The following is a 57,671-nucleotide window of genomic DNA, read 5'->3' as shown; positions in this document are numbered from 1 at the left end:
CGATGTAGAACGCCTCCGAAGCGCTCGTTCCCATCAACGCGCCGCCGCGCCATACGCGCGTAAGGAACGCGTCGATCGTACGCTGCACGCGCGCCCACAGCTGTTCGTTGTTCGGCTCGAAGACGACCCAGTTGGTGCCGGCTTTGATGGACTCTTCCAAGAAGATGAACAGTCGGCGAACGTTGACGTATTTCCACAGCGTGTTCGAGCTTGCCGTTCTTGCTCCCCATACGCGAATGCCTTGGCCCGTGAACGAACGGATCAAGTTGACGCCGATCGGGTTCAGAATATCTTGCTCTCCTTTGTTGTACTGCACGTCAAGTCCGACGACGCCGCGCAGCACTTCGTTAGCCGGAGCCTTCTGCACGCCTCTTGTCGTGTCGGAACGGGAGTAGATACCCGCGATCGTACCGGATGGTGGAACGAAAATATTGCGCTTGTCGAGCGGGTCGAATACCGACAACCACGGATTGTAAAGCGCGCAATAGCTCGAATCGAACAGGTTGCGGTGCGTGATAACGTCAGCGACTTTCGTCTTCTCGCGAGGAATATCCAGAATCGCGAAGCGGCTTCTCAAGTTCTCGCAATGCGCCACGAGAGACAGCTGTACGTTCGGATCCGTGATGCCCGGAATCGCCATCAGGCTGACGACGTCGTTGTCGATGAACGATTGGATGCCCGTGCGGCGGCCAGGTCCGCGGTCTTCGCCGATGAAATCGGAAGGCGCGATGCCGGATACGGCGCCGTCGCTTCCGCCCGCGAGGACGAATTCCAACTTGCCGGACGCACCTAGTCCCGTTACCGTATCGAACGGCGCGACGGCATCCGTGGAAATGGTTCGAGCGGCGATCGTAACGATGTTCGAACGGGCCGCTACTTTGTCCACGTAGCTCGGTGCTTCAGGGTTTAGACTGACTCTCTCGAACGTCTCCAGCTCATCGCCATAAACGACGTTCAAAGTGAATTCGCAAGTCGACAACACTTTGGTCGGCAGCAGCGCGTTGTCCACGATGTCGCCGGAAAGCTCGCTAGCGAGCTCGATCTCGTTGTCCTGTACGCTAATGACGCGATTGTACTGAACGTCTTCGCCGTCGTTGAACGCGACGACATCGCCCGGATAGAAACCGCCGGCGTTTTTGACGCGGTACCGCTTGCCCGCAGCCGCGTAGATTTACGTCTTCGCTTTGCTGGCATCCGTCACGACGACTTTGATCAAGTTGCCCCAGGAACCTGGGTTCTTCGCTGCAATGGACAGCGCCGAAGCTTCTCCGCCTTCATTGGAGGACGGTTTGGCATCGGCCGGCGCGACGCGCATGACGTAACAGCGCGAACCGCCGTTCGTGAAAAACTGGTCAACCGCGTACGCCAAAAACCGATATCCGCCGTATGCGCTTTCAGACAAATAAGATCCGAAATTGCGCTGGAAATCGGCAGGACTGGTGATCAGAAGCGGCAACCCTTCTACCGGGCCTCTTTGAGCAAGACCGATAAAGCCTGCCGTGCTCGTGCTTACCCCTTCTAGCGGCTTCGAGCCGCTTTCGAACTCTTCCACGTATACTCCAGGCGACAAATACTCTGCCATGTTTCCCGGCTCCCCCTATGTACGTTATGAATATGTATGTATCGCTTGCTGATCGCAGGTCGGGCTCGCCAGTTCCTCCTCTCTGGAATGAACTTTATATTTTCGTCGGCCGATCGCGGCGTACCGTTCTTGCCGACGTCATACACCTATTCATGCTTTCAAGTCCGGGAACTGGCGTACTTCGCCGCCGCTGCCCGTGAAACTCGCTTCAATCTTTCTGCCGCCCAGCCTAATTTCGACGAAAGTCTGGAACTCGCTTGGGAGGACGCCCCGGAACGGAACCGTTACGATGCCGTCGGCATCGCTTCGGGTTGCGGCCGCGATCAACAGCCGTTCTCCGCGAGACCAAGTCCGCTTCAAAGGCGTCTCAAGCGCGACATCTTCTCCGTTGCCCGAATAGTCGGCGAATTCCGATACTTTCGCCCAATCGGCCGCCCCGGATTTGCCGCGAACGACGAAGACGTCGCCCGGCATCAGCTTGATCGCCGCGGGCGTTATGCGGATGGACGGCATGCCGCTAACGGCCTGATCTTCGGCTATGCGGCCGCAGATCGCGCGGTCGTCATCCACGTACGCGTATACTTCGGCATCCTTGACCGGTTTGCCCGTCTTCTCGCCGACGATCCGAAAGCGCAGACCGGAGGCGGCCGCCGGCGCCGAACGGAATCTGCTCGGCATGAGTCCCGCGGTTATAATCGGAACTCCGGCTCCAAGCGCCATCTCGCGTTCGTAATCGAGATATTGCGGAGACGTAACGGTCACGGTGCAGCGGTCGTACGGATAATCGAGGAACGCGTAGCTTCCGTCGCTCGTGCGCATCGGCGCGCGGTTGTGGCCGCGAATGGCTACCCGAATCGACGACGCCGAAGGCGGAGCGCCGGACCACAAGTCGACCGCTCTGACGACAAGCGAGCATCGGTTGACGAACGTTGTCGACTCGTTCCCCATCATCCGTCCCTGCCTTTATCCTGCAGCGTGATCCGTCTTTCGACGACGCGCGGCCCCGGCTTCACGCGAGTCGATTCCAGCAGGACGGGACCGACTCGGTACATCATCGACAGCTTGTACGGCGAATCGCCGAATTGCCAGGCTTGGGCAAGCTGCTCGTTCGAATAGCTCTCCGATGCGATTCTCAATTCCTCTTGATTATCCGCGAGAGTACCTTCCAGATATGGCGCGCGAAGCAAGGCGTTATCATATAGCACCTGCATCGTGCGTCCGAGAATCCGATGCTCGTCCAACGCTCTCGACAATACGTCCGCCGCGGAATGCGCCGTAATCATATAATGCAAATCTACGGCGAGCGGCGGGAATTTCAGCACGCCGCCTTGCGCTTGCAATTCGTTGCGCCTCGATTCGCCGTTCTCCCTCACGCTGAACAAATAGAGGGATAATGCAAGATCGGCCTTGTCGACCGGGGAAGCGATGCCGATTAACTCAGGTCTCGGAACCGGATCGGGACATAGCTGCTCTCGAAGCAGCTTAAGCAAGCTGGAACCGGTGTCCGCTATAACGGTGTAGCCTCCGATGCCGATCCCTCCCTCGCTCGCTTTGGTCATCGTTCGATGAAAACATTTAAATTTCAAGCTTATTCTATTATAACTACCAAAATTCGCCTTGACTACGTCATTGTTCGTTTCATTCCGCGAAATATGGAAAAAAAGATTCTTTTACTAGGATTTTCCCCATCTTGCGAAGTTCCTGACGGGCTGCTTTCACGAAATGTTCCATTCCGATCGGCTTCAGATCGGCCGATGCCAAGAAAGCTGATGCAAGAACGATGTTTTTCAGATACCCCCCGGACACCTCGAGACGTTCCGCCAAAAAGCGCAGATCGAGATCGTTCGATACCGGGGCGGCTTGCGGCAAGTGATTGCGCATGATGCGTTCCCTCTCCTCGATTCCCGGAAAAGGAAACTGAACGATATAGGTCATGCGCCGGATTAGCGCTTCGTCCATGTTGTTGATCAGGTTCGTCGCCAGGATGGCGACGCCGTCATATGCTTCGATCCGTTGCAGCAAATACGCCGCTTCCATGTTGGCATACTTGTCGTGCGCGTCCTTGACCTCCGTCCGTTTGCCGAACAGCGCGTCTCCTTCGTCGAAGAACAGAATCGCGCCGCTGTTCTCCGCTTCGGCGAACAGCTCGCTGAGCCGTTGCTCCGTCTCGCCGATGTACTTGCTGACGATCCGCGACAAGTCGATGCGATACAGCTCGAGCCCGAGCTCTCCTGCGATCACTTCCGCGGCCATCGTCTTGCCCGTTCCGGGAGGACCGGCCAATAGCAGGCTGAGCCCTCTGCCATACGGCAGCTTGCGGCCGAACTCCCATTGCTCGAATACGGTCTCGCGGTTTCGGAAGCGATTGCAAGCTTCCCCGATGAGTGCCAGCGGTTCCGGCGGCAAGATCAGATCGGCCAGCTTGCGCGCGACTTTGATCGGATCAGCCAGTTGGGCGAGGCGATGGCGGTATTGCTTGCGGCAAGCGATCTCAAGCTCTTCGGACGTCGGTGCGTCTCCGCCCCTTCCGGCGGCGAGCGCCTTCGCTTGTCGCCACGCCTGACCGATCTGGCCGGGCGTAAACCTGTATTTGTCCGCTAGCGACTTTAACAATCCGGCGGACTTGCCGGCCCACTCCTCGCGCTCGGTAGCTTCGGCCCGCCAGAATATATCGCGCACCGAAGCATCCGGCGGCTCGACCGCTTCTTCGTACATGACGCATCCGGGAGGAGTCGGGATGTCCGACGGCTGCCGCTTCGCGATCGACGTCCATCCGACGAGCGGGTACGCGGCGTATTTCGCGTAGACGGCAATAGCGGATCGCCATCCTTCCGCGTGCTTCGGAGCGGTACCCGGAGCATGCGCGGCGGATTCGGACACGCATAGAACGGCATCCGTCAGCACGGCTTCTCTCGCCGCCATATGCAGCAACTCCGACGCGCGCGCCGAATCCTCGGGCAGTCTGTCGGCATGAACGACGAGCAGCGTCTGCCGCCTGGCCGACGCCACGCGCCGCAATCGCAGCTTTTTGCCGCCTCCCGCCTGTCCCCACAAGTGAACGAAAGGCACGGCGCCGTCCAGTAACTCCGGATCGCCAAGTCCTCCGAGCGCCGCTTCGGTCCGATCCGCGAACGGAATCGGCGGGAGCTCGTTCATCGGCAGCGCCTCGTGCGCCTCAGCGATTCCCGACAGCCTGCCGTCGACCTTCTCCGTGCCTAGCAGGAAGCTGATCGCGCGCTCGTCGAGCCGCAGCGGCGATGTGAGGCCGGCACGTTCCGGATAAAGCTTCTCGCCCGCCTTATCCAGCAACAAAGCGCGGAGAGGCGCGTTGCCGCTAAGCGCCGCGCGGGCGGCGGTCGCCTCGCTGGCGTTATCGCACAACAAACGCAGCGCCAGATCGAGCGTCGGCGCCTTGTTCGTGACGTCGTCGTTCAGATAGGCGTACCACTTCTCATACTTGCGGTGCAGTTCCGGCGCCGCGCAGAGCACGAGGAATCGTCTTTCCCAAGTCGAAAGGCGGAGCGATCGGCATAGACGCAAAATAGGCAGGTCGACGCCGTCGTTCCAAGCGCTGGCCGCGCGCTCGGCAATTCGCCGCTCCAGCCCGCGCCGGCGTTCCGCGTACCGTTCCCATATTTCCCCCGTCGCCTCGGATCTAGCGGCGAGTTCCGTCGACGTCACGACGAGCCCCTTCAATCCTGCTTGAGATAACGGGTCCGCATCCGGCTTGCCTCCGCCGAGCAGAAGCAGCGCCTCGAGACCGGCATCCAGCCACTCAAGCTCCGCTTCGAGATGCTCCCGCCCGTCACGAAATCCCGTCGTCATGTCGCTAGTTCCCCCTTCGCTGTCCGACCGTTCGCATGGCCGGCTAAGCCGAGCGTCTGTAGATCAGATGGCGAGCGTTCCGTTCCATCCGGCATGAACGCCTTTCTGGTAATATTCATCGCACAAGTAGAAGTACAGCTTCGCCGCCTTGTCGAGCCGATTGTGCTTGATCACTTCCACGAAAGTCTCGCGCGCGTCGAAAAACCTTCCTTCTTGGCAGAGCAGCAATCCCCGTTCGAACAGCGCTTTCGTCCGGTCCTTCGCCTGGCGGACCGTATCCGGATCTCCTTCGTAGACGTCGATCAGCTCGACGGCTTCGCCGTGACCTTCAGGCGTAATTCTGCCGAGCGAGCGGTGACGGAATCTCTCCGGCTCCCTTAACTGTTCGAAGAACGCCCTCGTCACGAGCACCGAGCTCCCGAGCTCCGCGGAAAGCTTCTCGAGCACGGCGGTCAGGCGGACGTCGTCGGAGATGACGTTGCCTTCCCATCTCCGTTCTTCCCCGATGATGCCCAGCATGAGCGGTCCTTTGTGAATCGCGATACCGATGTCTACCTGCTCGTAGCCCGCTCTTCGGCGACCTTCGTTGTAGAGAATGAGCTCTCTGCGGATCTTGACCGCGGATTTCAGCGCTTGCTCCGCATAGCCGGGGAATAACGCCATAAACCCTGCGCCGAGATATTTGCTGATCAGTCCGTCTTCCTCGCGCACGATCGGTCCGAACCGCCGAAGGAACGAATTCATGAAGTTGAAGTTTTCCTTCGGAGTCAACGTTTGCGCGAAGCGGTGGAAATCTCTTAAGTCGGCGACCATGACCGTCATGTTCTGTTGCACCTGGTCGCCGAGGCGAATGTCCAGAATGCCCTTCTTTCCGAGCGATTTGAAAATTTGCTGGGGCACGAACCGGAACGAAGCTTCGGAGAATTGCGTAATGTCCGCGATATATTGCCGGATGTACTTCGCCATGCGGTTGAACTGCTCGCCTAGGTCGCCTACCTCGTCGCGGCTTCTCAGCTTCACGTTCGTGTCCCAATTGCCGTCCGCCATTGCGATGACGCTCCTCTGCAGCTTGCGCAAAGAAGACAATAAGATGAAGGTGACGAGCAAAATGACGAACAGCAGCACCGACGTAATGATGACGATATTCTGGACGATGCTCTCGTAAATCTTGTGGTTAGACTGGGCGAGAACGCTCATATCGCGGCCTGTCTCATAAATGCCGACGACGTTCCCCGACTTGTCGTATACCGGGCCGATCGCGTACAGCCACTTGCCGTTGGCGTCCTCCCATTGACCCGACTTCACGAAGCCTTCGGCACGAACGGCTTCGTTCTCCTCGTTCGTCTCGAACGGCTTGAACATATTAACTCCGTCGTCATCGTCCATAATGATGTACAGCTTGCCGTCCTCGTACTTGTACAGCGTGCTGTACAAGCCCTGGCGGTCCGCTTTGTACTCGCCTTCGAACAGAAAGTTCATTTTGGCGCGTATCGCGTTATAATCGTCGTTCCGGAAATCCTCCGGAGACTGGATGCGCAAGAGCGCATCTCCGTCGATCAAGTTTTGTCCGTTGCGCGCGAGCAAAGACAGCTCCCGCTGCATCTCTTGCTCCATGCGCGCGGAGAAGCTGTCATAGATGAAGTTCGCGAGCAAGAACATGCAGACGACGATGATCGGCGTCGAAATCAAGATTTGTTTGAAGAAAAGCGACATTCTGCGGTTGAGCGTATGGATATATACCGCCCTGACGCCGTAGAGGACCAGCCCCGCCGCCGCGAGCAGCAGCGTCCACCTGATCCATGTCGACGTTCTCTCGTCCTTGGAGTATTTCGCATCCGACCATGTCCCGGCCAGCTTCGCATTCGCATCGAACTGAAGCACGCGGTCGTTCAGAACGGCGATGAAACCGCCCTCCGCAGTCGAGACGACATCCATGAGCTCGTAGCCTTCCGCGCCGAACGCGGACCGTTCTAAATCTTCGTTCGCCGCCGCCACGCGAAGTCCGTTATCCCTTCCGGGCTCCAATACGGTGACCGCGTTGAGCGACCTGTCGACGAACGTTAAGCGCCCTTCCTGGTCGAGCGACAACCGCTCGGGGAAATTTTTGCGCGTGCGCTCCATAAGGTCCAGCGGATAGACGAGTTTGGTCTCCCCGTTCTCGAACACCTGGTATATGGCGCCTTTCTTCGTCGAATAGAAAATTCGACCCGGGCTCGTCCCGACGATCTCGGACAAATACCGGTTGCTCGGAAGCGAGAACATGAACGGCTTTTCCGCTTGGCCGCCGGATAGCGATACCCGCATGAGCGTTACCTTGTCCTCTTCCGCGACGAAGAAGGTCAAGTCGTTATGCGCGACGCGAAGCCCCTTCAACTGGCCTATGCGCTTGCCGCTCCCGTTGCCTTCCCATTCGAACAGCACGGTCCGGTTATGCCCGGCCGCGTCGTATCGCACGATTTGTTCCTGAACCACGTATAAGCCGTAATCGTCCAGCACGGTGTCGAGCGCGTAGAGGTTCCCCGCCCCGTCCGTCGCGATTTCCGTGAAGTCTCGGCGCTGGTCCCGTTCCGCCTTGGATCTCGTAACCTCCGCTTGCAGCACGCCGTCCGAGGAAAGCTTCACGATCCGCTGCTTGGAATCGCTGATGGCTACGATCGAAGCATCCGGGCTTTCCGCAGCTCGCGACAAATTCTGAAGCTCGAAGTGGTTGACCCAAGGACCGCTCTCCAGCCCTTTATCCGAATCGATCCGATAGAGACACAACGCCGCGAGCGCTAAAGAGAATAACAATAGTAGGGGAGCAAGCTTTTTCATAGAATCGGATGCCCACATCCTTATTTGACAATAATCTCTACGAGACAATCAATTACAGAAATCTAGTAATTCCCATCGTACTATATGTCCCGTTTATTTACATCCTATTTCTATTAAAAAATGACATTTATCGAGCGATGATGTAGTATAGAGGAATAATATGCCTCGAGAAGGGCATGGCCTTCGGACGCCATGCGGAAGGAGTTGCCATGGGACAGCTCGTATGCGGAGGAGCCGCGCTGCAATGCTCGTTCGGACTCGCGCCGGGGATGCTGAACGTGCTTCCGGTCAACCGGACGATGACCGCTATGCCAATCGCCAACATCATGGACAATAAGCCGTTCGTGAACATCACTCCGTTCGGCATGTGCCAATCGATGGCTAACCCCGCCGTCGCGTCCGCGACCGCAGCCGCGCTCGGCGTCCTGACGCCGATGCCTTGCACGCCGGTTACCGCAGCCCCATGGGTTCCAGGCTCTCCGACCGTTCTGGTCTCCAACTTCCCGGCGCTGAACAATTCCTCCAAGTGCATGTGCAACTTCGGCGGAGTCATCCAAATCGTCAATCCTGGACAAGTTACGATACAGGTGCCCTAAATGATCGAACAAATCGTCAAACCGTTCATTAAACCGATCCAGAAAAAAATATTGATGCCCCTCAAGAAAGCAAAGACGCTGCCGAAGCTCTTCCTTAAATGGCTCGTCAAATGGATGAAATCCGTTCTCGGGGGACGGCTTCGCTCGCTAGACAACTATTGGCGGTTCGGCACGGTCTACATCGCCAAGAAATTGTTCGTCTTTATCCTGCTCATCTCGCTCGTGCTCGTCTTCTTCATCTTCATCAAGCCCCCTAAATTCGTCGACAAATGGTTCGCGAAGACGCCTAAGATCGAAGCTTCGGCCGCCATGGCGCAAGGACTGACCGGACCGGCCGTTATCTTGGACGAGGAAGGCAACAAGCTGTACGAAGGTCCGCTTGAAGCGGGACAATTCTCCGGCGCGGGCAAGCTGTTCGCGCCGGACGGCACGCTAATCTACATCGGCGACTTCGCCAAAGGGCTGAAGAACGGCAAAGGCGAGCGATTCCGATCGGACGGCACGCTGCTGTACCGAGGACAATTCGTCGACGACCAGTACTCGGGCTCGGGCACGTTGTTCGCCGAGGATGGAAGCATCGTCTACGAGGGCGCGTTCTTACTGGGGAAATACGAAGGAGAAGGAACGCTCTATTCCGCGAAGGAAGTTCCTCAATACGCGGGCGCGTTCGTCATGGGAATCTATCAAGGGGAAGGCAAGCTGTACGATGCCGCCGGCAAGCTCGTATACGAGGGCGCGTTCAACGCGGGGCAATACGAAGGCGCAGGCAAGCTGTACGGACCGGACGGAAAGCTTCGGTACGAGGGCAATTTTCTCGGCGGCGTTAAGTCCGGGGAAGGAACGGAATACGACCCGAACGGCGTTGCGATCTATAAAGGATTATTCCAATTGGACGAATTTCACGGAGAAGGTTCCTTGATGAACGCATCGGGGACGGTCATTTACACGGGACGCTTCGCCATGGGCCTCAGGGACGGCGACGGTCAAGCATTCAACGACGCCGGCATCCCGGTCTACGCGGGTAAATTCCGCGAAGACGCATACGAAGGCGTCGGCACGCTGTTCGACGCGGACGGGGTCGCGGTTTACAAAGGTTTCTTCCGCGGCGGACAGATCGAAATCTCCGGATTCCTCGGCCTCTCCGCTTCCAAACTGACCGAGCTGCTCGGCCCGGCCGACGCGCCGCTCATGGAAGAATCGCCGCCGGAAGAAATTCCGTTGGAAGAAATTCCGTTGGAGGAAGAGCCTACGAACGAAGTACCTCAAGAAGCAACGCCGAACGAATCTCCGGATTCCGGGGCGGACGATAAAGCGGATTCCGAGTCCGGCGCTATAACGGATAAAGCGGCGACTTCGAACGAGAACGAGACTACGACCGAGAATGTGACCGAGAACGAGAATGGGGCCGCAACCCCGAATGAAGCCGAACCTTCGAACGCAAACGCGAACGGAGCCGACGCCAATGCCGACGCGGCGATCGATACGCCGAAGAATTCTTCGTCCGTCACCGCGCAAGCTTTGGCGACGGACGAGACTGCCGAAGCGCCGGCTGCGACGGAAGAGAGCCCGCCTCCGATCTCGTCGACGTATTCCGCGCATAGCTTATCCTTTACGCTGGAAGCCGATCCGGACAATCCGGAAGCCTATTCGGTAACCGAAATTCGGACGTGGAATCCCATCGTTCTCCAAGCCGTCTCGAACCGGCTTAAGGCGGACGGCCGGACGGGAATCAAGACGCCGTTGACCGGCAGCAAGCACGAGCTTACTAACGCATGGAACGACGTCATCTACGTGTTCATCTTCAATAAAGACGTTCCCGTTCGTCTGACGGCGAGACCGATCGAACGATAGCCAACGTTATCCAAACCGATCGTAAGAGCCCCGATCTCGGGGTTCTTATTTTTTTGCGTTCATCCCCTGACAAAACGACTTCGGAAGTCTATAATAACAAGGATACGTATTCCATCCATCGATTGTTCTTGAGGTGCATGAAGTGACCATTATCGTATACGATCTTGAAATGACGGTGAGACGCAAGAAAGGGCAGATCGCCGAAATCATAGAAATCGGGGCCGTGAAAGTCGGTTTAGTCGACGAGGCGCCGCAGATTATCTCGACTTTTCAATCGTTCGTCAGGCCGGTTGTCGTGCCGCAGCTTACAGCGGATACGACGGCGTTCACCGGGATTAAGCAGGATGACGTTAACGCTGCCGGAACATTAGCCCAGGTTGTCCGCCATTTTATCGAATGGATCGGTCCGGAGGAATATTTCTTGTGCGCGTGGGGACCGGACGATCAACGCCAGTTCGTGCAAGAATGCCGACAAAATCAGATTTCGACCGACTGGATCGTCAACCATAACAACTTGCAGAAGATGCTATCCAAGATTTACAAGCTAGAGAAGCATCAGCAGATGGGCCTCAAGCCCGCGCTCGAAATGCTCGAAATCCCGTTCGAGGGCTCCCATCACCGCGCGTTGGACGACGCGATGAATACCGCGCAAATTCTCGTGAAGCTCTACGACAAGCTGCAATTCAAGCATAATAAAATTAGCGACGAAGCGAAGGTCGAGAGCGAGGTCGTATACAAGACGGACCACTACGAGAACCTGCCGTTCGCGAGCCTCGCCAACTTGCTTCCTAAAGAATAATCGATCAGGAGGCCTCTGCCCCTCTTATCCGGGCAATGAGCCGCCGCTTCTCTTCGAACTGCGAACCGCAAGACGGTCACTTTTTTCAAAGTGACCGTCTTGCGGTTTTTTGTTTTTTCACGTTAGCGCATCCATCCGACTACTCCAATGGATTCAATGAGGGTGTCTCTATTCAGGCATCCTTTGAAATTCGGACCCTAAGAACTAGTGCAATCTTACCTTTTTAGACCTTTTTAGTTCTAAAAAAATTATTTTCTACATTATTTTCATCATTTTGGTTGTTAATCTACTTAATGTGATTCCAATTACTTATGAGGGAACAATTTCCACTTTAAGGGGGTTTGTTGTAATGTTGAGCGCGGAATTGGAGCAAAAGGGCAAAACGGCGCTGCGCCGCATTTTCTGGCGAATGATCTATCACGAGAAAAAGAAACGCAAGCGAGAATGCCCGCTCTTGGATAGGATGAGAGACCCATTCCCTTACAGCTATGAAACCGAAAGCCGGATTCACCTATCCGATCTGATCGATTCACTGCCATCGCCTGAAGCCAAATATATCATTCAGAAAACCGTATTCGACGGATTTAAGGAGTGGGAAGTAGCATGCGAGTTGAAGATTTCCCAGCAGGCCGTGAACAAAAGCAAGCGAAAACATCTCGCCCTGCTGGCGAAGAAACTATATCCATAGACCATCTGCTTGAATTGGCCAAACGCAAGGACTCCGAAGCGTTGGAAGCTCTGCTTGCCTTTTTCGAGAAAGATATCGACATTCTAGCGCGAAAAGCCAAACACATAGGGATTCCGGAGGACGAGGCCAAACAGTTTATCTTATTGTATTTTATCGAACTATTAGTGGAGGGAAAATTATAAATCGAAAAAAAATTTTGCCGAAAGGTTGTAATCCTGCCTCCGAAGTTTCCCTTTAAGACAGAGACGCAGGGGCAAGGGCACCCGGGACCGGCGCTTTCGGCGAATCTCGAATCCTATAACAACGGAGGTTGTACTCATGAATTACGCTCTTAACATTATGTTCGACGACAAGGACCTGCTCGACATTTACGATGCGAAACAAAGCGTCACGCTGATCAAGCAAACGTTCTCGACCACTTCCAACAACTCCTCGGTCGCTTGGGTCACGTTCAATCCTTTCGAAATCAACAACGTGAACTGGGAAGAAAACTACACCGTGTACGCCTCCACCACTCAGGTGCAGAATGGCGCTTCCATTCTCAAATCGTCCTATACGGACGCGGTCGACGGATTCGTATACAACTTCGGCTCCGGCGTGTTCTTGAAAAATCCGAACCTCTCCACGGATGCCGATTCCTACGAAATCATCAACACGACGAACGGCAAGCTGACCTTCGGTCTGGCCCAGGACGTCAAGGTGAACGGCAATTCCGTCCAAGCCGCTCCGATCAACGCGGCAACGGTCCTCGCCGGACAGAATGCTATCTTCACGCCGCTTGAGAAGGTTCAAATTCTGTTGCAATCCAACGTTCAAGACGGTCTCGTTCTGACGTCCGTCTCGAGCCAAATCTTCACGGCTACGCTCGGCAACGGCGTGAACAGCGTATCTGTCAAGTACAACGGTCTCACCGGCCAGTTCGTTCAAGTCTAACCGATCTGTCCTCCGAATCATGACGACAGGGGCTCGCGGTCACGCGGCCCCTGCTCTATCCCCGCCATTCGACCCCCTCAAAGGAGCTGAATTTATGCCCACTCCGCTTAACGGAAGGAAATACGCCACTTCCTCGGCAACCTTCAATAACACTGGATCGCAGACGGCTCGCTGGACAACGGCGGCCGGCAACTGGAATTCGGCCACTAACTTCAAATTCACGGCCGGCGCAAGCACGACTTTCGTCGCAAACGATGTCAACGACAACACGGTAACCTGGGACGGCATCACGAACACGACTTGGACGACGGCGACGGGCATTATTACGGACAATAAGTGCTTTCTCAACACCTACTACACCTCGCAAACCCGCTATACGCAGGACATCGTGAACGGCATCGCGACGCATGAATTCGGACATGCCATCGGTCTGGATCACAGTACCAGCAATGCATCGGTCATGTTCCCTTACACGTTTACAGTCGAAGGAGCAGCGGCACGCCCCAACGTCCCCGGCTCTGACGATATCGCGGCGATTAACAGCATCTATGCCGCCTCGGCCTCCAGCGCGACGACTTCCTCTCCGTCCGACAACACGACGGTTTCTTTGCACCCGAGCTGGGCGTATCACTACGGCGATATCAATCAGCTGTACAAGCATGCGGATCTCGCCGTCATCGGCGTTATCACCCACAATCATAAGCCGGTCAAACTCGGAGAGCACCCGTTCCACCATTATTCGCCGAGCAGCCTTAAAGTGGAAGTCGTTCTCAAAGGCGACGACCGCTTGACGAATACGGAAATCCTCTTGCGCCAGCTAGGCGGCGAAATAGGCGGCGTTCGCGTCATCTCCGACGCCTCCACACCGCTCAAGAAAGACCAACGCTTCCTCCTTTTCTTGAAGAAAAGCGTTTTCGGCTATTACCCGATCAACGAGAACGAAGGCATATTTAATTGTTTCCAACCCGAGCACATCTTCACCAACCTCGCATCCGGTCAGTCGTTCGGCAAGCACGAATTAATGCCGCCGGACATGCGCCGTTAACATATTCCCCCTCGGAAAGGCGGTGTAGCGCATGCCATGGCTGCAACGTAAAGAAATCCAGGTTCTCCTCGTTTCATTCCTCATCCAGCTAGGAATCTTGATCGCGCTCGAGAAGCTGACCCCCATTACGGCTTCGACCGGCTTCCTGATCATGCTCGTCGTAACCCTGTTCATGAGCTGGCTGGATCAAGGATTCCTCGGCTTTCAGATCGGTTACCTGCATCTGCTGAAAGCCCTGCTGTTAGCGGCCGTAGCCATGTTTGCGATTTCCCAGCTTCTGTTGTCATGGGGATCGCTACAGGAGGCCGAGCGAGTCCTGTATTTGGTGACTGCCTCGATGGCGACGGTGAAATTGTTGATGACCTCCGTCCTCTACCGCTGCCGTTGCCTCTATTGCACCCAAAGCTCCTTTGATTGACCCCCTGCACCGCTTCCTCTATTGCACGATATAAACCCGCTTTCGTTGAAGCCTAAGCAGCCAGTTACCGATATTCAATCGGTGACTGGTTGTTTCGCGTCGCTTGAATACAAAAGGAATTATTGCGGTTCGTAATCGATTGAATTTTCCTTCAGGCTCCACTTTGCTTCCTCAACGTTATACCCTAGCGACTTCCATTCCTCCCACCACTCCAGGAAGGTATGTTTCGTTCCTCCGCTCCACATCGCCTTATAGATATCCGCTAACGGCGCAGTGAAATGATCCAGAGCATCGGGGACATCATCATATACGTCCCAGAGCGCGCCGGCCACCCTTCCCTCCACCATATCCCCGCGCTCGAAGATCGTTGTCGTTTCCAAATCGACTACCACTCCGTTCGGGAATTCGAAGATGCCGTTGGTGAACAAGGCCGGGATAAAAATCGCCCAACCTTCGACCCAAGCGCAGCCTTGGCTGCTGACCTTGTAGATATTGTGCTGAGAGCAATTCGGATGATCAGGCATCTCTTGGTACAGATTGTACATATACAAATGCGTGATTTCATGCATGGTCACATTATAGTCGGGCGCATTCTTGTAGATATACACCGAACCGCTGTTATGGCGGCCATAACCGTCCATCACGGAATCGTAGAATACATTGTTCGCCGACTTCGGGCTTTTGCCGGCATGGAGAAACAGGTTTCTAACGGACACGATATCGTCATAAATTTTAAACGCGTCATTGACTGCAGTATGATCCGTCAACGTTGCATCCATCTTTTGATTTTCTCCCGGGCTCCGGTTGCTGAAGAGAGCGCTCGCATGCCATGTATGATTTCCGTCATTGACGTTCTTCACGTTCGCAAACGAACTTTGCGTGTACACGATGACTTGCCACCAAGCCGTTTTGAGCCCTTCCGGATACTTCATAAGCCAATTCCCGTTATCGTTCGTATGCGTTTCCCCCAATATTCTCCACGCCGACCCCGTATAATACCTTACGACCACTTTTGCGTTACGGATTGTTTTCTTCCGATGGGCTTTGTCATATGACTTCCAATTCCCGTAAAGATAGGGGCCCTGTATGACCGACGCATGATCGGAAAGGATAACTAGCCTATCCAAGTCAGGCTGGATGCCTGTCCCAAAACCGCTAATGGTTACTTCTCCCTCTCCCTTGTTGCTTGCCCTATCGCCTCGCGCGGGAGCATAACTCGGAATATAGGTGTCCCTCCAGCCTTTGGAAACCCCGCTTTCCGTAACCGTGAACAAGAGCTGCGTCCGCCCGCCAATCTTTCCGCTTTCCGTCGGCGCGCTCGTTGCTTGGATGATCAGCTCGTATTGACCTGTCGATAGGTCGTTAACGGTCAGCTCCCGCTGCAACGTTCCTCCTATCTCAAGCCCGGCATTGACGACCAGCCGTCCCGTTCCGATCTCATACGTGCCATACCGGTCCATGGACAGCTTGTTCAGCGTGTAAGCAATGTCCGTTCCGGCCCGTATGGCTTGCCGTGCGATTAAATCAACAGACATCGTGATATCCCACTTGGTCTCGTTCGTCTTCCGATAGTCCGAGATCTCCGTCTTTATCTCATAGTATTCGAATTTCTCATAGAAATCGGAATCTGCCGAAGCGATCTCCCGCTGTTCGTAAGACGCGCAGGCAAAACCCGCGAATAGGAATATAACTGATGAAAGAAGCAATAACACCTTGGCTTTCATGAACTTCCCTCCTCTATTTGAGGCAAAAATGAAGGGGCTGTCCATGATGGATCAGCCCCTCCATATCGCTACCGTGAAAGTTGCTTTAGTAATCTGCTCTCGATAAGTAATAATTTCTTGGTCGGCTCGAGTACGCGCGACTTAGGAATGACAGGCGGTTGCTGCTTATGATCGGGCAATTGATGGTTATAGAACGAGGCTATGGAAGGTAGCAAACGTCTGGCTGAATTGAAATTCTCTCCCCACGAAAAACGCAAATCGTTGATGATGCCGATTGCGGTCGGGTTACGCCCCGTGTCCTGATCCACTGTGCCGATGAAAGCAGGCTGGCCATTGTAAACGCCGATATAAATCGCGACATGGGTAATTTCCGTTCGATTGCCAGCCTTATCCGGTTTGGCCCAGGTTAGAATATCGCCGATTCTCAGCTTTTCCACTCCGCCAAGCGCGTAATATCTACCATCCGCCGTTTTCGCGGAATAGACGCCGTCTACCTTGGTGCCTACCGAATCGTAAGCTTTCGCGACATCCGTGATCGAATAGCCGAAATCTCCGTAAACAAGGGATACGAACTCGGAGCAGTCGGCCAAGCCATAGTTCAGATAAGAATCTTTCCCGCCACCGTAGACAATATAGCCGTACTCCATATACCAGAACGCCCGCTCCACCAGGCGGTCTACCGTACTGTTCTTGATTGCGGCGTTCGCCTTCCGGTACTGGTCGACCAATTTTAATTCGTCATTCTTATAATCGTCGTAGTATTTGATGTAATACTCTTTTGCTTGTTCCGGAGTCTTCGCGTACGCTCCCCATACCGTGGCAGGTTGCAGCGAGAATACAACCGCCGCGGAGAGCAATAACAACTTAGTCTTGGATAGACGCTTCAATGGCAACTCATCCCTTCGCTTGTTCGAAAATGAACATTTTTTGGTATTTTCATCTCGATCATACAGCTAAGGAAACCATTTTAATATCCTAAAAAAGTTGTAATATTTTGTCGGATTATGACGAAAGAACTACGACAAAAGGATGAACTTTCTGCTCAGTCAAGGGAATTCGCGACGATATCGCTGCCAAGCGCGCCGGGACGCAGCGGACCTGTCGTGTTATTCTGCACCGTGAGCCCATAGGCCGTTGCATTGACGTTATGATGCTCGGAACTGCCGACGACGCCGTTGCCGACAATCGTGTTCGATTCTATCGTGATGTCGCGGGAGGGATAGAATCGTCCGTCGCCATAAGGGACAACCTCGGAATTCACGTAGATGCCATTGCCGTTGTTCGTAACCGTACAGTTCGTAATTCGGATATGCTCTCCTCCCTCGATCGTGATGCCTGCCGATTTAGAATCCATTGTGCCGGTGGTGCCGTAATACCAGGATAACGGGTTGTTCCACAATCCGCCCCTGACCTCCAGGTTATCGATCCAAATATGGGATGGCCGGTAAGTCTCCAGCCGTCCGCCGGAGCGCTGCACGTTGATCGGGCCGCGAGCGAACTGCGGTCCCAGAAAGAGAGAATAAAGCGAATAGTATCCGCCGTTCGCATCGATGATCGGCTTCTCGCCATTGGGACCGTCCGATACTCCGTGCACTTCGATCGGCGCTGCGGCCGTGCCTTTGCTGGAGAGTAAAATCAATTCCCTGTATGGAGTCTCCTGCCAGTGGATATAAACCTTATCGCCGGGACCCAGCAAAGGCCACGGCACTTGTCCGAGCATCGTATACTGCCGGCCGGGGCCGACATGGATAATATCGACGCCTGCCGTTGCGGCCGAAGCGCGATTGGACTGCAAGACCGGGTTGAACAAACATGCGGCGGCAAGCGCAAGAGACAGGAGGACGATCACCCATTTGTTAGTGTTCATCTTAAAAGATCGAATCATTTATTAATTCCCTCCTACATATTGGAATGGAGAGCCGGAATTCGGCATTCCGGCTCGCAATGCTATTCGCAAGCTTGAAACCGCCCGGCGAAACGTGCGGCGCGATTACTCGAATCGGATCTCGTCGGCAAGCATGACGGTCGTACCGGCAGGCCATGCAGCGGCAAGCCGTTCGAAGTAAAAGCTGGCTACGCTGTTATCAAGTTGCTCCATGAACCCTTCCGGCAACGGAATCGTGACGGTCTGATAGTCGGTCGTTTCCGCAGGCGTGAAGTTCAGGGATGGCGCGCCCTCCCAGCTAACGCCGTTAAAGACGATGCGCATCGGGCTGCCGCCCGCGGTTTCTTGGCTCAGCTTCAACCGCATCACGAGTTGAGAAGGCGTAACGACGCTCATGTCCGCAGGCAAATCGTACAGGACGGGAACGGTACGGTCCCAGTTGTCCAGATCGTCGTAGCGAATGGCGTTGCCGCCTCCGTCGCCCAAGCCGTCTCCGACGTTGGCGGAGGAGCCTCCGGTTGGTAAGTCGGTGTCGAACAGAAAGTCGGATTGTTGTTCGTCGTACAAATATCCCGGAGCCGCGTACAAGGCAGGCGTTGAGACGATTACAGGCTCGCTCTCGGCTGAAATGTTGCCTGCCTTGTCGACGGCTTGGACGGTGAACGTGTAGACCTTGCCCGGTTTAACACCAATGTCGTAAGGAAAATAATTGATGGATGCGTAGTCGCTAAAGCTCGTTGTTCTCGTCGTAGAATACAGTAATCCGTTGCGATTGATATTATAGCTATAGATGCCCGACCCTCCAGGATCGTCTGAAACCGCGTCCCACTCAAGGTCTATTTGCGTTGTGGAGACGGACGTTGCCGTTAGGCCGACAGGCGCGTCGGGCGGCGTGATATCGGCCGGACCGGTACTGCCGAATTCGAACGCGCCGAGATCCAACGGACCGAATTCGATGCGCGGAATCGTTGAATGGGGTTGACCGTAGAAATCAAAGCTCTCCCGGTACGCGTACTCGCTCGTTGGCAGAAGCTCGGGCGTTAAGCTCGGCGATAGCGGTCCGCCGGCATTGATAGCGAGCGATCCGGCCCGTAAGCGAAAATAGGAAACAAAGGGGTCTAAATACCCGATATCATTGTTCGTCGGGCTGAATAGCTGTTCTGTCCCGGTGACGACGCCCGTCGGCACTTCCGATCCGGAGATCGACCAGCCGGGAGAGATCAAATTTACGCCGAGCTCGGCGTTGCCGATACCATTGCGCAGCAAGTATAATTCCGGCGAGGTTTGCCCCCAGAACGAAACGGAATAAAAAATATTATTCCGAACATCGACCGTCTGATTGTTGTCCGGCATGTCGAACAGACTGACATGCCAAACTTCCGATTGATTGGCTTGAACGAGAGTGGAATTGTGATAAAAATACAACGTTCCGTTACGCATGGCGGACGGGTTGACCGATTCGCCGCCCCAGCGGATCAGCTTGTCTGAAAGAAGACCGGGATTCTCCAAGGATATCTGCATATTATGAAAAGCGTTGCCGTATACATGCGCGGTGCCGAATCCCGGCTCCCCTGTAAGGATTGACGCCCCGTCGATCGGTTCGACTAATTCCAATAAAGGGGCATTAGCGAAGCCTTCGACTACATTGTACCGAAATAGGGTGCCCGAAGAGCGATCCTTGAATTGACTCCCTCTTGAACCATCGGCTAACGGAAAAAAATAGTTATGCTGTACCGTGATACCCGCCACTTCGGCGTAAATGCTGTGATCCTGATCGTTGCCGCGCAGAGGTCCGCCTTCATAACCGTTCAAATTAAATTCGTTGCCTTCGATAATCAGATCGCGCGTCACCTCATCCTCCGTACCTCCCGATACGGCCCAGACTCCCTGGCTGTTATTTTCTATGACGCAATTCCTGACGGTGACGTTGTCCGCTCCCTCGATATAGATGCCGGCCGTCGAAAGAGGATTGGGAAGGATATTTCCGTCCGGATCCTGCACCGTATTGCCGATTTTGCCGCCGCTTACCTTCAAACCGTCTATAACGATATGCTGCGGCTTATAACCGCTCGGCGCGCCAGCGGGCTTCTTGACGACGATGACGCCAAGACCGGCGTCGCCGAGAGCGGACGAGCTGCCTGCGTCGGCGTAATGCATATTGCCGGAATAGCTGGAATTATCGCCGCTAATGACCGGTCTCATATAAACATAAGGACCCGGGACGCCGATAATTTGAATCGGTTCGGATGCCGTGCCTTGGCCGGACAAAAGAATCTTTTCGTTGTACGGTTCCTCTCGCCAATGGATGTAGACGCGGTCTCCCGGTCCGAGAGTTTCCCATGGGAAAGCGCCTATCGTTTCGTACGCTTGACCGGGTCCGATATGGCGATCGGTCGCGGCTGAAGCACGGCCCGCGAGCCCGCTTCCGAATAGTCCGCCGGTCGCGATCAACAGCGCGAGCAGCAGGCGGACAATCGAGATGCCTTTCCTTGCGTTCTTCACGTCAACCATTCCTCCTCGAATAAATGGATTTTCATGCGCCGATTCCGGAGCAGGATGCTCCAGGCAGTAAATCGGGTCAAACTTCAACGTTCCGAGTATCGCTCCCTTCCTGTAAAATGACGGTTAAAGCCCCTTTATGTCGAATTCGGCGGGTTGCCTACGGAGCAAACGAAATGAAAGAATTTTCATATAATTTAAGGCGAAATTGACAATGTAAGCGATTACTTTTTGTGTAATAAACATTTTCTCCGTATTTTTTATTATTCCTGCCAGGTTAGTAAATTTTTTACGAGCTAGCAAATGCTATCATTCCGTAATATTCGACATCTCTCTGCCGGGTCCACATAACAATAGACCGCCGGGATTGTGTCCCGACGGTCTTTCCATTACTTATTTCGCAGCAACCGAAGCGGATCGGCATCGAGCAGCAGCTTCCTGGCGCCTTCCCATGCCGCGCGCAACAGCCGTTCCAGTCGCCATGCCGCCATTCCGGCCGCTTGTACGACTACGCCGTAGCGAGCGGTGTGCGAGACGCCCCATCGGACGTCCTCCTCTAGCTCGGGCAATGCGCTTAACCAACCGCGCAGTTGAGCAGCCGTAGCGGCGTTCACGCGATCCGAGAAGATGGAGAACGAGCCTACGTGCGTATATTCGCCGAAACACCCCGCGTTACGGAGCGGAAGCGCGTCCGGCTCCCAACGTTGCCTTTGGTAATGCGCAAGCTCGCCGTTATGCCTGACGGTTAGCCGGTTATCGTACGCCGCATAGGCGAACGACTCCCCTCGGGATAACCTGCCCGGACTGACGATCTCGCTCATGATGCAGATTGCCCCTTCCGCGAGGTCGATCTCGGTATCGCACAGAAATCGCGCGTCTCTGTACAGCATGACCGGCTCCGGCATCCATTCCAGGATGGCGTTCCGCTCCAGGGCGAAGCGCTGCGTTAAACGCGCATCGCCGCCGTCCTCGCAGGGATGCACACGGGTGTACGCTTGATTCGTCGCATACAGCCAAGTCCCCTCGCGCAACTGCCAATCGAATCGATAGCGATCTCCCTCCAGAAGCCCCGGAGAGACGTCCATCTGCACGACCGCCAATTGCTTCGCTCCGTTGGCGTCCTCATGGAACGTCTTCGCGATTTTCAGCGGCGACGTGTGGTACCGGGTTACCAATTCCGGACGGCCGCCCGCGTTACCGACGACGGCACGAAGCTCCGCGCGACGTACCGAGCCTGTTGCGGCAGCGGCTATCGCCGCGCTAGACGGCGGCCGCATGGCGGTCCGCTTCTTGCGCGACCCAGCCCGCCACGACGTCGAGTCCGTCGCCGCCGAACAAGTTCGTGAACACGAACGGCCGATCGCCGCGCATCCGCTTCGAGTCGTCCTCCATCACTTGCAAGCTCGCTCCGACGTGCGGAGCCAGATCGATCTTATTGATAATGAGCAGGTCCGATCGCATAATGCCGGGCCCGCCTTTACGCGGGATTTTCTCGCCTTGGGCGACGTCGATAATGTAGATGAACCGATCGACGAGCTCGGGGCTGAAGGCTGCCGCCAGGTTATCGCCTCCGCTCTCGATCAAGATCAGATCGAGGTCGGGAAACCGCCCTTCCAGCTCCTCGACCGCCTCGAAATTCATCGAAGCGTCCTCGCGGATCGCCGTGTGCGGGCAGCCGCCCGTCTCGACGCCGATGATCCGCTCGGAAGGCAAGCATCCCGTATCCGTCAAGATACGCGCATCTTCCTTCGTGTAGATGTCGTTCGTAATGACCGCCAAATTCAGCTGATCCTTCAATTGAAAAGCGAGCTGCTCGACCAGCTTTGTTTTGCCGGAGCCGACAGGACCGCCGATGCCGATCCGCATCGGTCTTCCCGGCGCCGCAGGCGGCGTCTCCCATTCATGGTGATGATGATCTCCTTGTCCTTGGCACATAGCGATCCCTCCGAATGATATCTATTTTGGTTTAAGACATGAACAACCTGGAATAGAGCGTCTCGTGGCGGATCATCGCCAGTTCCGCCAGCGGCATCGCGCCATAGGCTTCTTCCGGCGGCATCTCCCGCACGCTTGCCCAAGCTTCCCCGATTCGCGCGAACAGAGAAGCGGTAATCCGCTGCGCTTCCGTCTGCCCGATCGAGATGAGCCGCAATCCCGCGTTCACGGTCGTCGCCACGGAAGCGTACAGGTAACCTTCCGCCGCCCGATCGAGCGATACGCCGAGCTCCCTGCAGATGACGGCATAGGCGAGCGGGTAGCTGCCGAAGCAGCGGCCCGCTCGGGCCGCCTCCGCCACATGGCGGATCGCCAACTCCGGGAACAGCTCCGCCGCGAGTTTAAGCAGCCTTCGGCCCATTTTCTCCATGCCGTCCCTCGTCTCCGAGGCTACTCGCTGGTAATGAACGAACCGTTCAATGCCATAAGCGTAGTCGTCGCTGCCGATATAAGCCGCCTTCACGATCATCAGATCTCCGGTCGACCAGCCGTGACTCAGCATCGCTTCCAGATATGCCCGCAAGCCTGCGCCGTCCGTTATCGCGCCGTCTTGCACGAGCGTCTCCAATCCGAAGGAGTGAGAGAAGCCGCCGATCGGCAGCGCGGAATCGAGCAACAGCTGCACCGGTAGCCAGTTATCCGTCAAAGCCGCCAACCCCCGATCGATCGTCAGAACAGAAAATAACGCTGCGCCATCGGCAAGACGGTCGCCGGCTCGCAGGTCGCAAGCTCGCCGTCCACCGTTACTTTGTAAGTATCCGGATCCACATGGATGTCCGGCGTGGCGTCGTTGTGGACCATATCCTTCTTCCCGATGTTCCGGCAGTTCTTCACCGGCTCGACGCGTTTCTTCAACCCGAGCTTCTTGGCGATGCCGCGATCGTATGCCGCCTGAGAGACGAAAGTGATAGAGCTTTTAGAGAGCGACCGTCCGTACGACGCGAACATCGGCCTGCCGAACACCGGCTGCGGCGTCGGGATCGAGGCGTTCGGATCGCCCATCTGCGCATACGCGATGCTCCCGCCCTTGAGCACCAAATCCGGCTTGACGCCGAAAAAGGCAGGCGACCATACGACGACGTCCGCGAACTTGCCGGGCTCCAGCGATCCGACGAGATGAGAGATCCCGTGCGCGATGGCGGGGTTGATCGTATATTTCGCGACGTACCGCTTAATGCGCCCGTTGTCTCCGTCCTCTCCGTCCTCCGGCAGCTGCCCGCGCTGGGCTTTCATCTTGTCCGCCGTCTGCCACGTTCTGATGACGACTTCCCCGACTCTCCCCATCGCCTGCGAATCCGAGCTGATGATGCTGAATGCGCCTAGATCGTGAAGAATATCCTCCGCCGCGATCGTCTCCGGCCGGATGCGCGAATCCGCGAACGCGACGTCCTCGGGAATGCGGCTGTCCAAATGGTGGCATACCATCAGCATGTCGAGATGCTCCTCGATCGTGTTGACCGTGAACGGCCGCGTCGGGTTCGTCGAAGACGGGATGATGTTCGGCTCGCCGGCCGCGCGAATGATATCCGGAGCGTGGCCGCCGCCGGCGCCTTCCGTGTGGTACGTATGAATCGTGCGTCCGCCGATCGCCCGAAGCGTATCCTCCACGAATCCCGCTTCGTTGAGCGTATCGGTATGTATGGCGACTTGAACGTCATACGCATCCGCCGCGGACAGGCATGCGTCTATCGCTGCGGGCGTCGTCCCCCAATCCTCGTGAAGTTTCAGTCCGATCGCGCCCGCTTCGATCTGCTCGACGAGAGGCGGCAACGTTGACGCGTTGCCTTTGCCGAGAAAGCCGAGATTCATCGGGAACGCTTCGGCCGCCTCCAGCATGCGCTGCAGATGCCAAGCGCCCGGCGTGCACGTCGTCGCGTTCGTGCCGGTCGCCGGTCCCGTGCCTCCGCCGATCATCGTCGTCACGCCGGACGACAGCGCCGTCTCGATCTGCTGCGGGCAGATGTAATGGATGTGCGTGTCGATGCCGCCCGCCGTCACGATCTTCCCTTCTCCTGCGATGACTTCCGTGCTCGCCCCGACGATCAAGCTCGGATGAACGCCTTCCATAATGTCCGGATTGCCCGCCTTGCCAATGGCTACGATGTAACCGTCCTTCAATCCGATGTCTCCCTTGACGATTCCCGTATGATCGATAATGACGGCGTTCGTGATGAGCGTGTCGATCACACCGGCATCCCTGACGGCGCGACTCGATTGGCCCATGCCGTCGCGGATCACTTTGCCTCCGCCGAACTTGCACTCGTCCCCGTACACGGTATGGTCGTGCTCGATGACGGCCCACAGTCCGGTGTCCGCCAACCTTATCGCATCGCCTGTCGTCGGGCCGAACATATCCGCGTAATGCTGCCGATCCATGCGCATGATGCGCCCCTCCCCGCCTACGCTATTCGCCGAGCGCCTGCCATTCGGCCAGCCGCTTCGCTACGGACTTCGATCGTTTGCCTGAAACCGATCCGTTCGATATTCCGTTTAATCCGAAGCTTTCCTTCGTGCCCGACAGCTCCGTCAGCTCGACCGGCTTCTCTTCGCCCGGCTCGAACCGAATCGCCGTGCCTGCCGGGATATTAAGCCGCATGCCGTACGCCTCGGTCCGATTAAAGCGCAAAGTCCGGTTCACCTCGAAAAAATGAAAATGAGACCCCACCTGAACCGGCCGGTCCCCCGCGTTGTTCACGAGGAGCGTAACCGTCCGTCTGCCGGCATTCAGTTCGATCATTCCGGCTTTCGCCAATATTTGTCCCGGAATCATGCGCCACCCTCTCTTCGTTAAGAAATCGGCCGATGTACCGTCACAAGCTTCGTACCGTCCGGGAACGTCGCCTCTACCTGCACCTCATGGATCATCTCGGGAATGCCCTCCATGACTTGGTCGCGAGAGAGCAGCGACGTCCCGTAAGCCATCAGCTCCGCTACGGATTTGCCGTCTCGCGCGCCCTCCATGATCGCGGAAGTAATGAGCGCGACGCTTTCCGGATAGTTAAGCTTCACGCCCCGCGCCAGCCGCCGCTCCGCCAAATCCGCGGCAACCGTAATGAGCAGCTTCTCTTTCTCGCGTTCCGTCAGATTCATCCTCCAGCTCCTCCTTGACAAAATTGAGTCTTCGTCGGGCTCGAACGAACTCACCCTCGCAACTTTCTTCCATTATAGAAAAGGCACAAGCGCAAGTAAACCACTTTATGTAATGTTTTATGACATAAAGTAGCGAATGTTTGTAATTTCCTATGGAATGTTGACTAATACATAACACATATATAACATTACTATTCCGCCTTTTCCCGCCTATCCTCTTACTGGTCAACTCCTCTATTTCTATGATAAACTCAAGGATAAGACTTACAGGATAATTCCTTGAAAGAGAGGGTCAACCCGATGTCCGACAGGAAAAAAATGCGTTCAGACATGATTACCAAAGGCTTCGATCGCGCTCCTCACCGCAGCTTGCTGCGTGCGGCGGGCGTTAAGGAAGAAGATTTCGGCAAACCTTTCATCGCGGTATGCAATTCTTACATCGACATCGTGCCGGGTCACGTCCACCTGCAGGAATTCGGCAAAATCGTTAAAGAAGCGATCAGGGAAGCCGGCGGCGTTCCTTTCGAATTCAATACGATCGGCGTAGACGACGGCATCGCCATGGGCCACATCGGCATGCGCTACTCCCTCGCGAGCCGCGAGATCATCGCCGACTCCGTCGAGACGGTCGTTAATGCGCACTGGTTCGACGGCATGGTCTGCATCCCGAACTGCGACAAAATCACGCCGGGCATGCTGATGGCTGCCCTGCGCATCAATATTCCGACGATCGTCGTCAGCGGCGGTCCGATGAAAGCCGGCCGTACGAGCGACGGACGGGCGATCTCGCTCACTTCCGTATTCGAAGGCGTCGGCGCATACATGTCCGGCAAGATCGACGAGAAGAGCTTGACCGAGCTCGAGCAATACGGCTGCCCGACTTGCGGCTCCTGCTCCGGCATGTTCACGGCGAACTCGATGAACTGTCTGTCCGAAGTGCTCGGACTCGCGCTGCCGGGCAACGGCACGATTCTCGCCGTCGCTCCGGAACGCAAGGAATTCGTTAAGCGATCCGCGCGCCAGTTGATAGAACTCATTAAGAAAGACATCAAGCCTCGCGACATCGTGACGAAGAACACGATCGACAACGCGTTCGCGCTCGACATGGCGATGGGCGGCTCCACGAACACCGTGCTGCACACGCTCGCGCTTGCGCACGAAGCGGATATCGATTATCCGATCGAGCGCATTAACGAAGTCGCGAAGAAGGTCCCTTACCTGTCCAAGCTTGCGCCGGCTTCCGATCACCACATCGAAGACCTGCACAACGCGGGCGGCGTCAGCGCGATCATCAACGAGCTGCTGAAGAAAGACGGCGCCCTGTTCGGCGACGAGCTGACGGTAACCGGCAAGACGCTCCGCGAGAACGTCGCCGGCTGCGAAATCACGGACCACAGCGTAATCCGTCCGATCGACGATCCGCATACGAAGGAAGGCGGATTGTCCGTTATGTTCGGCAACCTTGCACCGAACGGATCGATCATCAAAGTCGGCGCCGTTGACAAATCCGTCGGAGGCTACCACCGCGGCCCTGCCATCTGCTTCGACTCGCAAGACGAAGCGCTCGCGGGAATCGCTAACGGCAAAGTCAAGGAAGGCCACGTCGTCGTCATCCGCTACGAAGGACCGAAGGGCGGGCCTGGCATGCCTGAGATGCTCGCTCCAACGTCGCAAATCGTCGGCATGGGCCTCGGAACGAAAGTCGGCCTCATTACCGACGGCCGGTTCTCCGGCGCATCGCGCGGCATCTCGATCGGCCACGTCTCTCCGGAAGCGGCCGAAGGCGGTCCGATCGCTTTCGTGCACGACGGCGATATGATCGAACTCGACATGAACAACCGCAAGATCACGCTGGAAGTGAGCGACGAAGAACTCGAGAAGCGCCGCTCGGAATGGAAAGGCTTCGAGCCGAAGATCAAACGCGGCTATCTCGCCCGCTACTCCGCTCTCGTGACGAACGCGAGCCGCGGCGGCGTTATGAAGATGTAACTCCATCACTCATTAATACAAACGGTTGGGCAGCGATTATGACTGCCCAACCGTTTTTTGTACTTATACCGCTTCCCACACATCCATAATTTCGCGCGCGACGCGATCCCACGTGAAATGCCTTTCGACGAGCTGTCTGCCGCGCATCCCCATCTGTCTCGCGCCGTCGATGTCGGACAATAACGCGTTAAGATGGCTCGCGTATTCGAGAGGATCGTTCGGATCTTGAATGAGAATGCCGTTGCCTCCGTGAATGACTTCCGGGTTGCCGCCTCTGGCCGTCGTGAGGAACGGCAAGCCGGCCGCCATCGCTTCGAAGTGAACTCTCGCGAGAGGCTCCTCCCAGATCGACGTGCAGACGAATACGTCACCCGCATAAAACCAACGGTGGACCTCATGGGCCGGTACGTAGCCTGTCAAGAGGACGGGGAGCTTGGATCTGGCGGCAAGCGCCCGCATGTAGCTGACGTAATCGCTGAACGCCGTTTCGTTGTGATACCAGGTTCCGCCGACGATGACTAGCACGGCGTCGCTATGCCCGACTTGCTCCAACGCCTTAATGAGCACGTGAGGTCCTTTGTTGCGGGTCAGACGGCCGACGAACAGAATGACCTTCTTACCGGATAGACCATGCTGTTCGCGCAAGCTTTCTCTCGCCTGCCTCGTCTCGTCGGACATCAGCCAGGGCGTGAATCTCGATAAGTCGACCCCCGAGTAGATCGTCCGCACTTTCGGCGCCGCCTCCGGATAATATCCGCAGATCGAATGGCCGATGTAATTGCTGATCGTGACGATCTTCTCGGTCTGCCCGATGACTTCGCCGCCTTCGCCGATCGTTATTTTCTCCGGCTTGAACATGTCGTTGTGCATGCTCAGGAACAATCGCGCTTCGGGCGCCGCTTGGCGAACGGCCGCCACGAGCTTGGGCCGGTTGAAGATATGGATGACGTCGTACTTCTCCTGTGTCCCGCGCAAATAATCGAATACGTTCTGCATGTACTGCTCGAAGGAATCGTCGGAACGAACCCGCACGTAATGAACGCCGTCCACGGTTTCGACGTCCGGCAAGTCCGGGTCGGTTCGGCCTAGTATCGTAAGGCGGTGCCTGCGGCCGATCATCGGCGCGACGCCGCATATATACGTTTGTATCGCTCCGCCTCTAATATTGGGAACCGGCAGCTTCTCCGTGCAAATCATTAATACGTTCAACCGAAACTCTCCTTTCCGTAACTCGCCTTAGGCACGTCTGACCGCTTTTCTTACCTTCCTGCGACCGGCTTTGCGCCTTCTGACGACGTTCAACCGCTTGCGCGCGACAAGCTTCTTCGGCTTGGCTTTGCGGCGCGTCGCCGAACGGACGGCCGGTTTCGCTTGCGTTCGGCGACGCGGCCGAACGCCGGTGCGGCGACTAGCGAGCCGCTTGCGCCGCCGCGGAGTCCGGTTCGACCGTTGCACGGCTCTCCTCGGCAGGACGATCGCAGGAATATCCGTTGCGGGAGGAACGGGCCTCCGCTCTGCATGCGCCGGGTTCGGAGCCGGAGCAACGGTCGCGACTGGCGTCGCGCCTTGCGGTTCGGACGCGAGAGGCGAACCGTAGATCGGTCCGCCGACATCGGCATCGGCGACCGAAGCGATTTCCGGAAGAACGACAAGCGCCGATTCCTCCTTTGCGGGTGCGATCGAATCCGCCTTTTCGCTCGTGACGCTCAGCACGCTCGGAACACTCGGGACGCTCGGCACACCTGGAACGCTCGGAACGCTCGGATCGAGCTGCAAACCGAACGGCTCCAAGGCGCTTCCAACGCTCTCGCGCATCCAAGGTGCCGTTCGCGCTTCTGCCGGCACTTCCTCGTAATCCCCCGGAGCGTAGCTCTCCGCCTCGCGTTCCAGCTCAGCCAGCGCCGCCTGCTTGCTCTCTTGGGTCGCGATCACGCGTTCTAGGATCGGCCCCATCTCCGTGTTCATGAACAGCAGCGGATCGAAAATCATTTCCTTGATATGTTTATAAAACTCGTTCGGGAACATCATATCGATCACAAGCAGTTCGTACGTTTCGCGGTCGATCGGATTCGCGCCGTGATAAGCCTGAATGAGCCTCCTCATAATCGCCGGATCCCATACGCCCATATCGTCCATCATGCTCGTGATCATTTTCCGCAGGTCCCGTATCGGAAAATCGTAAGCGACGCCGTCCAGGTCGATGACCCAGATGCCGCCTTCCCCAACCTGACCGTTCGAAAACCCGTAGTCTTGATGGACTAATCCCCAGTAGGGGTCGCCTTTGACGACCATTCGGCGGAAGCTCGAGTTCTCGAATTTGGCAAGCGCTTCCTTCGCCTGACTCTCGAATTGATCGACGACGGAGAGCAGCTGCCCGCTGCCGGCGGCATCCGGATAAGCTTTGGCCAAATCCCTCATCCATCCGATTTTCTCGATCATTTTCGAATAGTACTTCGGCCAGTGGTGTATTCTCGACTTTTGCTGCGCGAACTCGGGAGGGACATAACCGCGGGACGCGCGATGAAACTCTCCGAGCCCGAATACTAAGGACTCGGCGCCTTCGATGTCGACTTTGGAGGCGGGAACGAGCGAGATCCAATCGGTCACGATCCACAGCTTATGGCCTGCTTCTACGTACAACTGGCCGCTCTTCGTCTTGATCAACGCCGGAACGCGCGCCCCTTGCTCGACTAACCACTGCTGCGCATAAACGCAGAAAAGGCTTCTCCTCGGCTCGCGATGCAGCACCTTCAAGCTTCGGGGGCCTTTGTCGGTCATTATCCGCCAGATCGCGCCGCCTTTATCCGGTTTGGACGTGATCAAGGTCATCTCGCTGACTTGCATATCGTACTGAGCGATGACCTCATGAGCAACGCGCTCGATTTCCGGGGGAATGTAAAACTCTCGATCTACTCCGATCGGAACCGATTCGTCATGGTCCCACGGAACGATTCGATACTCCTCCACCTGCATCTCCTCCAGCCCCATATACTATCCTACGCTTAACCCAGTATATGGAGGCGGATGGGGCATGGCTTGGGTTATCGCCACCCCAGGCTTTCTTTAGTGGCTGCCGATCCCGTAATAATCGTAACCGGACTGAATCAAGCTTCGGCCGTCCAGCGCGTTGCGGCCGTCGAAGACGATGTGTCCGTTCAACAACGGCTTCATAGGGAGCCAATCGATCTCGCGGTATTCGGGCCATTCCGTACACAGAATGACGGCGTCGGCGCCCTGCAGCGTCTCCCCGATCGTGTCGGCTTGCTGAACGCCTAACGCCCGGAAGTGAACGGGAAGCACGGCGATCGGATCATGAACGCGAACCTTCGCTTGACGCGACAGAAGCTCGGATATCACAACGAGCGAAGGCGCCTCGCGCAGATCGTCCGTATGAGGCTTAAAGGAGAGACCGAGGACGGCAACCGTCGCTTTCTTGAACGCGGAGGGCATGACCTTCTCCCAGACGTCCAAGGCGTATAGAGGCTGCGTACGGTTCACTTTCGCCGCATGCTCGATAATCGTGAGGCTCTTCCGGTTGGAGTTGGCGGTATGCAGTAAAGCATCGACGTCTTTAGGGAAGCACGAGCCGCCATAACCGATGCCCGCCTTCAGGAACATCGCGCCGATTCGAGGGTCGAGACCGATCCCGTAGGCGATTTCCGAGATGTCGATTTCTAGTCCGTCGCATAACCTCGCCAACTCGTTAATGAACGATATTTTAGTCGCCAAAAAGGCGTTCGAAGCATATTTAATCATGATAGCTGCCTTCGGATTCGTCACGATGATCGGGCAGTCCAACTTCTCGTACAACGACAACAGACGCTGCGCCGCCTCCTCGCTGTCGCTGCCGACGACGATGCGATCGGGGGCAAGCGCATCCGCGACCGCGGACCCTTCGCGCAGAAACTCCGGATTGACGACGACGTCGAACGGAATCGGCCTCGTCTGCTTGCTTGCGATCCATTCGCTCACCCGCTCGTCGACGCCGACCGGCACCGTGCTCTTGATGACGACCAGCGTCTGCTCTCGCATGTACTTCCCGATCCATTCCGATGCTTGTTGGATCGCGAACAGATTCGCGCTACCGTCCGAATTCGACGGGGTGCCTACGCACAAGAAAATGATCGCGTGCTCTTCGATCGCCGCTTGCTCGTCTTGAACGAAGCGAATCGTCTGCTCCTGCAGATGCCGCTGCAGCAGCGGCTCCATGCCCCTTTCGTAGAACGGCAAATGGCTTTGATTCAACAAGGCGATCTTGGCGGCATTCGAATCGAATCCGGTCACCTGTATGCCCAACTCGGCGAACATGATCGCGGTCGTAATGCCTACATAGCCCGTACCCATGATTAAGATGCTCATCGGGAAGCCTCCATGCGATTGATATAGAGCGAATGTCTAGGACTGACGATCGCGTGCCGAATGATCTTGTTCATGACGCCTACGCCCGCAAGCACGATGCTGTCGGTGACGACGCAATCCCTTAGCCGGACGTATGGACCGATCGAGACATAAGGGCCGATGACGCAATTCTCGATTTCGGCTTCGTCATCCACGATAACCGGGCCGTGAACCACGCAGCCAGACGAAGTCAACCGTTCGTACGTGCCGTTCTCGCCCGCCGACTGACGAAGAACCCATCGATTGGCGCTCAACCATCGATCGGGCCTGCCGACATCCGAGTGCTCCATTGTCGTTACCCGATAGGAGATCGAAGCGTTCTCCCGCAGCAGCCAATTCAGCGCGTCCGTAATCTCGTATTCTCCTCGCGCCGACGGGGCTATCTCGTTAACGGCATCGAACGCCCGCGGGCCGAAAGCATAGGCGCCAAGCACGGCCAAGTTCGTCTTCGGGGTTGACGGCTTCTCCTCAAGCCCTACGATTCTGTCTCCCTCGATCTGCGCGATTCCGTAATCCTGCGGGTTGGACACTTCCCCGAGCAGAAGCGCGGCGTCGCGACGTTCATGCAAGATGGAATCTCTTAGCCTCTCGAGCGAATCCTCGATCATGTTGTCCCCGAGCAGCAGGAGGAACGCTTCGTTCCGGATGAAGTCGGCTGCCCGTTTGACGGCATCCGCGATGCCCTGGGGATGGTGCTGATAGACGTACCGAATGCGAACGCCCCAACGGGAGCCCTCGCCGACTTGCTTCATGAACATCGATTTGTGGACAGGTTGAATGACGATGCCGATCTCATCAATCCCGAGTTGGGCGAGCTTTTCGATGCAGTAATGCACGATCGGTTTATTCGCGACCGGAAGCAGCACTTTCGGCGTCACGCGCGTAAACGGATGAAGTCTCGTCCCGTTTCCGGCGCCCAGAATTAAGCCTTTCATCCGCATTCTCCCTCAGCGTATAAGCAGGATGAACTTCTCCACCATTCGTAATGGTGATATTAAGCTATGTTCGATTCGGCAAACCTGCAAGGGCTAGTATCGACGCTCCGCAAAATAGTCTATTTAAAGTTGTATTCGCCTAGGACCAAGAAAAGCGCTGAGCCATACTATACGAGTGAGTGCATAACGCTTTATCATACTGGAGGTATGAACCGAACATGGATGCGAAAGAAATCGTTAGCCGATATTTAGAATCGAACCCGGACATCGCAGAAGTTCAAATCGAATACAAAGACGGAAGCACAGCGGATTTCGAGTTGGATGCGGAGGGCGTGTCCCAAGAGTCCGCGATCGCTTCTTTGCTGGGCTCCGTAAACTGGGACGAAGTCGAGGAAGTCGAGGTCGAGTTCGCGAACGGGGACAAAGACGAAATCGACTTAGAGCCGGATGACGACGATGATGACGACGATGATGACGATGACGACGATGATGACGATGACGATGACGATGACGACGATGATGACGATGACGATGATGACGATGACGATGACGACGAGCAAACAACATAAATAAATTTGCAAAAAAGGACCCCTCAGGCACTAACCTGAGGGGTCTTCGCATAGAATCCTATTTGTGCAAAAGCGGACGCAAATGGCGTCTGGCGTCCGGGTCGACGGCCCAACGCTGAAGGATGTCCCGGGACATCAGAAGCATGCGGGGCTCCAGCGACTGACCGTGCTCTTTGACGCGTTCGTTGCCCGAAGGATGAATGACGCGAATGAGGATTCGCAAATAAATGTTCGTGGCCCAGGCGAACAAGCCGCGAGGAAGATCGAAGACTTGGAACCCGAGCGACTCGGCTCCGCGATGGATCATCGAAACTCCGTACAGCGCCTTTACCTTATCTCCGTTCGGGATGACGCTCAATTGCTTGCCTAGGTCGGGCAGCGCTTTCTCTACTTCGCGAATGATCCGTATGCCGATCTGCATCGTATTCCGCGCGTTCATTCCCATCTCGAACATCATCTTGTTCTCGAAATGAATCTCCATGATCGAATCGCCCGAACGCAGCGTCACGGCATTATGCAGCTCGACCGGCGGTCCCGCGTACTTGCGAACGCGATAATTGAATGATTTGCCGTCGCCGACCGGTTGCAGCCGGAACACGACGTGGAACAGCTTCTCGTATTGCAGCCACAGCGATACGACAACTTTCTTCAGCAGGCCGATTTTGCTTCGGCGAGCCTCCGTCGACGCGATCAGCTCGTCGATGCCGACGAACTTCAGTCCCTGCTCCCGGCCGTCTTCCAATATCCGCGACAACGCCGCGATCGTATGGGCCGGCGCATCGCGATCCGCCCCGAAGGTCGTGCCGCAATCGTGCAGCAAGAATACCTCGCCCGGCTTCAGCTTGCTTCTCATCCGGCGGTACAGCTTGTCGGCGCCGACTTTCGCGCTCCAATCCCCGAACATCGACGTCCACAGCACGATCTGAACCCGGCCTTTGGACGCGAAGTCGAACAAGTTCACGATACCCCAAGGCGGACGGTAGTACTTCGGTTTCGTACCGGTTATTCGTTCGATCACGTCGGACGTGCGCTGTATTTGCTTTTTCACCGCGCTTGGCCGCATGAACCAGTTCGAATTGTGGACGTAGTTATGAATCGCCAGAAGATGACCTTCCTCGTGAATGCGGGCGATAATGTCCGGATGCTTCTCCGCGTTCTCCCCGACGACGAAGAACGTCGCTTTCGCGCCGCGACTCTTCAACAAATCGAGCAGTTTCGGCGTATACTCGGGGTCAGGACCGTCATCGAAGGTCAAAGCGATTTCCGTCTCGGATTTGCCCCGCATGAACACCCTAAAACCGAAAAGCCGGCTGACGATCGCCGGCAAAAAGGCGTAAAAAGTCAAAAAATAAATCCCGAACCACAGTATAAGTTCCATGCCTATCCTCACCGTCTTGATCGCAATCATGATTTTTCCGTGTCGGTATGCTCCCTCTATTCTATCATAATCGCTCATGAATGGGTGTCCAGTAGGCATCTTTTTTAGATTCATGTACAATAGCAATTAGTGGGATACATACTAGTTTAAGTGGAGAATAGGTGGAATTGCAGATGATCTCGTTGTATCAGAAATATTGGCGCACCGCGTTCGACATCGCGGTCATTTTCGTGACGGTATGGCTTGTCATGTACGTTTTCAGCTTTTTGTACGACTTGGCGACTCCGGTGTTCCTCTCGTTCGTCGTCTTCTGGATCATCGAACCGCTCGCGCGGCTGCTGAACCGTCTTGGGCTGCGCAAATCGATCGCCTCCGGGATCAGCGTGCTGCTGTTTACGCTCATCATTTTGGCGGCTTTTATCGGACTCGGTTTTATTTTCACCCAACAAGTGACCCAACTGGCGGATAATCTCCCGGAATATCAAAAGCTTCTTCAAGCGCAGATCAACGATTTCACTTCGGGAATGAAAGGACATACAGACGCGCTCCCTCCGGACATCGCCGAGAAGTTGAACGACGCGACCGGATTCGTGACGGAGCAAGGCGCGGACTTGGCCCGCAAGTTTCTGAATTGGCTCGTCGGCGCGCTGACCTCGTTCTCCTCATTCGTATTCAACTTCTCGATCGCCATCATCCTTGCTTACTTTCTGAGCGTCGAAATCGACACGTGGAAAAGGCTGGGCAGAGACCGGGCGCCTAGAACGCTCAAGATCGCTTTGGAGTTCCTGCGCAATAACGTCTTTCGCGGCATCGGCGTCTATCTGAAAGCGCAGGGTATGCTGATCAGCATTACGTTCCTGATCATTTTCATTACGCTATTGGCGTTAGACGTGAACAATGCGTTCTCCATCGCGCTGCTGGCCGGCATATTCGACGTACTGCCGCTGCTCGGGGTGAATACGCTGTTTATCCCTTGGATCGCGTATTTGTTCTTCACCGGAGACAACGAGCTAGGCTTGTGGCTGACCGGCCTCCTCATCGTCGTTACGGTGTCCAGGCAGCTACTCGAGCCGCGCATCACCGGACAGACAGTCGGCGTGTCGGCGTTCACGATGCTGGCGTTCATGATGATCTCGCTGTCGCTGTTCGGCGTCGCAGGGATGATCCTCGCTCCGATTCTGATGATCTTGCTAAAGGCGCTATACGATCAAGGGTATTTCCACCAATGGATTCGCTGGCCGAAAGAGGAATTCACCGTTCCTCCGCTTGCGCCGCAGAACGCAGCTCCAGAAGGCGAAGCTGCTCCATGATCGCGCCGAACACTTCGGCCGCGCGATTGCGCAAGCCCGAGGGCTGATCCTCCAGCAATACGGCAACCGCATATCGAGGTTTACCTTTCGCAGGCCCGTAACCGACGAACCAATGGTCGTTACGGGCTTGCTGTCTGCCTGCCAGCTCCGCCGTTCCCGACTTGCCCGCGAGCGGCCAAGACGCGCCTTTCAGCGCTCCTTGCGCCGTTCCTTCCTGCACGACTGCCCGCATTCCTTCTCTTAGGAGCGACGCGGTTCGCGGAAGGATTTGACCGTGCTTCGACTTGGACGCATGCACCGGGATAGCCGTCATCAGCGTGCCGTCCGCATAGCGAACGTCCTTGACGAGACGCGGGGAGAACACTTTGCCGTCATGCAGCACGGAGACGACCATATTCGCCGCCTGCAGCGGCGTGACGCGCACGTCCCGCTGCCCGATCCCCGTACCCGCGCGTAGGCCGCCGTCCTCCGCCAGCTTGCGGCTTAGGAATACCGCGCCGTTCTCTTCCTCCGGCATGAGCCGAAGAGGCGAACCGTCCACGAATCGGTCCGTATGCCAGCCGACCTGCCTAGCCAGTCCAAGCCGGTCCGCCGTAATTTGCAGCCATGCGGGGTCCATCCGTTCCGCCAACTGCGCGAACACGACGTTGCACGACTCCGCGTACGCTTCCTTCAGCGTGATCACGCCGTGGCCATCATGCTTCCAGCATTTGAGCCCGTATTTGCCGTAATGGCCGTTGCATATAAACTCCTCGTCCCAAGTCGCGATGCCGGATTCGATAGCGGCGGCAAGGGTGACCGTCTTGAACACGGAACCTGGAGGCTCCGCCTGCAGCGCGTGGTTGCGTTCGTCCGTACCGGATTCGCCGATCCGATACGGATTCAACCGGGGGAGAGACGCCATCGCCGCGATATCGGCATTCGCCGCGTCGAGAACGACGACGGCGCCCTTCCGGATGCGCTGATCCCGTAATATCCGCTCCGCCGCTTGCTGGATATCCAGATCGATCGTCGTTGTGACCTGGAGCGGATAATGGGGATTCGTCGGCTGAATCATGCGCAAGCCAAGCCCGTCAAGCGGCTGTCTCGTCCCGTCGGTCACCTGGATGACCGCCGTCGGACCGATCCCCTGAAGCAGCCGATCGAGCGATCGTTCGAGCCCCGCTCCGCCGATCGGCCGATTGATGGCCATGCGATGTTCTGTTAGCTGATTGCCATAGAGTTGCCGTACCCGTTCGGGATGCTGAGAGATATAGCCGATCGCATGCATCGGTTCGATGGAAGACGGATACCGGTTAACAACCGGCAATACCGCCACGCCTGTCAACTTGGCTTCGTTGACCGCTTTGATCTGCGAATCGGATAAGTCGAGCGCGCGATTTACGCCGCGTTCCTTCCAGAATGCCGGCTCGCGAAGGCCCGCGAACCAATTCTCGAGCGTCGCCGGATCGACGTTCAATTCCTTCGCCACCTTCGCGGTGAATATCGACGCCCCTCTTGGCTTGCCGTCATCCGGGAAAGCCGCCAACGTCTGCACGGGCTCACCCGTAAGCAGGCGCCCCCGCCGGTCCCGGAACTGCCCTCTGCCGCTATCGAGAATAAGTCCGTCCGAGCGTTGCAGTACCGCGTTGTCGACGAGCGTGCTGCCCGCCGTCCGCGCTCCGCCGAAGCCAAGCTGCAGCCACGCGAGCCGCGCCTCCTCGACCCCGAAGACGACGGCGATGAACAGCAGCACATGGAACGCCCGCGTCGCCCATAACCGATTCATGTTTTCCTGCCTCCTGCTTGTCTGTTCGTTCAATACCATTATTCCCCAAGCGGTTACCCGCAGACTTCCGCCGTCGATTCCATTTGACAGAAGCGCAGGGAAGTGGTATAAAGTGTACTAATCGAATGACTGAAGGCCATGAAGGGAATCAGTAGCTGTCGTACCCGGAGGTACAGAGAGCCGGCGGTTGGTGCAAGCCGGTACTCCAGCGAGAGCGAATTACGTCCCGGAGCTTCTTTCGCCGAAACTGCCCGCTTTCTAGGCGCAGAAGGCAAAGACGGTTGCCCGCCGTTAACGGGCATGAGCGGAGAATCGCCGATCCGGCGTTCTCAACTAGGGTGGTACCGCGATGACTCGTCCCTGTCTATGACAGAGGCGGGTCTTTTTTGGTTATTATGAATACAAGGAGACAGGATCAATGATGAGCACGAATCACACGAACACGAGCAACGCTTTGCTGGAGGATTTGGAATTCCGGGGGCTTGTTCACCAGACGACGCACCGCGACGAGCTCGCCGCCAAGCTGCAGAAGGAGTCGGTTACCCTGTACGCCGGGTTCGACCCGACGGCGGACAGCCTCCACATCGGCCATCTGCTGCCGATCCTGGTATTGCGCCGCTTCCAACAGGCCGGACATAAGCCGATCGCCCTTGTCGGCGGCGGCACGGGTCTCATCGGAGACCCGAGCGGACGTACGACCGAACGCTCCCTGAATTCGGATGAGACGGTCGCATTATGGACGGAGCGCTTGAAAGGCCAATTGGCCCGCTTCCTCGATTTCAATGCGGCAAGCAATCCCGCCAACCTAGTGAGCAACTACGATTGGATTAAACCGCTGGACATTATTTCGTTCCTGCGCGACATCGGCAAAAACTTCACCGTCAACTACATGCTCGCCAAAGACTCGGTCGACTCGCGTCTTGCGAACGGAATTTCGTTCACGGAGTTCAGCTACATGATCCTGCAGGCATACGACTTCCAACAGCTTCACGTCAATCATGGCTGCTCCCTGCAAATCGGTGGAAGCGATCAGTGGGGCAACATTACCGCAGGTCTGGATCTCATCGGCAAAACGGGCGGCGGAGACGCGTTCGGCATGACCTTGCCGCTCGTCACGAAGAGCGACGGCAAAAAATTCGGCAAATCGGAATCCGGCGCGGTCTGGCTGGACCGCAGCAAAACGTCGGTGTATCAGTTCTACCAGTTCTGGATCAACACGGACGACGCGGACGTCGTGAAGTTCTTGAAGTACTTCACGCCGCTATCCAAAGAACAAATCGCCGAGCTCGAGACCGAAGTCGCCGAGCGCCCGGAGAAGCGCGCCGCTCAGCGCGAGCTCGCCCGCGAAGTCACTCGCCTCGTTCACGGCGACGACGGTCTGGAAGCCGCCGAGCGCATCACGCAAGCGCTATTCTCCGGCGACATTACGCAGCTTAACGAAGCGGAGCTCGTCGAGGCGCTGCAGGATATGCCAAGCGCAACGATCGAAGACGCGGAATCGTCCAGCCTGATGGACCTGCTCATCGCCGTGCAGGCCGCACCGTCCCGTAGACAGGCCCGCACGGACATCGAGAGCGGAGCCGTACTCGCGAACGGCAGCAAGGTGACGGACGCGAACGCGACGATTGCTAGAGAAGAACGCCTGCACGGCAAATTCATCGTCCTTCGCCGCGGGAAGAAAAACTACTATCTGGTGAAGTTCGCGTAATCGTCCGAGGCTGAGGTTTGTACGATTAATCGTACAAACCGGCGCATACCGCATAGTTCCCAACATACGCAAAACAAGGGCAGTCCCTATCGGGACTGCCCTTGACATGTCAACCTATTAAACCACCGTGAACCGGCTGAGCGCCTCTTTCAGCTTGCCGGATACCGCTTCAAGTCTGTTAGACAATTGCACGAGACCGTCGCTGATATTGAGCTGCTCGTTGCTGAGCGATGCGACCTGCTCGGACGTTGCCGACGATTCTTGAGCGACCGCGCTGACGTTGCTCATCGCGAGCGACAGCGTCGTCTGCGCCCCTTCCAGGTTGCGTACCGACTCGGTCGCATTTTCCAGACGCTGCACGAAATCGGTCATGTTGTCTTGAACGACGTAGAAAATTTGATTCGCCTCGCGTACCGACTCGATCTGCTCTTGGAAGATCGGATACGCCTCGGACAGCACGGATACCGTCTCGTCGATTTCCCGTTGGATTTTTTCCACGATCTCGCCGACGACGCCGATCGATTGCCTCGACTGATCCGCCAGCTTGCGAATTTCGTCCGCGACGACCATGAACCCTTTGCCGGCGGTACCGGCGCGAGCGGCTTCGATCGTTGCGTTAAGTGAAAGGATGTTCGTCTGCTTGGATACGTTGCCGAGAACGTCCAAGATTTTACGGATCGAACTCGTGCTTTCTTTGAGCTTGTCTACCTTGTCGACCATCGAACGGGTCATGTCTTCCGTCTGTCCCGTCTTCTGAATCAACGTGCCCATATACTCGGAGCCTTTGCGGCTCGCCTCTTCGACTTCGCCCGCCGATTGGCCCATCTGTACGTTAGAACTAATAACGGATTGAACCTGCGAGCCGATCTGAATCGTCAAGTCGGTGCCTTTCTCCGATTCGACGGCGAGGTTCGTAGCGCCGTTCGCGATCTCTTCGGTCGCCACGGCGATTTCCTTCGCCGCGCCTGCCGTTTTGCGCGAAGACTCCGTCAGAGCGACCGCCGTCTCGAGCACCTCTTGCGCGGACGCATTCGTCTGGCGAACGAGTCCGGTAATCTCTTCCATCATCCGGTTGAAGCTGTCGGACAGCTGGCCGATCTCGTCCTTCTTGCGGATATTGGAACGAACGGTGAGGTTGCCCTTCTCCCCTTCGTTCATAAGCGTACGCAGTTGCGCGAGCGGGCGTCCTACCGTCAGCATGACGATGAGACCGATGCCTGCCGCGATCAGAGCTGCAACGAGCGAGATGATCCATGTCAGCGTGCTGATCTGCTTAGCGTCTTTAACCATGTACGATACCGGGATATTGCCAATAAGCTTCCAGTCGTTGATCTCGATCAATCCCGCGGCGGACAGGTTGTCCGTGCCTTCAATGGAAACCGTGGACGCTTCCTCGACGCTCGGAATGCCGTATGAATACGAAGAGCCCATTGTCTCGGTGTCCGGTCCGTATACGATCGATCCTTCTTCCGAGACGATATACGTACTGCTTCCTTCTCCTAAGTCGACGCCCGCCATCTGGTCGGAAATTGCTTTGATCTTGATTTCCAAGATCAAGTAATACTCCTTGCCTTGGCTGAGCTTGCGTCCGACGGCAAACGTAGGCTCGTTGCGGGAACCGTCCAGTCCCTTAGCCATCGTCGGAACCCAATAAGCTCTACCGTTGCCTTCGTCGATCTTGGCCAAAAACGGCGCGTTCAAAACCGCGTCTTTATTCGTGGAGCTTCCCGTCGTGATGAACTGATCGCTCGGGTTTTTCGGAACGAGCGAAATCGTTTCATAGCTGCTGTCAGCCATGACGACGGCGTTCAGCTTATCGTTCAGCTTGCGGGCCGTGTCGAACAGCTCGTAGTCGTCCTTCGTGACTCCAAGCGTGCTCAAGTATCCCATAAAATCGCTATCCGTAATGAATTGCAGCGATGCCCTCTCGTACCCTTCAAGCAAGAGGCTCATTTTGCCGGCCGTCTGTGCGGTGGTCTGGGTCGTCGCATCCGCGACTTTCTGCTTAATGATCGAGCTGGATTTCGAATACGAGAACCATCCTAGACAGAGGACGCACGCGAGAATGCTGCAAAAAATAAGCAAGAATAGTTTCATGCCGACGGAACGAATCGGATTCTCGAGCTTCGTCCCCTTCAATTGCCCGCCGACCTTTTTAGAAAAAACGCTTACACTTTCGGCGCCTTTTTTCCAGTTAATCGAATCTACACGTTCTCGGAACGATTTCTTCATCTGTGTAACACCCTCTTCTTCGTAGTGACGACTGACATCGCTGTAATAAAAAGGACTTGTCGGAGTCTCCCTCATCCCCTCGGCAGATGAATGCCAAGGAATAACTTTAGAGAGACAATTCGACAAGTCCGAACTAAACTCCTCTTCATATTAAAAATAAATTAAAAATTTTTACGCGAAAAGTGAGTTATTTTATCCGATTTTCTTGCGCATGAGATCGAACGGCCGCACCGGGTGATCGACGGAGATCCGGATGCGCTGCAACGGATGCCGGGCGACCGTCAGCGGGTTGCCCGCCTCGTCCGTCAATTCGCCCACGAGCTGTTTGAAATGTCTGCCGCCCGGACCGATAAACTCGACTTCCATGCCAGGACGGAACGGGCTGCGTTGTTGGACGATCGCCGTTCCGGTCGCTTCGTCGTAGTCGGTCACGATGGCCGCGAAGTCGTAAGGCGCCGGTTTTTCTTCCGCTTCGTAAATATGCTCCTCGGCTCCCGGAACCGTGTAGAAGAAGCCGGTGTTGAGCGGACGGTTCGCGGCTTTGCCGATTTCGTCGACCCACTCCTGACGCAATTCATACGTCTCCGGATTGTCCATGTAAGCGTCGATCGCTTGGCGATAGGCGTTAACGACGGAGGCGACGTAATGAATGCTCTTCATCCGTCCTTCGATCTTGAAGCTATCGACGCCCGCGTCGATCAGATCGGGGATATGCTGGATCATGCACAGATCTTTCGAGCCCATCGTGAATAGATTCTGGCCGGGCTCCATGACGGAGGTTTCGTCCGCGTGCAGATCGTATTTCCAGCGACAAGACTGGCAGCAGCCCCCGCGATTCGAATCCCTGTCGGTAAAATGGTTGGAGAGGACGCAGCGCCCGGAAACCGACGAGCACATGGCCCCGTGAATGAACACTTCGAGCTCGATGTCCACCTTCCGTTTCATTTCGCGGATTTCATCCATCGTCGTCTCGCGGGCGAGCACGACCCGAGGAAGCCCTTCTTCTTTCCAGAATTGAACCGCTTGCCAGTTCATCGTCGATTGCTGCGTGCTCAGGTGGACTTCCAGCTTCGGCGCGACCTTCATCGCGACTTCCACGATCGCGGGATCGGCGGCGATGATAGCGGCGATTCCCGCTTTCTCGAGCTCGCGCAAGTAATCGGCGATGCCGTCTAAGTCTTCCTGGTGCGCATAGATATTCGTCGCGACGAACACCTTCGCGCCGTACTTGGCCGCGAACTCCACGCCCTCGCGCATTTCCTCGAAGCTGAAGTTGTCCGCGTTGGAGCGCAGGCCGTATTGCTGTCCGCCGATATACACCGCGTCCGCGCCGTAGTGAACCGCGAACTTGAGCTTCTCGAGATTGCCCGCAGGCGCGAGCAGTTCCGGCTTAGCGAGACGGTGACGCTTACCGTATCTCGATTTGACCTCTATCGTAGCAGGTTGTGACATCGTTGAATTTCCTCCTTCCTATTGCCTTTAATAAACTTGTTCTTTATACAAAAATCCGAATCCGAGCTCGCGGTCCGGGTTCTGAAGGTTGCGGATGGGCGCGAGCCACTCGTCATTGAAGCGGTATGCGCCGGGATCCTGCTGCCAGGCTTCCAGTGCCGCCCGATAGCTCTTAAGCACCGTTACATTATATTCGTCCGGCTTCAACAGCGGCTCTACGTAGAAGCTGTCAACGCCCGCTTCGAGCAACTCATCGAGCGCCTCGAGCAGACAAATATCGTCCGGACTCATGACATGGGTACCGTTCGCGTCCTCGTACACCGGGAACTTCTCGTCCGGCCGCTCGGTCTCGACGAGGAACAAGCCCTGGTCGGCTCCTTTTCGAATGAGCGTGGCGTCGCGTCCGATATGCTGGATGTAGCTTTCGAGCAAGTTGCGGTGGGAATGATAAATATTCGTCATTCCGTGCGCTTGGACTTGAAGCCCGATATCGATTCGGCTCCGGAGATCGGCGATCTCCTCGCCGTTCAGCTCGCGGGCAACGACCGCGCGAACGGCGCCGCGGCGAGCCCAGAACGAAGCTGCCGAAGAGTTCGTCCCCGTCATCTCTGCGTTCCAATGCAGCTTGAGCTCCGGCGCATGCTCGCGAGCGTTAATCAGCACGGCCGGATCGCCGAAGACGATGCCGTCCGCATGAGCTTCCTGCACGGCGCGCAAGTACGCCGGCAAATCGCGCAACTCGTCGTTGCGGAATAGCTTATTGACGTTCACGTAGGCTTTCGCGCCTAATCGATGAGCGGCCGCGACGGCTTCCGGCAATTGATCGGCGCCGATATCGCCGGGTTGCCGCATGCCGAACTTCGCTTCTCCGATAAGAACTGCCGAAGCGCCGGCTTGTATATAGCGTTCGAGTTGCTCGATTGATCCTGCGGAGACGAGCAGTTCGGGAATGGTCGATGTCATTGTACAATTCACCTCTCAAATCTGAAGCCCGGCACGCGACTAACGACGCGCCTGATCGCAGGCGCTTGCGTTAATCGCGTAATCCGGGCCGAGGCGCGCTTCATGGAGCGCGTCTTCTTTAGGACTTGGCGTTCTTCTCGTTCTTCTCGCTCGTCTGAATGTTCTTCTGATGCTGCTTATAGGTGACGGCGAACAAATGCGTGTTGGTGCCGTCTTTCTTCGTTACGTAGTAAAGGAAGTCGGTCTTGTCCGGGTACAGCGCGGCTTCGATCGATTTGTAGCTCGGCGTTGCGATCGGTCCGGGCGGAAGACCGGGGTTCAAGTACGTATTATACGGGCTTTCGACCTTCAAGTCTTCTTGCAGCAGGCGCTCTTTCTGCTTATCGAGCAAGTATTGAATCGTTGCGTCGATCTGCAGCGGCATCTTTTTGTTCAGACGGTTCTGAATGACGCTCGAGACGATCGGGCGTTCTTCGTCGATCACGACTTCGCGCTCGATAAGAGACGCGATCGTAAGCAACTGATGTACCGTAAGCCCGCGTTCCTCAAGCTCGGTCTGCCAATCCTCGGGCAACTGATCGAGCTTGCGGTCCAGCTCGGCAAGCATCCGGTTAATGATCTCCGCTTCCGTCGCGCCGCGTTTAAACTCGTACGTATCCGGGAACAGATAACCTTCGAGCGGGTACCTTAGCGAGCCGTCCGCCGGCAGCGCCGACGTCCATGACGAACCGGTCCATAACGAAGGGCTCTTCGCCGCATCGAGGAACTTCGTTCGGTCCGCCGCTCCCGCATCCGCCAGCCTTTGGGAGATTTGTTGCACCGTGAAGCCTTCCGGAATCGTGAAGCGGATCGTCGCGGCGGCAACGATATCGCCCGCATCGAACTTGGCGACGATTTCTTCCCTTGTCATGCCGGGCTTAAGCTTGTATACTCCCGCTTGGAAACGCGAGCCTTCGTCCTTCAGTTTCATCCAGCCGCTGAATAGGAATGCGTTACGAATAAGTCCTTTTTCCTCGAGAAGCTCGGCGACCTTCTGCGCCCGCATGCCCGGCGTAATAATCACTTCGATCGGCTCTCCTGCCGCAGGCGGACGCAAACCGTTCCATAGGTAGAATAACGCCCCCGCTCCGATAGACAATACAATGCCCAGCGCGATCAGGAACGACCATAAGAACACTTTCGGCTTACGGCGCGGCACGTAGGTCGTGTTGCTCGTCCTCGCCTTTGGCGGCTGCTGCTCGTCCGGCGCTTGCTGGGCCGGCACGGCGGATCTCGGATCTCTGAAGAGCCTCGCCGATTCGACCGGCTCTTGCGCGAGAGGCATCTCCTCGCGAATTTGCTGCGCTAAGCCTTCGAACTTGAGCGTGCTTTCTTCCACGTCGGCTTCTTTCTGCTTAGACGCGTACTGTTCCCGCAGCTGATCTCGCTCGGCTTTCAGCGTCTCTACGTCATCCTCGTCTTTACCGTCGTTCAATCGGCTGCCGTAATACGATTTCCAGCCATTCGATTGCGACTCATCGTCTCTAGCCACGCTTATGTTTCCCCTCCAGCAAGCCCTCTAACATGGTGAAAAAGAGCGGTCTCCCGCTCTTTCGATTCTTTCAACATCAGGGCTGATCGTCACTGCCAAATTGCGCGTCGTCGTAAGCTTCGGCTACCGATTCCCACTCGTCGTCGTCTTCGACCGTCTCCAGCTGCAAGCTTCCTTGCTCGCCTTCCACGACCCGAAACACCTCGATCGCGTCTTCGCCTTGCATCGATCCCGATTGCAGCACCGCGTACTGCGTTCCGTTCACGGTCAATTCGGCCAGTATTTCGTAAGCTTCCTGCTCTCCGTTCAGCTCGATCGTGTTGCCGTACTGCCGGCGCAACGCTCCGCTTTCGCTCACGCTTTGTCACCTTCGGCTTCGTCGAACTCTCCGATGAGCGTATTGAACGTTTCCTCCACCATATCCCATTCGGCGGGATCATCGATCGGGAACAGCTGAATATCGTCGTTCTCTTCCTCGTACCGGAAAGCGAACACTTCTTGTTCTTCTTCTCCGTCGTCTTCGGCGGGAACGACCATGATGTATTTGCGGTCGGTGCCGTCATCGAGCTCGAACCTCATAATAACCTCGAACGCCTCTTCGTTGCCCTCGCCGTCCGGGATATAAATAATTTCCGCTTCTTCTTCGTCGTGGAGATGGTTGTTGTCAGTCATGGGCTTCCCTCACTTTGATTTCGAGTCTAGATAACTTTGCAACAAGATGGCGGCTGCCATCTTGTCGATGACTTGCTTCCGCTTGCTGCGGCTGACGTCCGCTTCGAGCAATGTCCGCTCCGCCGCGACGGTCGTTAGCCTTTCATCCCATAATTGGACGGGTAATCCTAGTTTCTGTTTGAGGCGCTCCGCGAATGCGATGCAATTTTCCCCACTTGGTCCGATCGTGCCGTTCATGTTCTTCGGCAGTCCAACGATGACGTTATCGACCTCATGCAGCTTGACGAGCTCTTCGATTCGTCCGAGCTCGTCTTTGACGAGCTTCTTATCGATGACCTCGGAGCCCTGCGCCGTCCACCCGAAAGCATCGCTGATCGCAACACCGATCCGCCGTTCCCCGTAATCGAGCCCCATCGTGCGCATCGGTTAGCGGTTCTGCTGAAGATAGAACCGGACGAGCTCTTCGATCAGCTCGTCGCGTTCCTTCTTCCGAATCAGGCTGCGCGCGTTATTATGGCGAGGGATATAAGCCGGATCACCGGACAGCAGATAACCGACGATCTGGTTAATCGGGTTGTATTCCTTCTCTTGTAGCGCATCATGAACCAAGAACAGAATATCGCGGGACGAAATCTCTTGGGGGTCTGCGATAACGTCGAACTTGACGGTTAGATCTAAATGGTTCTTATCCGGCTGACTCATAGCCTGCACCTCGCTCTCCTATTAACGCACATGTCGTTCTTTGTATTCATCATATCATATTCTTCAATGGACAGGAAATCACGCTTGCGCCGATACGAGTCGCTCCGCGGCAGCGAGCGCTTCCGCGAGCTTGGAAGGATCCTTGCCCCCCGCTTGCGCAAGCTCGGGCTTGCCTCCGCCTCCGCCTCCGCAAATCGCGGCGATCTCTTTGATTAGCTTGCCCGCGTGGAGTCCTTTGCCGACCAAATCGTTCGTTACGGCGACGATCAGATTGACTTTGTCGCCGTCCACGGCGCCGAGGGCCAGCACGGCAGAGCCGAGCTTCGCCTTCAGCTCGTCGGCCACGCCGCGAAGCGCATCCATGCCGCTCGCGTTCACTTGCGCGGCAAGCAGCGTGACGCCGCCGACCGACTTGGCTTGGCCGACAAGGTCGGCCGCTTCCAGGCGGCTAAGCTTGCTTTGCAGCGATTCGTTGTCGCGCTGCAGCTGGCGAGCTTCGGCTTGCGCCGCTTCGATCCGCTTCGGCACGTCCGCGACATTGGACTTCAGAAGCGCGGCCGCCTGCTTCAGCAAGCCCAATTGATCGTCTAGATAGTTGTAAGCGCCTTTGCCGGTCACCGCTTCGATCCGGCGTACGCCGGACCCGATTCCGCCTTCGCTGACGATCTTGAACAAGCCGATCTGCGACGTGTTGCGTACATGGCAGCCGCCGCAAAGCTCAAGGCTGTAGTCTCCTACGCGAACGACGCGGACGATATCGCCGTACTTCTCGCCGAAGAGCGCCATAGCGCCCATCGCCTTCGCTTCCGCGATCGGCTTCAAGGAGACGTCGAGCTCCGTGCCCACCCAAATTTGCTCGTTCACGCGACGCTCGATGTCCGCCAGCTCTTCCGGCGTAACCGCGCCGAAATGCGAGAAGTCGAAGCGAAGCCGTTCCGGTCCGACGAGCGATCCCGCTTGGTTGACATGCTCTCCGAGCAATTCTTTGAGCGCTTTGTGGAGCAAGTGAGTAGCCGTATGGTTTTTGATCGTGTCGCCGCGCTCCGCCGCGTTCACCGCGGCTTTAACGGTATCGCCTACGCGCAGCGCGCCGGCGGTAATCGTCACCTGGTGTACATGTTGGCCGTAAGGAGCCTTGGTCAGGCCGAGCACTTCGGCGATCGTGCCGTTCCCTGTCAGCGTGCCGACGTCGCTCACCTGTCCGCCGCTTTCGGCGTAGAACGGCGTCCGGTCGAGTAGGACGAGCACTTTCTCGTCCACGCCGGCCGCATCCACGAAGCGATTATCGGCGACGATCGCGACGACGCGTGCTTCCGCAGCGAGTTGATCGTATCCGATGAACTCGCTCTTGTCCGTATAATCGGCGAGCGGGCCGCCTTGAACCTTCATGCTGTCCGTCTCTTGACGCGCGGCGCGTGCTCGCTCGCGCTGCCCTTCCATTGCCGCGTCGAAGCCTTCGCGGTCGACCGTCATGCCTTGCTCGGTCGCGTAGTCTTCGGTTAGGTCGAACGGGAAGCCGTACGTATCGTACAACTTGAACGCGTCCGGCCCGGTAATTCCGTTCTTGCCTTCCGCGCGCGCTTTGGCGCACAGCTCGGCGAGAATCGATAGGCCGTCCGTCAACGTCTCGTGGAACCGCTCTTCCTCGGTCCGAATGACTTTCTCGATGAATTCGCGCTTCTCGAGCACTTCCGGATAGTAGCTTCCCATGACTTCGCCTACGGTCGCCGTCAGCTCCCACAGGAACGGACGGTCGATGCCGAGCACTTTGCCGTATCGCACGGCGCGGCGTAGCAAGCGGCGAATGATGTAGCCTCTGCCCTCGTTGGAAGGCAATACGCCGTCGCCTACCGCGAACGTAACCATGCGGATATGATCCGCGATGACTTTGAACGCGACGTCGTACTCCGCGTTCGTCTTGTACTTGATGCCCGAGATCGCGCTCGTACGCTCGATGTACGGCATGAACAGATCGGTGTCGAAGTTCGAGTCGACGTCCTGCACGATCGACGTAATACGCTCGAGACCCGCGCCCGTATCGATGTTCTTGTTCGGAAGCGGCGTATAGCTGCCGTCCTTGTTATGGTTGAACTGCGAGAACACGAGGTTCCATACTTCGAGGAAACGCTCGTTCTCTCCGCCGGGGAAGCATTCCGGGTCGGACAGTTCGCCGTACTTGTCCCCGCGGTCGTAGAAAATTTCCGTACATGGACCGCAAGGACCTTCGCCGATATCCCAGAAGTTGTCCTGCAGCTTAATGATGCGCTCGGCCGGCAGGCCGATCTTCTCGTTCCAGAACTTGAACGCTTCTTTGTCCTCCGGATAGACGGTTACCGACAGTTTCTCCGGCTCGAAGCCGATCCATTGCGGGCTCGTCAGGAACTCCCACGCCCAGGTGATGACTTCTTCTTTGAAGTAATCGCCGATCGAGAAGTTGCCGAGCATCTCGAACAACGTGTGGTGACGGCGCGTCTTGCCGACGTTCTCGATGTCGTTCGTGCGGATGCACTTCTGCGAGTTCGCGATGCGCGGATTTTCCGGCTTCACGCGGCCGTCGAAGTAAGGCTTCAGCGGCGCCATGCCGGCGTTGATCCATAGCAGGGACGGATCGTTATGCGGCACGAGCGGCGCGCTCGGCTCAATTTGGTGTCCTTTGCTTGCGAAAAATTCCAGCCATTTGGCACGGATTTCAGCGGCTTTCATCGGTTTCACGGGTAATTCCTCCAGATAGAAATAGAGTTTAAATTACGTTTTGATCTTGGGGCTTCGAAGTCTGTTCCGATTGCTTTTCGGGGACCCCTGAGAGAGAGTCGCTTTCGGGGGATACAATTAAAAAAAGCCCCTGAATAAATTCAGGGACGAATGTCTTCGCGGTACCACCCTGGTTATCGCGCGCGCGAAGCGCGCAATCTCCTCTGCAAGTCGTAACGGCCTTCGCCGGCGGATTTCGTCCGCGCTCGGAAACCGGCTTCCTATGCCCTTCGCAAGGAAGATTCTCTCAGCCAAACGACGTTCGCGCGAGTCCGTGTAACGGCTCGTAAGAACGCGTATGAAATCTTCTCTCTGATCTTGCGGTCTGCAAAGTACTCATGTTTCGTCAATGCGTTGCCATATGCGGTTAACATTTAAATTATAGTCAACCGTAATCCGCGCTGTCAAACGGTTTTTCGACGAATATAGTACGCGCCCAGATGCTGCGCGACGACTTTCATCGCCGCGTAGAAAGGAACGGCGAGAATCATGCCGACGATGCCGGCCAGCTTGCCGCCGACAAGCAGGACGAGAATAATCGTGAGCGGGTGCATTCTCATCGAGCGGCCGACGACCTGCGGACTGATCACGTTGCTCTCGATGTTCTGGCACAGCATATTGACGATGACGACGAGCAGCACCATTTTCCAAGAAATCGTCGTTGCCATGAGCAGCGCGGGAAGCGCGCCGAAGAACGGACCGAGGTACGGAATGATATCGAACAGCATGACGAATCCCGCCATCAGAAGCGGATACGGCATCCCGATGATCAAATAGCCGATGTACGCCAGCACTCCGATGCAAAGCGATACGATGAATTGACCGCGAATGTAGCTGCCGAGCGCCGCGTCGATATCCTTCATGAGCCGGATGGCGCTCTTCCGGTGAGCCCGCGGAACATATTGCAGCGCCGCCCTCTCGAACACGTCCATATCCTTCATCATGTAAAAAGCGAGAAAAGGGACGATCATCGCGACGAACAGCACGTTAACGACCGCTCCCAAGTTGTTCAGAAAGCCCGCGATTTGCTCCTCGATCCGCTTCTCGAAGCCTTCGATCGATTTGTTGATGCCGTCCCTGACGCTTTCCGGGAGCGTCGCCGGATTGTTGAATTGGTCAACGACGTTCTGCGCGCGCATCGTCAGCTCCGGCATATGTTCCCCCAGCTCCTCCGCCTGCTTCATGAACATCGGGATGACGTTCACGAGTATGACGACGCACGCCGAGATGAACACCGCATAGATCAGCAGCACGGCCGCCGTTCGGGGCACCTTGCGATTGTGCAGCAGGTTGACGATCGGGTTAAGGACGTAGGATATGATCATCGCCACGAGGAAAGGAGCAAGCACCGCCTTCAGAAACCCCCACACGGACAGCAGCATCGGCCGCACCAGCACGAGCAGAAACAACACGAGCAGGATGAGAATCGTATAGATCAGCACGGTAAATAGACGGCTTTGAGCAAACCGGTTCAACTCTCCACCCCCTGTATAGCCGCAAGCGAATCGATACGCTCCTTCCCATTATATGTACTTGTCCGCGCGTCTAAACCAACCGGGGAGCAGCAAACAAAACGCGCCGGCAAGCTCCTCGAAGGAGCGCCGGCGCGATTCTCGCATTCTATGCTGGGTACGGGTTAATTCGCGTGCACTTGCGGAACTTCCGATTCGCTGAAGAAAAGGTCGTCAAGCGAGCTAAGCGTACCGTCTTCCTCGACTTGGTACACCGACATTTTCTCTCCGTTCACCGTCAGTTCGATGAAACAGCTCCAGCAATAAAATTGATGGGAACCGATTTTACCGATATCTTTGGAATTGCAGTTCGGGCATCTCATCATCCGTCTTCACCTGTCACTTTCCGCGTTTGGTCTCTCTCCAATACCCGCTCGTACGAGGCAGGTACGATTAAGGCATTCTCGCCGATCACGACGTTCTCGGGCTGATCCGGCAAAAACAACCGTTTGCGCCCTTCCATCACGTCCGCAAGAAAGCCGTCCGTCAACTCGTATCCTATTATCTGTTTTCCCGCCGTCTCTTTAAAATAAACGTCCGTTATATCGCCGAGACGCAGACCCTCTTTGGTATAGACCGGCATGTCCTTCAATTGGATGACGCCGGTATGGTAGGTGCGAAGAAGCCGCTTCTTGTCGACGATCGTTATCTCCGCATTGTCGCGAATGAACATGGCATCCGGCCCGCAGGAGACGACGTCGTTCCAATGGACGACTTTATACGCTTTGCGTAACCACACGCGGTGGTCAAGCACGACGCCGCTCAAACTCCAAAATTCGTCGAATCGTATATCTTTGACTCTTCCTACCCGCCTGCCGCTTTGGAGCAGCACCGGAAGGCCGAGCACTTGTTGAATTTGGATCATCCTGCGCCCCTCGATAAGGACTTCTGCTATTAATTACGCAGCCGCGCCCAAATGGTTGCAATAATTTGTGCCGTTTTTTCAGCTTCTTCGCTAGTATTGCCCAATCCGAAGCTAAATCTTACGGCGGATGCAACGATTTCTGGCGACAGCCCCATCGCTTGAAGCACATGGGAAGGTTGCAACGAGCCCGAAGTGCACGCCGATCCGCCGGAAGCCGACACGCCGGACAGGTCGAGATTCATCAGCATGTTCTCGGACCGGATGCCCGCGAAGCTAACGTTAGCGATGTGGGGCAATCTTGCGGCAGCTTCCGCGTTCACGACGAACGCGTCTTTGCCGATCAGGCGGGTCAGTTCCGACACGAACCGATCCCGGATCGTCTCGACATGTCTCACGCGCCCATCGCGATCCGCAACAGCCAGTTCGGCCGCCTTCGCGAACGCCGCGATGCCCGCGACGTTCTCCGTGCCGGCTCTGCGTTTGCGCTCTTGCGAGCCGCCGTGCAGCAATGGCTGATAAGGCGTGCCTTTGCGTACGTACAGCAATCCGACGCCTTGAGGGCCGTTGATCTTATGCGCGGAAAGGCTAAGGAGGTCGATGGGCATGACGCTCAGATCGATCGGCAAGTAGCCGAAAGCCTGCACCGCATCGACGTGCATCGCGGCTTTATGTAAACGAGCCCATTCGCCGATCTCGGCGACAGGCTGTAACGTTCCCGTCTCATTGTTACCGGCCATGATGCTGACGACCGCCGTCGTATCGTCGATGGCTGCCTTCGCGTCTGCGATCGACACGCGGCCTTGGCCGTCGACGGGAAGGACGGTGAGCTTGAAGCCTTGCTTCTCCAATTGGCGGCATGCATGCAAGACCGCATGATGCTCGATCGCCGACGTGACGATGCCGGTGCGGCCCTTGTCGCGCTGCGCCCATGCGGCGCCGAACAGAGCCGCGTTATCGCTCTCGGTGCCGCCGCTCGTGAACACGAGCTCCGACGCCTCGCAGCCCAAGCAGCGCGCCAACGTATCTCTGGCCGCCGTTATTCGGCTTCTTGCCGCGCGCCCTAGCGCATGCAGGCTGGACGCGTTGCCCGGCCCAGCGCTCGCAGCTTCGACGTACGCCCGAATAACGTCCTCGTGCATCGGAGTGGTGGCGGCATGGTCGTAATAGATGGAGCTCAATGCCTTGCACCTTCTTTTAGATGTAGAACATATAGTTATCCGCTTTGCCTTCGCCTTTGAAATGGATCAGGTCGGTGAGCAACGTCGAGTCCAGCACCTGCGCGATGCTGTCCCGGATGCGCAGCCATAAATCCCGCTTCGCCGGATCATCCTCCTCGGTGAAATCAACGGGGCTGATCGGACCTTCGAGAATGCGAATGACGTCGCCGGCGGAAATCGAATCCGGTTCCTTCGACAGAATGTATCCGCCGTACGCGCCCCTGACGCTTTTGACCAATCCTGCGTTGCGCAACGGAGCGATGAGTTGCTCGAGATAATGCTCGGAGAGCGCGTTCTTCTCGGCAATGCTTTTCAAGGAAATCGGACCTTCGCCGAATTTAGCCGCAAGTTCCATCATAATCGTTAAGCCGTAACGGCCCTTCGTCGAAATTTTCAAATTCAACACCTGCTTTCTCGTCGGAAGCGCGAAATCGTGTAACGTACTGTCCGACCATCCGGAGAATTGGAGGGTATCCCCATATCATATCTATGTTATCACATCTACTTACGTTGTGGTCAAAAAAAAGTTGACATATTCATGACGGGACAAGCCGCGTGTGAGTTGCTTGCGCGAGTATGCTACACTAATGAAGAGCCGTAGGCTTATTCATCGAGAGGAAATCCGTCAAGGAGTGAATATAGATGATCGACAATGTTTATGCAGATCGGTTTCCGGACCCTTCCAAAGTACGCGTCGTCGTGGGCATGTCGGGGGGCGTCGATTCCTCCGTCACGGCGCTGTTGCTTAAACGGCAAGGCTACGACGTCATCGGCGTGTTCATGAAAAACTGGGACGATACCGACGAATTCGGCGTATGCACCGCCGAGGAAGACGCGGAGGACGTGCGCCGCGTGTGCGACCAGATCGGCATCCCCTATTATACGGTGAACTTCGAAGCGGAATATTACGACAAAGTGTTCGAATACTTCCTCGAAGAATACCGCAGGGGACGGACGCCGAATCCCGACGTCATGTGCAACCGGGAAATCAAATTCGGGGAATTCCTGCAGAAGGCGCTCGACTTAGGCGCGGACGTCATCGCGACCGGCCACTACGCGAGGGTGTCGCTGGTTGACGGAGAGTACCGTTTGCTGCGGGGAGTAGATAACAACAAGGACCAAACTTACTTCCTCCACGCGCTCAATCAATCCCAGTTGTCGCGGGCGATGTTCCCGATCGGCCATTTGCAGAAGCCCGACGTGCGCAAGATCGCGGAAGAAGCCGGTCTGTACACGGCGAAGAAAAAAGACAGCACCGGCGTATGCTTCATCGGCGAGCGGAACTTCAAGGAGTTCCTCAGCCAGTACTTGCCGGCGAGACCCGGCAACATGGTGGACCTGGTCAGCGGCGAGGTCAAAGGACGGCACGACGGTTTGATGTACTACACCCTCGGGCAGCGGCAAGGGCTCGGCATCGGCGGCTCGGGAAGCGGCGAACCGTGGTTCGTGGCGGACAAGGATTTAGGGGCGAACGTATTGTATGTCGTGCAGGGCGACGCGCACGCGAGTCTATACTCGGTCGGATTGACGGCGACCGGCGTCAACTGGATCAGCCCGAGCGAGCCGACGGCGCCGCTGCGGTGCATGGCGAAGTTCCGCTACCGCCAGCCGGACCAAGGCGTTACGATAACGCCGCTAGGCGACGGCACCTACGGCGTCGCGTTCGACGCGCCGCAGAAAGCGGTCACGCCGGGCCAAGCCGTGGTGTTCTACGACGGCGACGTCTGCCTCGGCGGCGGCACCATCGACAAGGTGCACAAGCTGGAGGCGGCTCGAGCCGGGGTTTAACCGGCCGTGGATAAGGAGATATCCGACTTTATCGGGTATCTCCTGCATTTTTGCACTCCTAAGGGCCAGATACCCGACTTCATCGGGCATCTCCTGCTCGTTGACCCCACCAACGTCTCAGTTACCCGATTTTTTCGGACATCTCCTGCTAGCTGACCCCTCGAATGTCTCAGTTACTCGATATTTTCGGACATCTCCTGCTCGCTGACCCCACCAACGTCTCAGTTAACCGATTTTTTCGGACACCTCCTGCTCGCTGACCCCTCGAACGGTTCAACCCCCTAAGTTTGGACACATTCGCCCACACTCTAGGTGTAACGCATCAAAGCGCGATTTTTTGCGGTTCGAGCAATCCGAGTTCATATTGACGTAGGTACTCTGCAGGAGCTAAATCGTGCAGACTACCATGCATCCGTCTTTCATTGTAAAACCGAATAAATCTGTCCACTGCAGTAAAGGCGTGCTCGTAAGTTTCGAATGAATTCCGCTGGTAGCAGTCCCTTTCTAAAATGCTGTGGAACGATTCGATGTAGGCGTTCTTGTTCGGTGTCTTATTGGGAGTTCGTTCGTGCTCGAAGCCCATTTCCTCCGAATACACGTGGAATGCGTTGCTAATAAACTGCGGTCCATTATCCGTACGTATAACAAGCCGCTGGTCAGCCTCAAAGACGCCTCGCTTTAGCAAGCCATGGTGTACGATCCGTTTGATATCTTGGGTGTCACAAGCTTTGCCACGGTGATACGCGACGATGCAGCGGTCGAAAACGTCGATGATGCTGGCCAAGTAGAAATGACGACGCTTTCCCGTCACGTAGCCGTACTTAATGTCCATCTGCCACAGTTGGTTTGGCCCTGTGACCTCGCGATTGTTGGCCAGCTTACGAGGCACTCGATTGGTAATCTCTCGTTGTGGCTTTAGGACGCCAAGTGCCTTGCAGAGTCTGTAGACCTTCTTCTTGTTGATGCAAAGACCATAGCGGCGCCGCAGACATTTCGTTAACTTCCTGTAGCCGTACGTAGATTCCTCTTCGCGCGCGAGCAAATTCCGGATGTAGCCCTTAATTCGCCCATCCGGTACTTTCTCGCTCCTATTGTTCCAGCTGTACCCCGGGATGGGCCTACCACCTTTGGAAGCATGCTTGGTTAGCGGATGTTTCAATCGGTAGTAGTACGTAGAACGAGGGACGCCGCAAATCCGAAGAACTGTCCTGATCGCGTATCCCGCTGCAATCCATGGCAAGGCTACTTGGAGTCTGAACTCGACCGTGGAGTCGTTTTTTTTACCAGATCCCTGAGAATGGCGATCTCAAGTTCTTTCTCGCCAAGCATCTTCATGGCCTGTTCGTATTTTTTCTGCAGATCTTGCGTTTCTTTTGCGAGTTGATCCGCTTGCTGCTTCTTTTTCACCATATCAGCCTCTACCTCATCCCAGTATTGACGCACCCATTCTCGTAAGGCAGAAGGAGACATCCCGTGTTCCCGTGCTACGTGCTCTGTCCGATACCCGGAGACCACTAGCCCCACGTATTCCTTCTTCTTGTCCTCATTACAGAAAAAGCGTCTCTTCACTGAACATTTCCCCCACTCATTTTAGTGTACTTCGAGTGAAGGAATGTGTCCAAAGGGATTAGGGGGCTAAATAGCGAATGTCTCAGTTACTCGATATTTTCGGACATCTCCTGCTCGCTGACCCCACCAACGTCTCAGATACCCGATTTTTTCGGACATCTCCTGCTCGCTAACCCCTCCTACGGGCCAGTTACCCGATTTTTTCGGGCATCTCCTGCTCGCTAACCCCTCCTACGGGCCAGTTACCCGATTTTTTCGGACATCTCCTGCTCGCTGACCCCACCAACGTCTCAGTTACCCGATTTTTTCGGACATCTCCTGCTCGCTAACCCCACCAACGTCTCAGTTACCCGATTTTTTCGGACATCTCCTGCTCGCTAACCCCACCAACGTCTCAGTTACCCGATTTTTTCAGACACCTCCTGCTCGCTAACCCCACCAACGTCTCAGTTACCCGATTTTTTCGGACATCTCCTGCTCGCTGACCCCACCAACGTCTCAGTTACCCGATTTTTTCGGACATCTCCTGCTCGCTGACCCCTCGAACGTCTCAGTTATCCGATTTTTTCGGACATCTCCTGCTCGCTGACCCCACCAACGTCTCAGTTACCCGATATTA

Annotated in this window: 50 protein-coding genes and 1 other annotated feature (1 of these 51 running past the window's edge); of the genes, 11 read left to right on the top strand and 39 right to left on the bottom strand. The window is 56.3% G+C overall.

What is annotated here, in order from left to right; genetic code table 11:
* From COHPA_RS23965 to COHPA_RS24685, 6 genes are all read right to left on the bottom strand, one after another.
* A protein-coding gene (locus COHPA_RS23965; RefSeq protein WP_027088179.1) for a phage tail sheath family protein crosses the window boundary here: on the bottom strand, positions 1-1,009 show its 5' portion. 131 nt of this gene lie to the left of the window's left edge; only the first 1,009 of its 1,140 coding nucleotides appear in the window; its start codon is at positions 1,007-1,009; its stop codon lies off the left edge, out of view.
* Between the two features lie 162 nt (positions 1,010-1,171).
* Positions 1,172-1,582 carry a hypothetical protein gene (locus tag COHPA_RS26215; RefSeq protein WP_027088178.1) on the bottom strand — a complete coding sequence of 137 codons (411 nt, stop codon included), beginning with the start codon at positions 1,580-1,582 and terminating at the stop codon, positions 1,172-1,174.
* A 150-nt stretch (positions 1,583-1,732) separates the two neighbouring features.
* Positions 1,733-2,533 (bottom strand): hypothetical protein, encoded by an 801-nt coding sequence (locus COHPA_RS0121320; protein WP_035119719.1) that lies wholly within the window; start codon positions 2,531-2,533, stop codon positions 1,733-1,735.
* A complete protein-coding gene (locus tag COHPA_RS25310) occupies positions 2,530-3,141 on the bottom strand; it encodes a Pvc16 family protein (RefSeq protein WP_027088176.1) in 612 nt (203 codons plus the stop codon). The genes COHPA_RS0121320 and COHPA_RS25310 overlap by 4 nt, the downstream gene beginning before the upstream one ends.
* Positions 3,142-3,220: 79 nt before the next feature.
* Complete coding sequence (locus tag COHPA_RS0121310) at positions 3,221-5,407, bottom strand: ATP-binding protein (RefSeq protein ID WP_027088175.1); 2,187 nt, start codon at positions 5,405-5,407, stop codon at positions 3,221-3,223.
* Between the two features lie 63 nt (positions 5,408-5,470).
* Entirely contained in the window at positions 5,471-8,221 is a 2,751-nt protein-coding gene (locus COHPA_RS24685; protein ID WP_027088174.1) for an adenylate/guanylate cyclase domain-containing protein, read from the bottom strand.
* 209 nt (positions 8,222-8,430) lie between these two features.
* Between COHPA_RS24685 and COHPA_RS0121300 the strand changes: the two genes are divergently transcribed.
* From COHPA_RS0121300 to COHPA_RS0121265, 7 genes are all read left to right on the top strand, one after another.
* Complete coding sequence (locus tag COHPA_RS0121300; protein WP_035121630.1) at positions 8,431-8,817, top strand: DUF4280 domain-containing protein; 387 nt, start codon at positions 8,431-8,433, stop codon at positions 8,815-8,817.
* Complete coding sequence (locus tag COHPA_RS0121295) at positions 8,818-10,668, top strand: MORN repeat-containing protein (RefSeq protein WP_027088172.1); 1,851 nt, start codon at positions 8,818-8,820, stop codon at positions 10,666-10,668.
* Positions 10,669-10,810: 142 nt separating this feature from the next.
* Entirely contained in the window at positions 10,811-11,467 is a 657-nt protein-coding gene (locus COHPA_RS0121290) for a 3'-5' exonuclease (RefSeq protein WP_027088171.1), read from the top strand.
* A gap of 603 nt (positions 11,468-12,070) precedes the next feature.
* Positions 12,071-12,337 (top strand): hypothetical protein, encoded by a 267-nt coding sequence (locus COHPA_RS25735; protein WP_156926718.1) that lies wholly within the window; start codon positions 12,071-12,073, stop codon positions 12,335-12,337.
* Between the two features lie 136 nt (positions 12,338-12,473).
* Positions 12,474-13,088, top strand: a complete 615-nt coding sequence (locus COHPA_RS0121275) for a hypothetical protein (protein WP_027088169.1) — start codon at positions 12,474-12,476, stop codon at positions 13,086-13,088.
* A gap of 94 nt (positions 13,089-13,182) precedes the next feature.
* The gene (locus tag COHPA_RS0121270) at positions 13,183-14,133 is read left to right on the top strand and encodes a matrixin family metalloprotease (protein WP_027088168.1); all 951 of its coding nucleotides are present in this window, start codon (positions 13,183-13,185) and stop codon (positions 14,131-14,133) included.
* Positions 14,134-14,164: 31 nt separating this feature from the next.
* Positions 14,165-14,551, top strand: a complete 387-nt coding sequence (locus COHPA_RS0121265; protein WP_027088167.1) for a hypothetical protein — start codon at positions 14,165-14,167, stop codon at positions 14,549-14,551.
* Positions 14,552-14,670: 119 nt separating this feature from the next.
* On the opposite strand, the gene COHPA_RS0121260 is transcribed toward COHPA_RS0121265, so the two are convergent.
* From COHPA_RS0121260 to COHPA_RS0121210, 10 genes are all read right to left on the bottom strand, one after another.
* Complete coding sequence (locus COHPA_RS0121260; protein WP_027088166.1) at positions 14,671-16,275, bottom strand: hypothetical protein; 1,605 nt, start codon at positions 16,273-16,275, stop codon at positions 14,671-14,673.
* A 68-nt stretch (positions 16,276-16,343) separates the two neighbouring features.
* The gene (locus COHPA_RS0121255) at positions 16,344-17,162 is read right to left on the bottom strand and encodes an NlpC/P60 family protein (RefSeq protein WP_027088165.1); all 819 of its coding nucleotides are present in this window, start codon (positions 17,160-17,162) and stop codon (positions 16,344-16,346) included.
* A 155-nt stretch (positions 17,163-17,317) separates the two neighbouring features.
* Positions 17,318-18,160, bottom strand: a complete 843-nt coding sequence (locus tag COHPA_RS0121250; RefSeq protein WP_027088164.1) for a right-handed parallel beta-helix repeat-containing protein — start codon at positions 18,158-18,160, stop codon at positions 17,318-17,320.
* Positions 18,161-18,265: 105 nt separating this feature from the next.
* Positions 18,266-20,662 (bottom strand): right-handed parallel beta-helix repeat-containing protein, encoded by a 2,397-nt coding sequence (locus tag COHPA_RS0121245; RefSeq protein WP_027088163.1) that lies wholly within the window; start codon positions 20,660-20,662, stop codon positions 18,266-18,268.
* 386 nt (positions 20,663-21,048) lie between these two features.
* A complete protein-coding gene (locus COHPA_RS0121235; RefSeq protein ID WP_027088162.1) occupies positions 21,049-21,936 on the bottom strand; it encodes an urease accessory protein UreD in 888 nt (295 codons plus the stop codon).
* A complete protein-coding gene (gene ureG, locus COHPA_RS0121230; protein ID WP_027088161.1) occupies positions 21,920-22,594 on the bottom strand; it encodes an urease accessory protein UreG in 675 nt (224 codons plus the stop codon). The genes COHPA_RS0121235 and ureG overlap by 17 nt, the downstream gene beginning before the upstream one ends.
* A gap of 31 nt (positions 22,595-22,625) precedes the next feature.
* Positions 22,626-23,300 (bottom strand): urease accessory protein UreF, encoded by a 675-nt coding sequence (locus COHPA_RS0121225; protein WP_027088160.1) that lies wholly within the window; start codon positions 23,298-23,300, stop codon positions 22,626-22,628.
* Between the two features lie 23 nt (positions 23,301-23,323).
* Positions 23,324-25,039: an urease subunit alpha gene (gene ureC, locus COHPA_RS0121220; protein WP_156926717.1), complete on the bottom strand. Its 1,716-nt coding sequence runs from the start codon at positions 25,037-25,039 to the stop codon at positions 23,324-23,326.
* A 19-nt stretch (positions 25,040-25,058) separates the two neighbouring features.
* Positions 25,059-25,424 carry an urease subunit beta gene (locus tag COHPA_RS0121215; protein WP_027088158.1) on the bottom strand — a complete coding sequence of 122 codons (366 nt, stop codon included), beginning with the start codon at positions 25,422-25,424 and terminating at the stop codon, positions 25,059-25,061.
* Between the two features lie 17 nt (positions 25,425-25,441).
* The gene (locus tag COHPA_RS0121210) at positions 25,442-25,744 is read right to left on the bottom strand and encodes an urease subunit gamma (protein ID WP_027088157.1); all 303 of its coding nucleotides are present in this window, start codon (positions 25,742-25,744) and stop codon (positions 25,442-25,444) included.
* Between the two features lie 300 nt (positions 25,745-26,044).
* Between COHPA_RS0121210 and ilvD the strand changes: the two genes are divergently transcribed.
* On the top strand, positions 26,045-27,733 hold the full coding sequence (gene ilvD, locus COHPA_RS0121205) for a dihydroxy-acid dehydratase (protein WP_027088156.1): 1,689 nt from the start codon (positions 26,045-26,047) through the stop codon (positions 27,731-27,733).
* Positions 27,734-27,796: 63 nt separating this feature from the next.
* Here ilvD and COHPA_RS0121200 read toward each other — a convergent pair whose 3' ends face one another.
* From COHPA_RS0121200 to COHPA_RS0121175, 6 genes are all read right to left on the bottom strand, one after another.
* Positions 27,797-28,942 (bottom strand): glycosyltransferase family 4 protein, encoded by a 1,146-nt coding sequence (locus COHPA_RS0121200; RefSeq protein ID WP_027088155.1) that lies wholly within the window; start codon positions 28,940-28,942, stop codon positions 27,797-27,799.
* 27 nt (positions 28,943-28,969) lie between these two features.
* Complete coding sequence (locus tag COHPA_RS0121195) at positions 28,970-30,700, bottom strand: CotS family spore coat protein (protein WP_027088154.1); 1,731 nt, start codon at positions 30,698-30,700, stop codon at positions 28,970-28,972.
* A 96-nt stretch (positions 30,701-30,796) separates the two neighbouring features.
* Positions 30,797-32,092 carry a UDP-glucose dehydrogenase family protein gene (locus COHPA_RS0121190; protein WP_027088153.1) on the bottom strand — a complete coding sequence of 432 codons (1,296 nt, stop codon included), beginning with the start codon at positions 32,090-32,092 and terminating at the stop codon, positions 30,797-30,799.
* Positions 32,089-33,066 (bottom strand): sugar phosphate nucleotidyltransferase, encoded by a 978-nt coding sequence (locus COHPA_RS0121185; protein WP_027088152.1) that lies wholly within the window; start codon positions 33,064-33,066, stop codon positions 32,089-32,091. The genes COHPA_RS0121190 and COHPA_RS0121185 overlap by 4 nt, the downstream gene beginning before the upstream one ends.
* A 437-nt stretch (positions 33,067-33,503) precedes the next feature.
* Entirely contained in the window at positions 33,504-33,647 is a 144-nt protein-coding gene (locus tag COHPA_RS25885) for a hypothetical protein (RefSeq protein ID WP_169733288.1), read from the bottom strand.
* A 46-nt stretch (positions 33,648-33,693) separates the two neighbouring features.
* Positions 33,694-35,013 carry a polysaccharide deacetylase family protein gene (locus COHPA_RS0121175; protein WP_156926716.1) on the bottom strand — a complete coding sequence of 440 codons (1,320 nt, stop codon included), beginning with the start codon at positions 35,011-35,013 and terminating at the stop codon, positions 33,694-33,696.
* 161 nt (positions 35,014-35,174) lie between these two features.
* Between COHPA_RS0121175 and COHPA_RS0121170 the strand changes: the two genes are divergently transcribed.
* The gene (locus COHPA_RS0121170; protein WP_245590316.1) at positions 35,175-36,323 is read left to right on the top strand and encodes an AI-2E family transporter; all 1,149 of its coding nucleotides are present in this window, start codon (positions 35,175-35,177) and stop codon (positions 36,321-36,323) included.
* Here COHPA_RS0121170 and COHPA_RS0121165 read toward each other — a convergent pair.
* Positions 36,265-38,091, bottom strand: a complete 1,827-nt coding sequence (locus COHPA_RS0121165; protein ID WP_027088148.1) for a peptidoglycan D,D-transpeptidase FtsI family protein — start codon at positions 38,089-38,091, stop codon at positions 36,265-36,267. The two genes, COHPA_RS0121170 and COHPA_RS0121165, sit on opposite strands and share 59 nt — an antisense overlap.
* Positions 38,092-38,220: 129 nt before the next feature.
* Positions 38,221-38,456: a binding site (T-box leader), on the top strand.
* Between the two features lie 53 nt (positions 38,457-38,509).
* On the opposite strand from COHPA_RS0121165, the gene tyrS reads away from it, so the two are divergent.
* The gene (tyrS, locus tag COHPA_RS0121160) at positions 38,510-39,799 is read left to right on the top strand and encodes a tyrosine--tRNA ligase (RefSeq protein WP_027088147.1); all 1,290 of its coding nucleotides are present in this window, start codon (positions 38,510-38,512) and stop codon (positions 39,797-39,799) included.
* Between the two features lie 117 nt (positions 39,800-39,916).
* On the opposite strand, the gene COHPA_RS0121155 is transcribed toward tyrS, so the two are convergent.
* From COHPA_RS0121155 to cymR, 14 genes are all read right to left on the bottom strand, one after another.
* Entirely contained in the window at positions 39,917-42,031 is a 2,115-nt protein-coding gene (locus COHPA_RS0121155) for a methyl-accepting chemotaxis protein (RefSeq protein ID WP_027088146.1), read from the bottom strand.
* A 192-nt stretch (positions 42,032-42,223) separates the two neighbouring features.
* Complete coding sequence (locus COHPA_RS0121150) at positions 42,224-43,483, bottom strand: peptidase U32 family protein (RefSeq protein ID WP_027088145.1); 1,260 nt, start codon at positions 43,481-43,483, stop codon at positions 42,224-42,226.
* Positions 43,484-43,510: 27 nt separating this feature from the next.
* Positions 43,511-44,446, bottom strand: coding sequence for a peptidase U32 family protein (locus COHPA_RS0121145; RefSeq protein ID WP_027088144.1), 936 nt, complete (start codon positions 44,444-44,446; stop codon positions 43,511-43,513).
* A gap of 118 nt (positions 44,447-44,564) precedes the next feature.
* On the bottom strand, positions 44,565-45,977 hold the full coding sequence (gene mltG / locus COHPA_RS23950; protein ID WP_027088143.1) for an endolytic transglycosylase MltG: 1,413 nt from the start codon (positions 45,975-45,977) through the stop codon (positions 44,565-44,567).
* Between the two features lie 76 nt (positions 45,978-46,053).
* Positions 46,054-46,335, bottom strand: a complete 282-nt coding sequence (locus COHPA_RS0121135) for a DUF1292 domain-containing protein (protein WP_027088142.1) — start codon at positions 46,333-46,335, stop codon at positions 46,054-46,056.
* A complete protein-coding gene (locus COHPA_RS0121130; RefSeq protein ID WP_027088141.1) occupies positions 46,332-46,649 on the bottom strand; it encodes a DUF1292 domain-containing protein in 318 nt (105 codons plus the stop codon). Before COHPA_RS0121130 ends, COHPA_RS0121135 begins: the two co-directional genes overlap by 4 nt.
* A gap of 9 nt (positions 46,650-46,658) precedes the next feature.
* On the bottom strand, positions 46,659-47,072 hold the full coding sequence (gene ruvX, locus COHPA_RS0121125) for a Holliday junction resolvase RuvX (protein ID WP_027088140.1): 414 nt from the start codon (positions 47,070-47,072) through the stop codon (positions 46,659-46,661).
* 3 nt (positions 47,073-47,075) lie between these two features.
* The gene (locus tag COHPA_RS0121120) at positions 47,076-47,351 is read right to left on the bottom strand and encodes an IreB family regulatory phosphoprotein (RefSeq protein ID WP_027088139.1); all 276 of its coding nucleotides are present in this window, start codon (positions 47,349-47,351) and stop codon (positions 47,076-47,078) included.
* Positions 47,352-47,429: 78 nt separating this feature from the next.
* Positions 47,430-50,054: an alanine--tRNA ligase gene (gene alaS, locus COHPA_RS0121115; protein WP_035121594.1), complete on the bottom strand. Its 2,625-nt coding sequence runs from the start codon at positions 50,052-50,054 to the stop codon at positions 47,430-47,432.
* Positions 50,055-50,506: 452 nt separating this feature from the next.
* Complete coding sequence (locus COHPA_RS0121110) at positions 50,507-51,577, bottom strand: AI-2E family transporter (protein ID WP_027088137.1); 1,071 nt, start codon at positions 51,575-51,577, stop codon at positions 50,507-50,509.
* 161 nt (positions 51,578-51,738) lie between these two features.
* Positions 51,739-51,939, bottom strand: coding sequence for a hypothetical protein (locus tag COHPA_RS0121105; protein ID WP_035119714.1), 201 nt, complete (start codon positions 51,937-51,939; stop codon positions 51,739-51,741).
* Positions 51,936-52,478 carry a PRC-barrel domain-containing protein gene (locus COHPA_RS0121100; RefSeq protein ID WP_027088135.1) on the bottom strand — a complete coding sequence of 181 codons (543 nt, stop codon included), beginning with the start codon at positions 52,476-52,478 and terminating at the stop codon, positions 51,936-51,938. Before COHPA_RS0121100 ends, COHPA_RS0121105 begins: the two co-directional genes overlap by 4 nt.
* Positions 52,479-52,507: 29 nt before the next feature.
* Complete coding sequence (locus COHPA_RS0121095) at positions 52,508-53,656, bottom strand: cysteine desulfurase family protein (protein ID WP_027088134.1); 1,149 nt, start codon at positions 53,654-53,656, stop codon at positions 52,508-52,510.
* A gap of 16 nt (positions 53,657-53,672) precedes the next feature.
* Positions 53,673-54,092: a cysteine metabolism transcriptional regulator CymR gene (gene cymR, locus COHPA_RS0121090; RefSeq protein WP_035121589.1), complete on the bottom strand. Its 420-nt coding sequence runs from the start codon at positions 54,090-54,092 to the stop codon at positions 53,673-53,675.
* 245 nt (positions 54,093-54,337) lie between these two features.
* Here cymR and mnmA point away from each other — a divergent pair, with 245 nt between their 5' ends.
* Positions 54,338-55,483: a tRNA 2-thiouridine(34) synthase MnmA gene (mnmA, locus tag COHPA_RS0121085; RefSeq protein ID WP_027088132.1), complete on the top strand. Its 1,146-nt coding sequence runs from the start codon at positions 54,338-54,340 to the stop codon at positions 55,481-55,483.
* A 322-nt stretch (positions 55,484-55,805) separates the two neighbouring features.
* Here mnmA and COHPA_RS0121080 read toward each other — a convergent pair whose 3' ends face one another.
* Both COHPA_RS0121080 and COHPA_RS23945 read right to left on the bottom strand, forming a co-directional pair.
* A complete protein-coding gene (locus COHPA_RS0121080) occupies positions 55,806-56,723 on the bottom strand; it encodes an IS3 family transposase (protein ID WP_069202070.1) in 918 nt (305 codons plus the stop codon).
* Positions 56,724-56,725: 2 nt separating this feature from the next.
* Positions 56,726-57,052, bottom strand: a complete 327-nt coding sequence (locus tag COHPA_RS23945; protein WP_027086807.1) for a transposase — start codon at positions 57,050-57,052, stop codon at positions 56,726-56,728.
* Positions 57,053-57,671 lie beyond the last annotated feature (619 nt).

The organism is Cohnella panacarvi Gsoil 349, from assembly GCF_000515335.1.
GTDB lineage: Bacteria > Bacillota > Bacilli > Paenibacillales > Paenibacillaceae > Cohnella > Cohnella panacarvi.
The sequence above is the reverse complement of the archived record's forward strand: the minus strand, read 5'-3'. Positions and strand labels throughout refer to the sequence as shown.

What these genes read in the sequence shown, in the direction of transcription:
- COHPA_RS26215 (WP_027088178.1), bottom strand. Translation starts at nt 1,582, where the DNA reads ATGGCAGAGTATTTGTCGCCTGGAGTATACGTGGAAGAGTTCGAAAGC.
- COHPA_RS0121320 (WP_035119719.1), bottom strand. Translation starts at nt 2,533, where the DNA reads ATGATGGGGAACGAGTCGACAACGTTCGTCAACCGATGCTCGCTTGTC.
- COHPA_RS25310 (WP_027088176.1), bottom strand. Translation starts at nt 3,141, where the DNA reads ATGACCAAAGCGAGCGAGGGAGGGATCGGCATCGGAGGCTACACCGTT.
- COHPA_RS0121310 (WP_027088175.1), bottom strand. Translation starts at nt 5,407, where the DNA reads ATGACGACGGGATTTCGTGACGGGCGGGAGCATCTCGAAGCGGAGCTT.
- COHPA_RS24685 (WP_027088174.1), bottom strand. Translation starts at nt 8,221, where the DNA reads ATGAAAAAGCTTGCTCCCCTACTATTGTTATTCTCTTTAGCGCTCGCG.
- COHPA_RS0121300 (WP_035121630.1), top strand. Translation starts at nt 8,431, where the DNA reads ATGGGACAGCTCGTATGCGGAGGAGCCGCGCTGCAATGCTCGTTCGGA.
- COHPA_RS0121295 (WP_027088172.1), top strand. Translation starts at nt 8,818, where the DNA reads ATGATCGAACAAATCGTCAAACCGTTCATTAAACCGATCCAGAAAAAA.
- COHPA_RS25735 (WP_156926718.1), top strand. Translation starts at nt 12,071, where the DNA reads ATGCGAGTTGAAGATTTCCCAGCAGGCCGTGAACAAAAGCAAGCGAAA.
- COHPA_RS0121275 (WP_027088169.1), top strand. Translation starts at nt 12,474, where the DNA reads ATGAATTACGCTCTTAACATTATGTTCGACGACAAGGACCTGCTCGAC.
- COHPA_RS0121270 (WP_027088168.1), top strand. Translation starts at nt 13,183, where the DNA reads ATGCCCACTCCGCTTAACGGAAGGAAATACGCCACTTCCTCGGCAACC.
- COHPA_RS0121265 (WP_027088167.1), top strand. Translation starts at nt 14,165, where the DNA reads ATGCCATGGCTGCAACGTAAAGAAATCCAGGTTCTCCTCGTTTCATTC.
- COHPA_RS0121260 (WP_027088166.1), bottom strand. Translation starts at nt 16,275, where the DNA reads ATGAAAGCCAAGGTGTTATTGCTTCTTTCATCAGTTATATTCCTATTC.
- COHPA_RS0121250 (WP_027088164.1), bottom strand. Translation starts at nt 18,160, where the DNA reads ATGATTCGATCTTTTAAGATGAACACTAACAAATGGGTGATCGTCCTC.
- COHPA_RS0121235 (WP_027088162.1), bottom strand. Translation starts at nt 21,936, where the DNA reads ATGCGGCCGCCGTCTAGCGCGGCGATAGCCGCTGCCGCAACAGGCTCG.
- ureG (WP_027088161.1), bottom strand. Translation starts at nt 22,594, where the DNA reads ATGTGCCAAGGACAAGGAGATCATCATCACCATGAATGGGAGACGCCG.
- COHPA_RS0121215 (WP_027088158.1), bottom strand. Translation starts at nt 25,424, where the DNA reads ATGATTCCGGGACAAATATTGGCGAAAGCCGGAATGATCGAACTGAAT.
- COHPA_RS0121210 (WP_027088157.1), bottom strand. Translation starts at nt 25,744, where the DNA reads ATGAATCTGACGGAACGCGAGAAAGAGAAGCTGCTCATTACGGTTGCC.
- ilvD (WP_027088156.1), top strand. Translation starts at nt 26,045, where the DNA reads ATGTCCGACAGGAAAAAAATGCGTTCAGACATGATTACCAAAGGCTTC.
- COHPA_RS0121190 (WP_027088153.1), bottom strand. Translation starts at nt 32,092, where the DNA reads ATGAGCATCTTAATCATGGGTACGGGCTATGTAGGCATTACGACCGCG.
- COHPA_RS0121185 (WP_027088152.1), bottom strand. Translation starts at nt 33,066, where the DNA reads ATGAAAGGCTTAATTCTGGGCGCCGGAAACGGGACGAGACTTCATCCG.
- COHPA_RS0121175 (WP_156926716.1), bottom strand. Translation starts at nt 35,013, where the DNA reads ATGGAACTTATACTGTGGTTCGGGATTTATTTTTTGACTTTTTACGCC.
- COHPA_RS0121165 (WP_027088148.1), bottom strand. Translation starts at nt 38,091, where the DNA reads ATGAATCGGTTATGGGCGACGCGGGCGTTCCATGTGCTGCTGTTCATC.
- tyrS (WP_027088147.1), top strand. Translation starts at nt 38,510, where the DNA reads ATGATGAGCACGAATCACACGAACACGAGCAACGCTTTGCTGGAGGAT.
- COHPA_RS0121155 (WP_027088146.1), bottom strand. Translation starts at nt 42,031, where the DNA reads ATGAAGAAATCGTTCCGAGAACGTGTAGATTCGATTAACTGGAAAAAA.
- COHPA_RS0121150 (WP_027088145.1), bottom strand. Translation starts at nt 43,483, where the DNA reads ATGTCACAACCTGCTACGATAGAGGTCAAATCGAGATACGGTAAGCGT.
- COHPA_RS0121145 (WP_027088144.1), bottom strand. Translation starts at nt 44,446, where the DNA reads ATGACATCGACCATTCCCGAACTGCTCGTCTCCGCAGGATCAATCGAG.
- COHPA_RS0121130 (WP_027088141.1), bottom strand. Translation starts at nt 46,649, where the DNA reads ATGACTGACAACAACCATCTCCACGACGAAGAAGAAGCGGAAATTATT.
- ruvX (WP_027088140.1), bottom strand. Translation starts at nt 47,072, where the DNA reads ATGCGCACGATGGGGCTCGATTACGGGGAACGGCGGATCGGTGTTGCG.
- COHPA_RS0121120 (WP_027088139.1), bottom strand. Translation starts at nt 47,351, where the DNA reads ATGAGTCAGCCGGATAAGAACCATTTAGATCTAACCGTCAAGTTCGAC.
- alaS (WP_035121594.1), bottom strand. Translation starts at nt 50,054, where the DNA reads ATGAAAGCCGCTGAAATCCGTGCCAAATGGCTGGAATTTTTCGCAAGC.
- COHPA_RS0121105 (WP_035119714.1), bottom strand. Translation starts at nt 51,939, where the DNA reads ATGATGAGATGCCCGAACTGCAATTCCAAAGATATCGGTAAAATCGGT.
- COHPA_RS0121100 (WP_027088135.1), bottom strand. Translation starts at nt 52,478, where the DNA reads ATGATCCAAATTCAACAAGTGCTCGGCCTTCCGGTGCTGCTCCAAAGC.
- mnmA (WP_027088132.1), top strand. Translation starts at nt 54,338, where the DNA reads ATGATCGACAATGTTTATGCAGATCGGTTTCCGGACCCTTCCAAAGTA.